This is a genomic window from Nocardia nova NBRC 15556 (assembly GCF_001613005.1).
In the GTDB taxonomy this organism is placed as follows: domain Bacteria; phylum Actinomycetota; class Actinomycetes; order Mycobacteriales; family Mycobacteriaceae; genus Nocardia; species Nocardia nova.
This window is the reverse complement of sequence record NZ_BDBN01000070.1, coordinates 1-56,164: the sequence shown is the minus strand read 5'-3', so window position 1 is coordinate 56,164 and position 56,164 is coordinate 1. Positions and strand designations below refer to the sequence as shown.

55 protein-coding genes and 2 pseudogenes are annotated in these 56,164 nt (G+C 66.3%); 22 read left to right on the top strand and 35 right to left on the bottom strand.

The annotated features are described in order from the left end of the window. The 5 genes and pseudogenes from NN2_RS25595 to NN2_RS25570 all read left to right on the top strand — a co-directional run. On the top strand, positions 1–544 hold a 544-nt coding region (locus NN2_RS25595), incomplete at its 5' end, for an AMP-binding enzyme (protein ID WP_156511467.1). Between the two features lie 199 nt (positions 545–743). Then, entirely contained in the window at positions 744–1,586 is an 843-nt protein-coding gene (locus tag NN2_RS25590) for a hypothetical protein (RefSeq protein WP_063016597.1), read from the top strand. A 647-nt stretch (positions 1,587–2,233) separates the two neighbouring features. Then, a pseudogene (locus tag NN2_RS36570) lies at positions 2,234–2,494 on the top strand (flavin reductase family protein); the annotation flags it as partial. Positions 2,495–2,570: 76 nt separating this feature from the next. Then, a complete protein-coding gene (locus tag NN2_RS25575; protein ID WP_063016592.1) occupies positions 2,571–3,365 on the top strand; it encodes an enoyl-CoA hydratase-related protein in 795 nt (264 codons plus the stop codon). A gap of 79 nt (positions 3,366–3,444) precedes the next feature. Further along, entirely contained in the window at positions 3,445–4,341 is an 897-nt protein-coding gene (locus tag NN2_RS25570) for an SDR family oxidoreductase (RefSeq protein ID WP_063016590.1), read from the top strand. A 157-nt stretch (positions 4,342–4,498) separates the two neighbouring features. Here NN2_RS25570 and NN2_RS25565 read toward each other — a convergent pair whose 3' ends face one another. The 5 genes from NN2_RS25565 to NN2_RS25545 are packed head-to-tail and all read right to left on the bottom strand — an operon-like array spanning position 4,499 to position 9,074. Further along, positions 4,499–5,521 carry an Rv3169 family protein gene (locus NN2_RS25565; protein ID WP_063016588.1) on the bottom strand — a complete coding sequence of 341 codons (1,023 nt, stop codon included), beginning with the start codon at positions 5,519–5,521 and terminating at the stop codon, positions 4,499–4,501. Between the two features lie 41 nt (positions 5,522–5,562). Continuing rightward, positions 5,563–6,603 (bottom strand): phosphotransferase family protein, encoded by a 1,041-nt coding sequence (locus NN2_RS25560; RefSeq protein WP_063016586.1) that lies wholly within the window; start codon positions 6,601–6,603, stop codon positions 5,563–5,565. 7 nt (positions 6,604–6,610) lie between these two features. Beyond that, entirely contained in the window at positions 6,611–7,423 is an 813-nt protein-coding gene (locus tag NN2_RS25555; protein WP_063016584.1) for an enoyl-CoA hydratase/isomerase family protein, read from the bottom strand. A gap of 30 nt (positions 7,424–7,453) precedes the next feature. Then, the gene (locus NN2_RS25550) at positions 7,454–8,263 is read right to left on the bottom strand and encodes an enoyl-CoA hydratase/isomerase family protein (RefSeq protein ID WP_063016582.1); all 810 of its coding nucleotides are present in this window, start codon (positions 8,261–8,263) and stop codon (positions 7,454–7,456) included. Positions 8,264–8,291: 28 nt separating this feature from the next. Further along, positions 8,292–9,074: an enoyl-CoA hydratase/isomerase family protein gene (locus NN2_RS25545; protein ID WP_063016580.1), complete on the bottom strand. Its 783-nt coding sequence runs from the start codon at positions 9,072–9,074 to the stop codon at positions 8,292–8,294. 255 nt (positions 9,075–9,329) lie between these two features. Here NN2_RS25545 and NN2_RS25540 point away from each other — a divergent pair, with 255 nt between their 5' ends. Beyond that, complete coding sequence (locus tag NN2_RS25540; RefSeq protein ID WP_063016578.1) at positions 9,330–10,046, top strand: FadR/GntR family transcriptional regulator; 717 nt, start codon at positions 9,330–9,332, stop codon at positions 10,044–10,046. Positions 10,047–10,055: 9 nt separating this feature from the next. On the opposite strand, the gene NN2_RS25535 is transcribed toward NN2_RS25540, so the two are convergent. From NN2_RS25535 to NN2_RS25490, 10 genes are all read right to left on the bottom strand, one after another. Further along, on the bottom strand, positions 10,056–11,105 hold the full coding sequence (locus NN2_RS25535) for an LLM class flavin-dependent oxidoreductase (protein WP_063016576.1): 1,050 nt from the start codon (positions 11,103–11,105) through the stop codon (positions 10,056–10,058). A 21-nt stretch (positions 11,106–11,126) separates the two neighbouring features. Continuing rightward, positions 11,127–11,969 (bottom strand): 1,4-dihydroxy-2-naphthoyl-CoA synthase, encoded by an 843-nt coding sequence (gene menB / locus NN2_RS25530; RefSeq protein WP_063016574.1) that lies wholly within the window; start codon positions 11,967–11,969, stop codon positions 11,127–11,129. 8 nt (positions 11,970–11,977) lie between these two features. Continuing rightward, the gene (locus NN2_RS25525; protein WP_063016572.1) at positions 11,978–12,736 is read right to left on the bottom strand and encodes an SDR family NAD(P)-dependent oxidoreductase; all 759 of its coding nucleotides are present in this window, start codon (positions 12,734–12,736) and stop codon (positions 11,978–11,980) included. 54 nt (positions 12,737–12,790) lie between these two features. Then, positions 12,791–14,020: an acetyl-CoA hydrolase/transferase family protein gene (locus NN2_RS25520; RefSeq protein WP_063016570.1), complete on the bottom strand. Its 1,230-nt coding sequence runs from the start codon at positions 14,018–14,020 to the stop codon at positions 12,791–12,793. Beyond that, entirely contained in the window at positions 14,020–15,219 is a 1,200-nt protein-coding gene (locus NN2_RS25515) for a thiolase family protein (RefSeq protein WP_063016568.1), read from the bottom strand. Before NN2_RS25515 ends, NN2_RS25520 begins: the two co-directional genes overlap by 1 nt. A 1-nt stretch (position 15,220) precedes the next feature. After that, positions 15,221–16,018 carry an SDR family NAD(P)-dependent oxidoreductase gene (locus tag NN2_RS25510; RefSeq protein WP_063016566.1) on the bottom strand — a complete coding sequence of 266 codons (798 nt, stop codon included), beginning with the start codon at positions 16,016–16,018 and terminating at the stop codon, positions 15,221–15,223. Next, positions 16,018–17,184 (bottom strand): acyl-CoA dehydrogenase family protein, encoded by a 1,167-nt coding sequence (locus NN2_RS25505; RefSeq protein WP_063016564.1) that lies wholly within the window; start codon positions 17,182–17,184, stop codon positions 16,018–16,020. The genes NN2_RS25510 and NN2_RS25505 overlap by 1 nt, the downstream gene beginning before the upstream one ends. 62 nt (positions 17,185–17,246) lie before the next feature. Continuing rightward, complete coding sequence (locus NN2_RS25500) at positions 17,247–18,314, bottom strand: acyl-CoA dehydrogenase family protein (RefSeq protein WP_063016562.1); 1,068 nt, start codon at positions 18,312–18,314, stop codon at positions 17,247–17,249. A 10-nt stretch (positions 18,315–18,324) separates the two neighbouring features. Beyond that, positions 18,325–20,277, bottom strand: coding sequence for an AMP-binding protein (locus tag NN2_RS25495; protein WP_063016560.1), 1,953 nt, complete (start codon positions 20,275–20,277; stop codon positions 18,325–18,327). Positions 20,278–20,290: 13 nt separating this feature from the next. Beyond that, positions 20,291–21,478, bottom strand: a complete 1,188-nt coding sequence (locus tag NN2_RS25490) for an acyl-CoA dehydrogenase family protein (RefSeq protein ID WP_063016609.1) — start codon at positions 21,476–21,478, stop codon at positions 20,291–20,293. Positions 21,479–21,545: 67 nt separating this feature from the next. Here NN2_RS25490 and NN2_RS25485 point away from each other — a divergent pair, with 67 nt between their 5' ends. The 3 genes from NN2_RS25485 to NN2_RS25475 all read left to right on the top strand — a co-directional run bounded on the left by NN2_RS25485 (position 21,546) and on the right by NN2_RS25475 (position 23,594). Next, on the top strand, positions 21,546–22,007 hold the full coding sequence (locus NN2_RS25485; RefSeq protein WP_063016559.1) for an FAS1-like dehydratase domain-containing protein: 462 nt from the start codon (positions 21,546–21,548) through the stop codon (positions 22,005–22,007). Continuing rightward, on the top strand, positions 22,007–22,420 hold the full coding sequence (locus NN2_RS25480; protein WP_063016557.1) for a MaoC family dehydratase: 414 nt from the start codon (positions 22,007–22,009) through the stop codon (positions 22,418–22,420). Before NN2_RS25485 ends, NN2_RS25480 begins: the two co-directional genes overlap by 1 nt. A gap of 151 nt (positions 22,421–22,571) precedes the next feature. Continuing rightward, the gene (locus NN2_RS25475) at positions 22,572–23,594 is read left to right on the top strand and encodes an Rpn family recombination-promoting nuclease/putative transposase (protein ID WP_063016555.1); all 1,023 of its coding nucleotides are present in this window, start codon (positions 22,572–22,574) and stop codon (positions 23,592–23,594) included. A gap of 153 nt (positions 23,595–23,747) precedes the next feature. Here the strand turns inward: NN2_RS25475 and NN2_RS25470 are convergent, their stop codons facing one another. From NN2_RS25470 to NN2_RS25445, 6 genes are all read right to left on the bottom strand, one after another. Further along, on the bottom strand, positions 23,748–24,725 hold the full coding sequence (locus tag NN2_RS25470; protein ID WP_063016553.1) for a quinone oxidoreductase family protein: 978 nt from the start codon (positions 24,723–24,725) through the stop codon (positions 23,748–23,750). After that, positions 24,722–25,468, bottom strand: coding sequence for a PaaI family thioesterase (locus NN2_RS25465; protein ID WP_245658850.1), 747 nt, complete (start codon positions 25,466–25,468; stop codon positions 24,722–24,724). Before NN2_RS25465 ends, NN2_RS25470 begins: the two co-directional genes overlap by 4 nt. Positions 25,469–25,515: 47 nt before the next feature. Further along, positions 25,516–27,207: an AMP-binding protein gene (locus NN2_RS25460; protein ID WP_063016607.1), complete on the bottom strand. Its 1,692-nt coding sequence runs from the start codon at positions 27,205–27,207 to the stop codon at positions 25,516–25,518. Positions 27,208–27,522: 315 nt separating this feature from the next. Next, complete coding sequence (locus NN2_RS25455) at positions 27,523–28,413, bottom strand: HpcH/HpaI aldolase/citrate lyase family protein (protein ID WP_082857252.1); 891 nt, start codon at positions 28,411–28,413, stop codon at positions 27,523–27,525. Further along, positions 28,410–28,862 carry a MaoC family dehydratase gene (locus NN2_RS25450; protein WP_063001721.1) on the bottom strand — a complete coding sequence of 151 codons (453 nt, stop codon included), beginning with the start codon at positions 28,860–28,862 and terminating at the stop codon, positions 28,410–28,412. Before NN2_RS25450 ends, NN2_RS25455 begins: the two co-directional genes overlap by 4 nt. Before the next feature lie 157 nt (positions 28,863–29,019). Further along, positions 29,020–29,598, bottom strand: a complete 579-nt coding sequence (locus NN2_RS25445; RefSeq protein ID WP_063016549.1) for a TetR/AcrR family transcriptional regulator — start codon at positions 29,596–29,598, stop codon at positions 29,020–29,022. Between the two features lie 101 nt (positions 29,599–29,699). On the opposite strand from NN2_RS25445, the gene NN2_RS25440 reads away from it, so the two are divergent. Beyond that, positions 29,700–30,521: an SDR family oxidoreductase gene (locus tag NN2_RS25440; RefSeq protein WP_063016603.1), complete on the top strand. Its 822-nt coding sequence runs from the start codon at positions 29,700–29,702 to the stop codon at positions 30,519–30,521. 3 nt (positions 30,522–30,524) lie between these two features. Here the strand turns inward: NN2_RS25440 and NN2_RS25435 are convergent, their stop codons facing one another. Beyond that, positions 30,525–31,721: a GDSL-type esterase/lipase family protein gene (locus NN2_RS25435; protein WP_169812445.1), complete on the bottom strand. Its 1,197-nt coding sequence runs from the start codon at positions 31,719–31,721 to the stop codon at positions 30,525–30,527. Between the two features lie 401 nt (positions 31,722–32,122). On the opposite strand from NN2_RS25435, the gene NN2_RS25430 reads away from it, so the two are divergent. Beyond that, entirely contained in the window at positions 32,123–33,271 is a 1,149-nt protein-coding gene (locus NN2_RS25430; protein ID WP_245658849.1) for a helix-turn-helix transcriptional regulator, read from the top strand. Between the two features lie 142 nt (positions 33,272–33,413). Then, a complete protein-coding gene (locus tag NN2_RS25425; RefSeq protein WP_063910870.1) occupies positions 33,414–34,397 on the top strand; it encodes a helix-turn-helix transcriptional regulator in 984 nt (327 codons plus the stop codon). On the opposite strand, the gene NN2_RS25420 is transcribed toward NN2_RS25425, so the two are convergent. Further along, positions 34,363–34,686 carry a 2Fe-2S iron-sulfur cluster-binding protein gene (locus NN2_RS25420; RefSeq protein WP_063016541.1) on the bottom strand — a complete coding sequence of 108 codons (324 nt, stop codon included), beginning with the start codon at positions 34,684–34,686 and terminating at the stop codon, positions 34,363–34,365. The two genes, NN2_RS25425 and NN2_RS25420, sit on opposite strands and share 35 nt — an antisense overlap. A 225-nt stretch (positions 34,687–34,911) precedes the next feature. Here NN2_RS25420 and NN2_RS25415 point away from each other — a divergent pair, with 225 nt between their 5' ends. The 8 genes from NN2_RS25415 (at position 34,912) to NN2_RS25380 (ending at position 42,969) form a co-directional block, all read left to right on the top strand. Then, on the top strand, positions 34,912–36,234 hold the full coding sequence (locus NN2_RS25415; RefSeq protein WP_063016539.1) for a cytochrome P450: 1,323 nt from the start codon (positions 34,912–34,914) through the stop codon (positions 36,232–36,234). A 5-nt stretch (positions 36,235–36,239) separates the two neighbouring features. Then, the gene (locus tag NN2_RS25410) at positions 36,240–37,523 is read left to right on the top strand and encodes an NAD(P)/FAD-dependent oxidoreductase (RefSeq protein ID WP_063016537.1); all 1,284 of its coding nucleotides are present in this window, start codon (positions 36,240–36,242) and stop codon (positions 37,521–37,523) included. A 2-nt stretch (positions 37,524–37,525) separates the two neighbouring features. Continuing rightward, positions 37,526–38,629, top strand: coding sequence for an NAD(P)-dependent alcohol dehydrogenase (locus tag NN2_RS25405; RefSeq protein WP_063016535.1), 1,104 nt, complete (start codon positions 37,526–37,528; stop codon positions 38,627–38,629). A gap of 25 nt (positions 38,630–38,654) precedes the next feature. Further along, positions 38,655–40,094, top strand: a complete 1,440-nt coding sequence (locus NN2_RS25400) for an aldehyde dehydrogenase (protein WP_174555016.1) — start codon at positions 38,655–38,657, stop codon at positions 40,092–40,094. Between the two features lie 270 nt (positions 40,095–40,364). Beyond that, positions 40,365–40,505 carry a hypothetical protein gene (locus NN2_RS37415; protein ID WP_156511466.1) on the top strand — a complete coding sequence of 47 codons (141 nt, stop codon included), beginning with the start codon at positions 40,365–40,367 and terminating at the stop codon, positions 40,503–40,505. Between the two features lie 56 nt (positions 40,506–40,561). Continuing rightward, positions 40,562–41,716 (top strand): acyl-CoA dehydrogenase family protein, encoded by a 1,155-nt coding sequence (locus tag NN2_RS25390; protein WP_063016530.1) that lies wholly within the window; start codon positions 40,562–40,564, stop codon positions 41,714–41,716. Next, a complete protein-coding gene (locus tag NN2_RS25385) occupies positions 41,713–42,528 on the top strand; it encodes an SDR family NAD(P)-dependent oxidoreductase (RefSeq protein WP_063016529.1) in 816 nt (271 codons plus the stop codon). Before NN2_RS25390 ends, NN2_RS25385 begins: the two co-directional genes overlap by 4 nt. 189 nt (positions 42,529–42,717) lie before the next feature. Continuing rightward, positions 42,718–42,969 carry a hypothetical protein gene (locus NN2_RS25380; RefSeq protein WP_156511465.1) on the top strand — a complete coding sequence of 84 codons (252 nt, stop codon included), beginning with the start codon at positions 42,718–42,720 and terminating at the stop codon, positions 42,967–42,969. Positions 42,970–42,981: 12 nt separating this feature from the next. On the opposite strand, the gene NN2_RS25375 is transcribed toward NN2_RS25380, so the two are convergent. The 3 genes from NN2_RS25375 to NN2_RS25365 all read right to left on the bottom strand — a co-directional run bounded on the left by NN2_RS25375 (position 42,982) and on the right by NN2_RS25365 (position 46,496). Next, positions 42,982–44,004: an NAD(P)H-dependent glycerol-3-phosphate dehydrogenase gene (locus NN2_RS25375; protein ID WP_063016525.1), complete on the bottom strand. Its 1,023-nt coding sequence runs from the start codon at positions 44,002–44,004 to the stop codon at positions 42,982–42,984. Positions 44,005–44,172: 168 nt separating this feature from the next. Then, a complete protein-coding gene (locus NN2_RS25370; protein ID WP_063016523.1) occupies positions 44,173–45,129 on the bottom strand; it encodes an alpha/beta fold hydrolase in 957 nt (318 codons plus the stop codon). Next, on the bottom strand, positions 45,126–46,496 hold the full coding sequence (locus NN2_RS25365) for a wax ester/triacylglycerol synthase domain-containing protein (RefSeq protein ID WP_063016521.1): 1,371 nt from the start codon (positions 46,494–46,496) through the stop codon (positions 45,126–45,128). The genes NN2_RS25370 and NN2_RS25365 overlap by 4 nt, the downstream gene beginning before the upstream one ends. Here NN2_RS25365 and NN2_RS25360 point away from each other — a divergent pair. Together NN2_RS25360 and NN2_RS25355 are read left to right on the top strand one after the other, a co-directional pair. Further along, positions 46,474–48,102 carry an HAD-IB family hydrolase gene (locus tag NN2_RS25360; RefSeq protein ID WP_245658848.1) on the top strand — a complete coding sequence of 543 codons (1,629 nt, stop codon included), beginning with the start codon at positions 46,474–46,476 and terminating at the stop codon, positions 48,100–48,102. The genes NN2_RS25365 and NN2_RS25360 overlap by 23 nt on opposite strands. Continuing rightward, the gene (locus NN2_RS25355) at positions 48,099–49,856 is read left to right on the top strand and encodes a 1-acyl-sn-glycerol-3-phosphate acyltransferase (RefSeq protein WP_063016517.1); all 1,758 of its coding nucleotides are present in this window, start codon (positions 48,099–48,101) and stop codon (positions 49,854–49,856) included. The genes NN2_RS25360 and NN2_RS25355 overlap by 4 nt, the downstream gene beginning before the upstream one ends. Positions 49,857–49,977: 121 nt before the next feature. Here the strand turns inward: NN2_RS25355 and NN2_RS25350 are convergent, their stop codons facing one another. The 9 genes and pseudogenes from NN2_RS25350 to NN2_RS38245 form a co-directional block, all read right to left on the bottom strand. Next, positions 49,978–50,202 carry a hypothetical protein gene (locus NN2_RS25350; protein WP_063001626.1) on the bottom strand — a complete coding sequence of 75 codons (225 nt, stop codon included), beginning with the start codon at positions 50,200–50,202 and terminating at the stop codon, positions 49,978–49,980. Positions 50,203–50,220: 18 nt separating this feature from the next. Next, on the bottom strand, positions 50,221–51,483 hold the full coding sequence (locus NN2_RS25345; protein ID WP_063016513.1) for an NAD(P)/FAD-dependent oxidoreductase: 1,263 nt from the start codon (positions 51,481–51,483) through the stop codon (positions 50,221–50,223). Further along, positions 51,480–51,896, bottom strand: a complete 417-nt coding sequence (locus NN2_RS25340) for a DUF2834 domain-containing protein (protein WP_063016601.1) — start codon at positions 51,894–51,896, stop codon at positions 51,480–51,482. Before NN2_RS25340 ends, NN2_RS25345 begins: the two co-directional genes overlap by 4 nt. Positions 51,897–51,901: 5 nt before the next feature. Next, positions 51,902–52,219, bottom strand: coding sequence for a 2Fe-2S iron-sulfur cluster-binding protein (locus NN2_RS25335; RefSeq protein WP_063001628.1), 318 nt, complete (start codon positions 52,217–52,219; stop codon positions 51,902–51,904). A 75-nt stretch (positions 52,220–52,294) separates the two neighbouring features. After that, on the bottom strand, positions 52,295–53,617 hold the full coding sequence (locus NN2_RS25330) for a cytochrome P450 (protein WP_063016511.1): 1,323 nt from the start codon (positions 53,615–53,617) through the stop codon (positions 52,295–52,297). 138 nt (positions 53,618–53,755) lie between these two features. Continuing rightward, complete coding sequence (locus NN2_RS25325; protein ID WP_063016510.1) at positions 53,756–54,763, bottom strand: ABC transporter ATP-binding protein; 1,008 nt, start codon at positions 54,761–54,763, stop codon at positions 53,756–53,758. 40 nt (positions 54,764–54,803) lie between these two features. Further along, entirely contained in the window at positions 54,804–55,352 is a 549-nt protein-coding gene (locus NN2_RS25320; protein ID WP_063016508.1) for an Rv1363c family protein, read from the bottom strand. Then, positions 55,349–55,978 (bottom strand): Rv1363c family protein, encoded by a 630-nt coding sequence (locus NN2_RS25315; RefSeq protein WP_156511464.1) that lies wholly within the window; start codon positions 55,976–55,978, stop codon positions 55,349–55,351. The genes NN2_RS25320 and NN2_RS25315 overlap by 4 nt, the downstream gene beginning before the upstream one ends. Continuing rightward, positions 55,942–56,164: pseudogene (locus NN2_RS38245) on the bottom strand (MCE family protein); the annotation flags it as partial. The pseudogene NN2_RS38245 and the gene NN2_RS25315, both read right to left, overlap by 37 nt.

Below are 56,164 nucleotides of genomic sequence, written 5' to 3'. Positions count from 1 at the left end.
CCAGCCCTGGCCGTCGATGCTGCGCGGCATCTGGGGCGACGACGAACGCTACAAAGCCACCTACTGGGAACGCTTCGCCGCCCAGGGCTGGTACTTCGCCGGCGACGGCGCCAAGATCGACGCCGACGGCGCCCTGTGGGTCCTCGGCCGCGTCGACGACGTCATGAACGTCTCCGGCCACCGCATCTCCACCGCCGAAGTCGAATCCGCCCTCGTCGGCCACCACAGCGTCGCCGAGGCCGCGGTCGTCGGCGCCAGCGACACCACCACCGGACAGGGCATCGTCGCCTTCGTCATCCTCACCGGCGGCTCGAACAACTCCGGACAACAGCTGGTGGACGAGCTCAAGGCCGAGGTCTCCCGCGAGATCAGCCCCATCGCACGCCCCCGCGAGATCCACATCGTGCCCGAACTGCCCAAGACCCGCTCCGGCAAGATCATGCGGCGCCTGCTGCGCGACGTCGCCGAGGGCCGCGAACTCGGCGACACCTCCACCCTGGTCGACCCCAACGTGTTCGAAGCCATCCGCGCCTCCAACGCCTGACCCTGACCTCTGCCGCACTGCGAGATCCCGGTCGGTACCGCTGGCCGGGAACTCCCTTCCCGGGTACTTCTTAGGAACTAGATATTTGCCCCTCTCGGGAGACGCGTATCAACCCCGAGAACACCTATCGTAATTTCATTCACTCGCCTTCTCTGCCAATCTTTCGATTTCAGCTCAGACATCGGCACAAGGAGTCACGATGGGGCGCATGCCATCCGCAGTAATCAATCACGAACTCGATCTTCTCTGGCAGAACATATTTACCTGGGCCAGCTGGGCTGTCGTCGCCCTGATGTTGGCGATCGCGCTTCGTATGTGCATTCGGCAACGAACGCCGTTTTACGTACTCGCCTGCGTTGCAGCGGGTGTCGCAGCCTTCGCGGAACCTCTCTACGACGTGGCTTTCGATTTGTGGTTCTACGACGCACACGACGGGAAGCCCGGCGCAATGTACTCGCATTTCACCGCATTCGGGGTCGTCCAGCCGAACTGGACCCACAGCGGGTACATCATCCTCTACGCCAGTGCCTGCCTGTACGCCGGCCGGCGCATGTACGAAGGCCGTCTCGGACGTCAGGGCTTGCTCGCGGTCTGGGTCGCCGAAATATTCACATCGTGCGTCTTCGAAATAATCGGTACGGGCACGAACGTCTACACCTATTACGGCCCATTCGAACTGCGCGTGTGGAACTACCCGTTGGCAATCGGCGTGCTCGAAGGAACACAGGTGGTTCTGTTCACGGTCGTGGCGGTACAGCTCTGGCGACGCGTGTCGTCGGCATGGGGACTACTGGGACTTTTGATGGTCTTCCCGATGACGATGTTCGGCGCAAACTTCGGTCTGGGCGCACCACTGATCATCGCCCTTCATCTCGACCCAGCGCATTTCTCGCGCCTTCTGGTCTGGGTGGCAACCGTGGGGAGCATGGCGCTGTGCGCTATCGCGGTGAATGGTGTCGGTAAATTCCTACCGCGGCCGATAACGGAACAGGAACCGGATGGAGCGATGCAACCACGAGATCTGCTCGCGGTACAACCGTAGGTCCGTGAAAACCGCTCCATCGACAGTACGATAACGCCATCTCGTGGCGGTTGGAGCGTGGAATCGGTCGATTCAACGTCCAACCACCACGAGGTCCGATCCGAAGAAGATGCACGAATCATGACAACTGTCGATATCGCACCGGTACCGCTGCGCCGGCACCACGTCGAAGTGCTCAACTATTTCGGTACCTGCCCGGAGTGCGGATACGCCGCGGAAGCAGCCCTCCTGATCACCACATATACCGATGGGTCGCACAACGCCGACCCGATCGGACGGTGCGGACTCCCCTGCGGATGGACGGGCCCGGTGCTCATAACCACCATGACCGCAGTCGCGCCTCCCTCGCACAGGAATTGATCAGCCGACAGCCGGGGAGTACTCCGCCCCGCGGGGGCGTACTGAAGCGGTCATCGACCTGCCCGGATGGCCGGTAGCCACGCGGTCACCGCCTTCAGGAATCGTATCGATCGAGAATCCGACCTCGATGGCGCAGCCCCAGGAGCCGGTGCGGTCCGCCGATCGCCACGATCTGGCGGTCGTTCGGATCTCCGACATCACCGCACGCCATGGCGGCGCGATCGATGAGCGTGCGAATCACCGAGCCCACGGGCGACACCCACCGACCATAGAAGGACGTCGACCGGTTCGCAGCGGTCGACTGGGAGACGTTGCCGGAAGGCAGCGTCTTCATCAAGAAGTCCAGTGTGTGGCTCGAATGCTCGGTCTACCCCGGGATCCCAGCCGGCGACCACGCCATCGCCCTGCTCGAAATCCACGGGCTTCGTATGGGTTTCGAACGACCGCTCTCAGTTTTCCATGGGAGCCGGTTCAGGAGGCTCGCAGCCATCCGAGCCCCGAGAAGTCCTGGAAACGACCGTCCACCCTTGCGTGCGGAGCACCCATAAAGCTACTGTTGTGCAAATGGTCAGTCCTAATGACCACAAATTTGGGTAGCTCACCACGGAAGGACACCGAAGTCTGATGGCCGAATTCACCGACATCACCTACGAGGTCGACAACGGGCTGGCTTGGATCACGATCAACCGCCCCGAGCGCTACAACGCGTTCCGGGCGCAGACCGTCGATGAGCTGGTCATGGCGTTCAAGCGCGCGTGGGCCAGCAGCGACGTCGGGGTCATCGCACTGACCGGCGCGGGTGACAAGGCGTTCTGCGCCGGCGGCGACCAGAAGCAGCGCATGGAGACCGGCGACTACGGTCCGTCGGCCAGCGGCCTGTTCGAGGTCGAGGCCCTGCACCGCGTCATTCGCGACGCCCCCAAGCCCGTCATCGCCGCCGTCAACGGGCTCGCGATCGGCGGTGGCCACGTGCTGCACGTGCTGTGCGACCTGACGATCGCCGCCGACACCGCCCAGTTCGGGCAGAACGGCCCCCGCGTCGGTTCCTTCGACGCCGGTCTCGGCTCGGGTTATCTGGCCCGCGTCGTCGGCGAGAAGCGGGCCCGCGAGATCTGGTTCATGCTGCGCCGGTTGTCCGCGCAGGAAGCCCTCGACTGGGGCCTGGTGAACAAGGTCGTGCCGGCCGCCGACCTGAAGGCGGAGGTGCGGGCGTGGGCGGATCAGATGCTCGACTTCTCCCCGACCGCGCTCAAGGTCCTCAAGCAGTCGATGAACACCGACACCGAGCACTTCGTCAGCATCGGCACCATGGCCTACTCCACGCTGGCGATGTTCGGCGAGACCCCGGAGGCGCAGGAGGGTATCAACGCCTTCAACGAGAAGCGCAAGCCCGACTTCACGCCTTACCGGGGCAAGTGAGTTGCGGTTCCGACCGGAACAACGTGAGTTCCCGGCGGCTGCCGCACAGCCGCCGGCACGAACCGACGAGGTGCACTGAATGACCGACACGACCTTCGCACCGACACTGTTGTCGGGCAAGCGAATCCTGATCACCGGCGGCGGGACCGGGCTCGGCCGCGGCGTCGCCCGCCATCTGGTCGAGCACGGCGCCGAGGTGCACCTGTGGGGACGCCGTGACGCGGTGCTGGCCGAGGCCGCTGCCGAGGCCTCCACATCTCGCCCCGGGGCCGCCCACTACCAGACCGTCGACGTTCGCGACTACGACAGCGTGGACGCGACGATGGACCGGATCTGGTCCGAGCACGGCCCGCTGACGGGCGTGATCAACAACGCGGCCGCCAACTTCATCGCGCAGACCAAGGACCTCAGTCCCCGTGCGTTCCAAGCGATTACGAGCACGGTGATGAACGGCTCGTTCCACACCACGCACGCCGCCGGCAAGCGGTGGATCGCCGGCGGTCTCCCCGGAAGCGTCCTGTCCACACTCACGACCTGGGTCTGGACCGGCTCGGCCTTCGTCGTGCCGTCGGCGATGGCCAAGGCCGCGGTCCACTCCATGACCATGTCGCTGGCGGTCGAGTGGGCCAAATACGGCATTCGCGTGAATGCGCTTGCCCCTGGGCCCATTCCGACCGACTATGCCTGGGAGATGCTGAATCCGACCGACAAGTCGTCGGTCGGCGCCACCCAGGTCGACCAGATTCCGGCCGGGCGCAGCGGAACGATCGAAGAGCTGGCCAACCTCACGATGTTCCTGCTGTCGGACGCGTGTGACTACCTCACCGGGCAGACCATCGCCATGGACGGCGGGCAGATGCTCGCCGGCCCCGGCACCTTCGCCGGTCTGACGACTCTGACCGACGCCGACTGGCAGCAGATCAAGGAAACCAGCAAGGTGGCGTCGGAGTCCAGCAAGGCTCAACGAACCGTGTGAGTCCATCCGAGCTCACAGAGCTGAAGAGGGTGCGCATCCACAAGATGCGCACCCTCTTCGGTTATCCGAGCCGAGCAAAATGAAGCCGAGCAAAATGAATAATGTCCCGACCCGTGACGGGTCGGGACATTCCTCGCGGTAACCGGTGCCGGGCCGATCAGATCGACGGGCGGTAGTGATACTTGCTGCTGCGCGTGAGAGCGAATTCGAAGATTCCCGAGCCGCGGACGTCGCCGAGGGTGAAGCCGCACAGCCGATCGGTCAGTGCCGAGTCCAGCGAGCGCGGGGTCACCGAGCCGTCGAGACGATAGCGGTCGGATTCGATTCGATCGGCTCCGGATGAAATGCCGTGGTGGCCACCGTATCCGGCGCCCGCCATGAAGCCACCGCCCGCTCGCGCGTCGGCCTGCACGACATAACGCTCCCCCGCCGCGGTCTCGACCCGGACCTCCCCTTCGACCAGATCGAGATCCGGAGTGAACACCAAGGCATGCCGCACATCGGTGATCGGATCGAGTCGGCCGCTCTCGTGCATGACGGCCCCCTCGAGGAGAAGTCGCTCGTGCGAACGGGTCTCGACCAGGAGGAACCCGATGGAGAAGTCCGGGAATTGGGCTTGATACCAGATGTGCAGGCCCTGTCCGCCCGCCATGGTGCGCACGCCGCGGGAGCGATCACGCTGCCCGTACCAGCCGTCCACCGAATGCTGCCGGCCGTCGATGGTCAGCGTGCCCTCGTAGCGACCGGACTGGAAGAGGTGGTCGAACGAGGTGCGCGCCGCCGAGGCGTTCGTGACCGCGATCTCGCCGAACCAGGCGGGTGTGCGTGCCCGCCAGGTCAGATCGAATTCGGTGTCGATCTCGTTCGGTCCCAGCCGGAGTCGCCACGTTCGGTTCGGCTCGAGCACCTCGAACCGGAAAGGTCCGGAGCCGTCCCGGTTCGTGACGCCGAGCGGCCCCGAGTAGCGGAGGTTTCGTTGCTCGTGCTCGCCACTCACCACCACGAACCCGTCGACCGTCCCCTTGGGCGGGTAGATACCGAAGCCCATGATGACCGACGGCGTGGTGGCATCGACCGGGTGCACGTTGAACATGAGCCGGTCGAAGAAGCCGTCCGGTAGATCGGTGACTTCGGGTCCGACCAGCGGATCCCGGAATGTGGTGCCGGATGTGTTCACCATACGAACTCCTTGTCGTTCGGGCGCGAAATGCCGTGCAGCGCCTACACTTCGGCACCGACTTCCGCCAGTCCAGCGGCGCGGCGCGCGTCGTCGAGGAAGCTCCGCACCAGCGCGGGGTCGGAATAGTAGGGGTCGCCGATCCCGTCCAGAACGCGCCGGCGACTGTATTCGTACAGCACCGCCAGCTTCCACAGCGCCAGCGTCGTATACCAGGTGAGAGTGTCGAGGTCGCGGCCGGTGCGCGCGCTGTAGCGCTGTGCCAGTTCGGCTTTGGACGGATATCCGGGTTCGAGCATCGCGGCGCTCAGCTGCGCGGTCGGGTTCATCGGGCGGCCCGGCTCAGGAACCGTCGCCAGCAGATAGCCGACGTCGAGCAACGGATCGCCGATCGTGGCGAGCTCCCAGTCGAGGACTGCCGCGACCCGGCCCGGCGCGTTGGGCGCGAGGACGACATTGCCGATCCGGAAATCGCAATGGATCAGCGTCGCGCCCGATTCCGGCGGGATGTTCGCCTGTAACCAGGCGTCCACGTCGGCGAACTCCGCCGGCGGATTCCCCTCGTCGTCGGCGACCAGGCGGCGCATCCGTTGCAGATGCCGGGCATTGAATCCCTCGGGCCGGCCCATGCGATCCAAACCCACCGCGCGCCAATCCACTTCGTGCAGATCGGCCAGTGTGTCGATCATGCTGTGACCGACGGCCCGTCGTTGCTCGGGCGTGTCGAGCGGCGCGGGCGTGTGGGTGGTCACCACAGGGCCGGGGGCGAAGCTCATCACGTAGAACGGCACGTCGAGCACATCGCCCTCCTGCGCGACCGCGAGCACTTCGGGTATCGGCACCGCGGTAGGCGACAACGACTGCAGCAGTTTCGCTTCGCGCAGCATGTCGTTGGCGCCTGGCGGAATCGGCGGCGGCGGCGGGCGCCGCACCACCACACTGGTGGTGCCGTCGCTGACCAGGAAGGTGAGATTCGAATGGCCGTCACCGATCGCCTTCGTGGTGATCGGTCCGGAAACGATTCCGCGACCTGTCAAGAACTCCGCCAACGCGTTTCGCGTTTCGCGGTCCCAATCCCATGCCATCTCGGCCTCACCGACCGGAGAACTGTGGTGCGCGCTTCTCCTTGAAGGCCGCCAGCGCTTCGGGCATGTCCTCGGTCCTGGTCAGCAGCGCCTGCCCACGGTTCTCCAGCTCCAGAGCAGCCTCGTAGGAACCGATTTCGGCGTTGCGCTGAATCGCCCGCTTGGACATCCGCACCCCGCCGGGCGAATTCTGCGCGATCACACGCGCCATCGTGAGCGCCTCGTCCAGCAATCGCTCCGACGGGACCACCTGGTTCACCAACCCGATGCGCAGCGCCTCGTCTGCCTCGACGATGCGGGCGGTGTACCCGATCTCCGCCGCCCGCGCGGGGCCTACCAGGCGGGTCAGATTGAAAGAGGTGCCGAGTTCACCGATCGACAGACCCACCTTCACGAAGGCCGCGCTCATCTTGAGAGTCGGTGCCGCCAAGCGGATATCGGCGGCGAGGGCCAACGCCAGGCCGCCCCCGGTCGCGGGTCCGTGGATCGCGGCGATCACGGGAAACGGGAGATGCCTGATGGATTGAATTCCACCCGTGGCGACCTCCTGGAACTCGAGGAATTCACGCACACCCATCTCGGTGATCACATGAATCTCCTCGAGATCGAAGCCGGCACAGAAGGCGCGCTCACCGGCGCCGGTGACGATGAGCGCGCGCAACCGGCTGTCGCGCAGCGCCCGCCCGGCCGCCAGATGTTCGTGGAACATCGTCACGGTCTGGGAGTTCATGCGCTCCGGACGGTTGATTCGCAGGATGCCGATTCCGGGCTCGGCCTCCTCGAAGGTCAGTGTTTGCAGATCGGGAAAATCGATGGTCATGTGAGCCTCGCCTCGTCGTGTCCAGCTGTGCTATTTGCCCTGGAAAACGGGCGCGCGCTTGTCCTTGAAGGCGTTGAGCGCCTCGGTCATGTCCGGACTGCGCGTCAGCAATGCCTGGCCGCGGTTCTCCAGCTCGATCGCCGCGGCATAGGAGCCGACCTCGAGATTGGCTTGCAGAGCGCGCTTGGACAGCTGCACACCACCCGGCGAGTTCGCGACGATCTGCTCGGCGAGGGCGAGCGCATCGGCCACGACATCGCCGGCGCTGACCGAATTCACCATGCCCAGCTCACCGGCTTCGGTCGCGTCGACAATCCGTCCGGTGAAACAGATTTCGCTGGTTTTCGCGGGTCCGATCAATCGGGTCAGCAGCCAGGATGTGCCCAGATCACCGGCGGAGAGCCCGATGCGAACGAATGCGGCGTTGAATGTGGCCGCGGCGCCGGCCAGGCGGATATCGGCGGCGAGCGCCAACGCCAGACCACCACCGGCGGCCGGACCGTTCACCGCGGCGATGACCGGCACTCGCAGCGAACGAATCGCGGTGAGTGCGCGTGCGGCGCGTTCCTGCTGATCCAGCATGCCCAGGGCGCCGAGGTTCGGGAGGTCGTCGGCGTCGGCGAGGTCGTATCCCGAGCAGAACGCCTTGCCCGCGCCGGTGAGGACGACGACGCGGCACGCATTCTCGGTCTCCAAACCCCAGGCCAGTTGCTCGAGTTCGACGAACATGGTGTTGGTCATCGCGTTGTAGCGTTCGGGCCGGTTCAGCGTGACGACGACGATGCCCGGTTTCACCTCCTCGGCGAGGAAGGTTTCGAAACGGTGTTCCAGGGTCTTCATCGGACTCCTAACGTGAGCGGCCGGGCGATCAGCGGAACTGCGGCTTGCGCTTGCCGACGAAGGCGCTGATGCCCTCGGCGGCCTCCCCGTCCTCGAACAGCGCCTGGATCTGCTCGACCTCGTACCGGGCGCCCTCGGCCAGGGGTAAGTCGAAGGCCGCGTCCACCGTGCGCACCACCGACAGCTGTGCCGGCAGCGAGGGGCCGAGCAGTTCGCGCGCGAATGCCAGCGCCGCCTCGGTGGCATCGCCGTCGGTGAGCCGGTCGACCAGGCCGATCCGGTAGGCCTCCTCGGCGGACACCTGCCGGGCGGTCAGCATGATGTCCAGCGCTCGCCCCCGGCCCACCAGCCGCGGAAGCCGTTGTGTACCACCGGCTCCCGGAATCAGCCCGAGTTTGACCTCCGGCAGTCCGAACCGGCCGCCAGGGCCGGCGACCCGCAGGGTGCACGCCATCGCGAGTTCGAGACCGCCGCCGAGCGCGACCCCGTCGACCGCGGCGATCGACAGCCACGGCGATGCGGCGAGGCGATCGTTGACCGCACGCATCCGATCGCCGTACGCGGTGAACGTCTCGGCGTCGATCGTCGACAGGTGTTTGATGTCCGCGCCCGCCGCGAAGAATCCGGGCAGCGCGGATCCGATGACCATGACCTTGACGTCACCGGCCTTCTCGGCGGCATCCATGGCCAGATGCATCCCGTCCAGCAGCGGAATCCCCAGCGCGTTGGCAGGCGGCCGCCGCAGCGTCACCGCCGTAATTCCAGGTTCGACCGTCTCCCAGGTCACCACATCCTGCGCCCGCTCTGCCACGTCGTCCTCGCATTCAGCACTTCGTCGACACCGCTACGGCCGACTTCCTCTTCTTGGAAGCTATCCACCACACCGCGCTAAGTCAACCATTATTTTGGTACGACCAAATTACCTAAGGCGTCCGGCCGCGCAAACTCGCATGGCAGGACTCTTTGCTGATAGATTAGGTACGACCAAATACACAGAAGGTAGGTAACTATGCCCGAGTCGCCCTCGTCGAGCACGGTTGCGCGACACCCGGTTCAGTTGCAGCCGATGCAGGTACCCAAGGCCTCCGACGTTCTCGCCAACGATCTGCGTGAGCGCATCCTGCGCGGCGAGTTCCCGTCGGGTACCGCGTTGCCGCCCGAGCGCGAATTGGTCACCCAGACGCAGATGAGCCGCACCACCGTCCGGGAGGCGCTGCGTATCCTCGAGGTGCAGGGGCTGGTCGTCATCAAGACCGGCCGCTCCGGCGGCGCGTTCGTCCAGCAGCCCGGGGGCGCCTCGGTGGCCTCGTCGGTGAGCCTGCTGATCCGCGGGCAGCAGTTGCGCTTGTCCGACCTGCTGGAAACCCGCGAAACCATCGAGCCCGCATGCGCCGGCCTGGCTGCGAAGTACCGCACCGACGACGACATCGCCGCGCTCGACGCCGCGAACGCCAAGCTCGGCGATCTCGATATCCCGCTCGAGGAATTCCTGAAGGCCAACGTCGACTGGCATCTCGCGGTCGCGGCCGCCAGCCACAACGAACTGCTCACCGGTTTCATGACCGCGCTGTCGAACGCCATCTACAGCTCGACGGAGAACACCGCATTCGTCGACGACGAGGTGCGCAAAACCACCCACCGAGCGCACAAAACGATCACCGACGCCATCCGCGCCGGCGACCCGGCGACGGCGACGCGGCGCATGAGCAAGCACGTCCACGGCTACGCCGAGGCCGTCGTTCAGGTCGAGGAGCGCACCGAGATCGAGCTGCGCGAAGCCTGAGCCCTCACGTCACACCGACACAGTGTGCGCGAGGTGGCTCCGCAGGCCGGTCAGGATCTCGGCATTGATCGCCCGGGTTTCGTGATCGCTGAGTCCCCACGGGGGCGCGATCAGGTCGAGGTGATCGAAGCCGTCAGGGATCGCCGCCAGCGCCGCCGGGAACTCGGCCGGGCGGCAGGCGATGGCGATGGTGTCGATCATGTCGTCGGTGACAGCGCCGATCAGGGCCTCGCTGTCGCGGTCGCGGGCCGCCTCGCGAATCCGCTGTTGGGCGGCGCTCCAACCGTGCAGCGCGAAGAGGCGATCGTAGACCCGCGATGCCGCGTATTGGCCGATCGCGTACGCCGCTTGCCGCCGGGCCAGCTCGACATCATCGTTGATCGCGCACATCCGGATGCCCATGATGGTGACCTCGGCCGGATCGCGGCCGGATAACGCTGCGCCGGTGGCGATTTCGTCCGCGACCGGGCCGCGGACGTACTCGGCGGTGTACATCGGATGGCCGACGAGCCCGTCTGCGAGCTCCCCGGCCGTCCGCAGCATCAGCTTGTTCACCCCCGCGATCCAGATCGGGATTTCCGGCCGGATCGGTTCCGGCACATCCGATGTGGGGGAAATGTGCACGTGGTAGAAGCGCCCGTCGTGATGGACCGGCCCCTCGTGCAGGCGCCACAGCGCCTTCAGCACGGTGAGCAGTTCGGCCATCCGGGCGGCGGGCGCTTCGCCGGGGACACCGTGCCAGGCCTCCATCATCTTCGGCGTACCGTTGCCGATCCCGAGAATGATTCGACCACCGGACAATTCGTCGAGGTCACGCGCTTCGGCCGCCCACATCAGCGGGCTGCGGCCCACGCCGTAGGCGATATTGGAACCGATGCGGATGGTGCTGGTGCCGGCGGCGAGCGCAGCCATCGGCACGGTGGCCGAGCGGCTGTACAGCTCACTCGTCCACACCGCCGTGCAACCGATGTCCTCGGCCTCGCGCGCCAATTCGGTCATGGTCGCGAACCGCTGTGGTCCACGGCCGACGCCGAAGGCATTGACCCCGAACGTCGTCATCTCGGTGATCCTCTCGATCTGTCAGGCCCGCCGCGGAAACCGCTCGAACTCGGGTCGCCGCTTTGCTTTGAACGCCTCCCGGCCTTCTTTCGCCTCTTCGGTGGCGTAGAACAGCAGATTCGTGTCGTGTGCGAGCTGCTGAATTCCGGCCAGACCGTCCTCGGCAGCGTGGAAACTCGCCTTCATCAGCCGCAGCGCCATCGGTGACAGTTCCATCATCCGCCGGCACCACGCGAGCGTCTCCGACTCCAGGTCGGCGAGCGGCACGACGGTGTTGACCAGCCCCATCTCCAGCGCCTGCGCGGCGTCGTACTGACGGCAAAGGAACCAGATCTCCTTGGCCTTGCGCACACCGACCATATCGGCCAGCAGTCCGGCGCCGAATCCGCCGTCGAACGATCCGACCTTCGGCCCGACCTGACCGAGGCACGCGTTGTCGGCGGCGATGGTCAGGTCGCAGACGATCTGCAGCACGTGGCCGCCGCCGACGGCATAACCGGCGACCATGGCGACGACCGGTTTCGGCAACCGGCGGATCTGCACCTGCAGGTCTGTCACATGAAACCGGCCCACCGCGCCCGGGTTCTCCGGATCGGTGAGGTAGCCCGTATCGCCGCGCACGCGCTGATCGCCGCCGGAGCAGAACGCCTTGTCGCCCTCTCCGGTGAGGACGATGACTCCGATCGACGGATCTTCGCGGGCACGGGTGAGCGCGTCGGAGATCTCCACCAGGGTCTGCGGCCGAAAAGCGTTGTGCACCTCCGGCCGGCAGATGGTGATCTTGGCGATGCCGTCCGCGGTCCGCGAGTAGTCGACGTCCTCGTACCGATGGACCGTCGACCACTCCCCTGTGTTGTCGCCCACCGCGGACCTCACGCCATGGTCAGGCCGCCACTGACCGACAGGGTCTGGCCGGTGATGTAGCCGGTCTCGTCGGAGGCGAAGAACGCGACGGCCGCGGCGATGTCGGACGGCAGCGCCAGCCGCTTCATCGGCACCGCGCGGGTCATGCCGCCCAGCACCTTGTCGGCGTCCTGACCGGAGTTGTTCGCGAATTTACGCAGTGCCGGGGTGTCGGTCGGCCCGGGGCACACGGTGTTGACGGTGACGCCCTTCGTGGCGACCTCGCGGGCGAGGGTCTTGGTGAAGGCGATGATGCCGCCCTTGGCGCCCGAGTACACGGCCTCGAGCGACGACCCGACCCGGCCCGCGTCGGATCCGATATTGATCACACGGCCGAAGCCGCGCTCGATCATGCCCGGAACCACGGTGTGGTTGACGCGCAGCGCGCCCTTGAAGTTGATGTCGAGGATCTTGTCCCAGAACGCTTCGTCGGTGTCGAGGAACTTCATGAAGTCGTCCCAACCGGCGTTGTTGACGGCGATCTCGACCGGTCCGAAACTGTCGGTGACCTGCTGCACCGCGGCCTTTACCGAATCGGTGTCGGTGACGTCGATCGGAACCGCGATCGCCTGGCCGCCGGCGGAGACGATTTCCTTCGCGGTCTGCTGTGCCACTTCATGATTGAGATCGGCGACGGCGACGCGGAAGCCGGCCTCGCCGAGTTTGCGCGAGATGCCCTCGCCGATTCCCTGGGCGCCGCCGGTGACGAGCGCTACGCGATTGCTCATGGGTGTCGATTCCTTTCGGTGACAGATGCTCGATGACAGTTGTTTTCGATGACCTCAGGACGCCAGGCGCGCCGCGCTCGCGAGTTCGTCGCGAAACTCCGGAGCGGCGACATTGATCAAGCGGCGCCGGCGCTCGGCCAGCGGTTGCCCGCGCAGATGTGCGACACCGTGCTCGGTGACGACGCAGTCGACGTCGGCGCGCGCGGTGGTGACCACACCTTCGTCGAGACCGAATTTGATCGACGAGCGTCCGCGCATGGTCGAGCGCAGCGCGATGATCGATCGTTTCCCGGTCAGCGCGGCGGCGCGGGCGAAGTCGACCTGACCGCCCACCGCGCCCAGATAGGTGCCGCGGCTCATCTCCGCGCCGACCTGCCCGGTCAGGTCCACTTCGATCGCGAAGTTGACCGCGACGAGCGCGTCGAGCTGCGACAGCACCTGCGGCGCATGGGTATAGCTGGTCGGCCGGAACCGCACGGGCAGTTCGGCGATCCGTGCGTACATGTCGGCCGACCCCAAAGCGGTTCCGGCTACCGACAATCCGGTATCGATCGGCTTGCGCCCGCCGGTGATCACGCCCTTGTCGATGAGCGTCAGCACCCCGTCGGTGATCATGCCGGTGTGCACGCCGAGATCGCGGTGCCCGGCCAGCGCGTCGAAAACAGCCGCCCCGAGGGAACCGATGCCCACCTGCAGTGTGTCGCCGTCGTCGACCAATCCGGCGATATGCGCGGCGATGACGCGGTCGGCATCGCTTGCGGGACGGCGCGCCTCCTGCTGCAGCGGACGGTCGGTCTCACACGTGGCCGCGAAGCGGCTCAACGGGATTCGCGGAGACCCGGGCACGGCGGGCATCTGCTTGTTGATCTCCGCGAACAGCAGCGGCGTATGGCCGATCGCGTCGGCCATGTAGTCGACGCCGATACCCAGCGAACACATGCCGTCGCGGTCCGGCGGTGATACCTGCACGAGCCCGGCATCGCACGGAAGCCGGTGCTCGGCGAACATCCGGGGCAGGGCCGAATAGTGACACGGTACGACCTCGAGCTGGTCGGTGGCGCCGAGTTCGCGCAACGCACCCAAGCCGCCGTAGGACACCATCGTGTCGGTCGGCGAGATCGCCTGCGCCAGTTGGTCGTTCCAGCTCAATCCGGTGAACAGGCGCAGCGGCCCGAGTTCGGGAGCCTGGGCGAGCAGCTGATCGACGAGTGGGCGGGGCTCGGCCGCGGCCTGGCTCCACCACACCCCCATGTCCCGCCGCAGCAGCCCGCCGAAGTCGACCATCAGTTCTCCCGCTCGATGAGCGTTCCGGTGCCCAGCCCGCCGCCGCAGCACATGGTCACCAGGCCGAGCCGGCTGTCGCGGCGTTCCATCTCCGCGAGAATGGTCGCGATCAGCCGAGATCCGGTGGCGCCCACCGCATGTCCCAGCGCGATCGCGCCACCGTTGACGTTTACCCGGTCCATATCGGGCTTCAACTCGCGCTGCCAGGCGAGCACGACGGAGGAGAACGCCTCGTTCACTTCGAACAGATCGATATCGGCGACGGTCAGGCCATTTCGCTCCAGCAGCTTGTGCGTCGCCGGGATCGGGCCGGTCAGCATGATGATCGGATCCACCCCGACGGTGGTCTGATCCGCGATCCGCGCACGGATACGCAAACCGTGCCGCTGCGCAGCCTCGCGGGTGCACAGCAGCACCGCCGCCGCACTGTCGCAGATGGGACTCGACGTGCCGGCGGTGATCCGGCCGTTCTCGCTGCGGAAGACCGGCTTCAGCCTGCCCAGCGTCTCGAGCGAGGTTCCCGGCCGGACGGCCTGGTCGCCGGTGCGGATCTCACCGTCGAGTGCCAGCTTCACCATCTCGTCGTCGAAACGTCCGGCGGCGATAGCCTCGGTGGCGAGAGCATGCGACCGTACCGCGAATTCGTCCATCTCGGTACGCGAGATGTCCCAGCGTTCGGCGATCAGTTCCGCGCTCTCGCCCTGAGTGACGAAGTCGTAGCGCTCGCGCAGCGCGGCGGGCCAGGGGTCACCGTAGAGTTCACTGATCTTGGCGGGCGAATTCATCGGCACATGTCCCATATGCTCGACGCCACCCGCGATCACGATGTCGTGCACGCCCGAAGACACAAGGGCCGCAGCGAAATTCACGGCGGTCTGCGCGGATCCACAGCGACGATCCAGTGTCGTCGCCGGAACCTCGGCCGGATAGCCGGCCTGCAACCACGCATTGCGACCGATATTGCGCGACTGCTCACCGAAAGGCGCCGTGCAGCCGATGACCAGATCCTCCACGACAGCCGGGTCGAGACCTGTGCGTCCGATCAGGTCCTGGTAGCAGGACGCCAGCATCGTATTGGGGTGGATGTCGCGGAACCATCCCTTCTCGGGATGCGATCTGCCGATCGGGGTGCGTACCGCCTCGGCGATGACAACCTCGCGCCCCGAGGTCGCGAACGGGCCGGACACTCGTGTATTCATCTCAGATCACCGTTCCGCCGTCGACCGGCAGCACCTGACCGGTGATGTAGCCGGCCGCGCTCGAGGCCAGGAATACGAAGGTGGGCGCGATCTCATCGGGATAGGCCCAGCGCCCCAAGGGAATTCGCGCCAGCGTCTTCGCGGCCAGTTTCTCGTTGCTGCGAATGTTCTCGGTCATCGCGGTCGCCGCGAGCGGCGCCACCGCGTTCACGGTGATCGACTGCTTGGCCAGCTCGCGGGCCAGTGATTTGGTGAGTCCGACGATGGCGGCCTTCGCGGCACCGTAGTTCGCCTGCCCGATCGTTCCGGTCAGCCCCGCCGCGGAAGTCACATTGATGATGCGACCGGTTCCGTCCTGGGCGATGTGGTCCAGCGCCGCGTGGCTGCAGTGATAGCTCCCCATGAGGTGGGTGTCGAGCACCTTACGGAAGCGGTCCTCGTCCATCTTGGGGAACATCGCGGGCGCGATCACCCCGGCATTGTTCACCAGGATGTTGAGCTTTCCGTCGCCGAGGCGGGCCGCGGCGGCGACCGCATCACGGGCGTTGTCACCGTCGCAGACATCCAGCGTGAACGGCTCCGCGACGCCGCCGGCCTTCGTGATGCGCTCGCTCACCGCGGCGGCCGCGTCCTTGTTGATATCGGTCACCAGGACCGAGGCTCCCGCCGCGGCGAATGCCTCGGCGACGGCTGCTCCCACACCACCGCCCGCGCCGGTCACCAGAGCAGTGCGACCGTCGAGGCCGAACGCCTTGATACCGGGTGCGACGGTGCGGGTTTCGACTGGCTGGTCGGTCATCAGTAGCTCCTCGGGAGGCCGAGCACGTGCGAACCCAGGAAGTTCAGGACCATCTCCTGACTGATGGGCGCGATGCGGGTCAGACGCGCTTCGCGGAAGTAGCGGGCCACGTTGTACTCCTCGGAGTAGCCCATGCCGCCGTGGGTCTGCAGGGCACGGTCGGCCGCTTCGAAACCCGCGTCGGCACAAAGGTACTTGGCGGTATTGGCCTCGCGGCCACACTGTTTGCCGTTGTCGTAGAGCCAGGTGGCCTTGCGCAGCATCAGCTCCGCGGCGTCGAGGCGGGCCAGCGAATCGGCGAGGGGGAACTGGATGCCCTGGTTCTTGCCGATCTGGCGGCCGAACACCTCACGGTCGTTGCCGTAGCGCACACCGGCGCGCAGCGCGGCCCGCCCGATCCCCAGCGCTTCGGCCGCGACCAGCATCCGTTCGGGATTGAGCCCGTCGAGGATGTAGGTGAAACCTTTGCCCTCTTCGCCGACCCGGTCCTCGACGGGAATCTCGAGATTGTCGATGAACAGCTCGTTGGAGGTCACCGCATTGCGACCCATCTTCTTGATGGGCCGGATATCTACCCGGTCGCGATCGAGATCGGTGAGAAACAGCGTCATGCCGTCGGTTTTGCGCGGCGAATCCTCGAACTTCTGGGTCCGGGTCAGCAGCAGGATCTTCTCCGACTCCACCGCCTTGGAAATCCAGACCTTGCGCCCGTTGACGATGTAACTGTCACCCTCGCGCCGGGCGAAGGTGGTGATCTTCGTGGTGTCCAGGCCGGCGCCCGGTTCGGTCACGCCGAAGCAGACATGCAGATCACCGCTCACGATGCGCGGCAGCGTGCGCTGCTTGAGTTCCTCGCTGCCGTGCACGATCACCGGATGCATACCGAAGATCGACAGGTGCATCGAGCTGGCGCCGTTCATTCCGGCACCGGAGGCGGCCACCTGTTCGAGCAGAATCGAGGCCTCGGTGATGCCGTATCCGTGCCCGCCGTACTCCTCCGGAGTGGTGATCCCCAGCCAGCCGCCCTGGGCGAACGCATTGTAGAACTCCGTCGGGAATTCGTGCTTCTCGTCCTTCTCCTGCCAGTACTGGTCATCGAACTTGGCCGCCAGCTCGGCGACCGCGTCACGAATCGTGACCTGGTCCTCTGTCAGTTGAAAATCCACGCCCGTACTCCATCCATCAATTAAGCCAACTATACCAATGGACTGACCAAAAGTTGCAAGTGTCAGCCTTGCCGGACCGGCTCGTCCAGCAGCGCCGCCGCGATGCGCTCGTTCCAGGCCGACGGCGGACCGAACAGCGTGCGGTCGAGTTTGGCGCGCTTGTAGAACAGGTGCAGATCGTGTTCCCAGGTGTATCCGATCGCGCCGTGCACGGTGAGTGCCGATTCCGCGAGGTCGGCCACCGTCCCGGTCACCTGAGCCTTGGCGACCGCGGCGATGGCCGCCGCGTCGTCGATCCCCGCGTCGAGCGCGGCCGCGGCATACAGCGCTGTCGAGTACGACGCCTCCACCGTGACCAGCATCTGCGCCGCCGCATGCTTGACCGCCTGGAACGAGCCGATGAACTGCCCGAATTGCTTGCGCTGCTTGCTGTATTCGACGGCGAGGTCGAGCATGCGCTCAGCACTGCCCAGCGCATCGGCGGCCACCAGCACCCCGGCCAGCGTCGCGGTCCACGACAGCGAGGCCTCGTCCGCGCCAACGGTGTCGAGGATCGGTGCGCCGGTGAACTCGACAGTGGCCGCGTCGCGCGAACGGTCGAGCAGACGGTCTTCTCCGATAACGGCATCGGCGGCCGAAACACGCGCCAAACCAAGCCCTTCCGGTCCTGTCACCGGTACGACGAATACATCTGTCCCACGGGCGCCGACGACGTGGCGCACAGTTCCGGTGAGGCTTCCGTCCTGCGCGACCAGTGGCTCGAAGGCCGGTACTCGGTCGGCACGGATTGCCAGGGTGAACCGCCTCGCGCCGGCGAGCTGGTCGCCCAGTTCCTGCCGGGTGAGCGACGGCGCGACCAGGGCGGCCGCCAGCCACCGCGAGTCGGGCACCGCCGCGCGGCCGAATTCCCTTGCGGCCAAGGCCAACTCGAGGACGCCGCCACCCTGTCCCGAGACGTCCTCGGGGTAGCCGACGCCCCACCAGCCCTCTTTGATCAGGGCCTCGGTGAACCGATCCGGATCCTCGCCTGACTGCAGTTTCCGCACGGCCTCGGTCGGGAATTTCGCCGTGAGCCACTCACGAAGGGATGCGGCGAACAGTTCCTGTTCCTCGGACAGTTCCCAATGCATCGCTTGCTCCTCAGTTGGTCCTCGTGCGATGCACGACATCTCGGATGGCGGTCACGGCCTCGGGATTCTCGGCGCTCGAGAGGTCGCCGGGGTCGGTTCCGATGGCCGCGGCACGCACGGCGCGCCGCAGGATCTTGGCGGAGCGGGTCTTCGGCAGGGCCTCCACCGTCCACACCTTCGCCGGGGCGAACGGTTTTCCCACACCTTCCGCGACGAGCGTGCGCAGTTCGTCGGACACCCCTTCGGTGTCGGCGCCCTTGCGCGGAACCCAGAACGCCCAGACGCATTCACCCTTCTTCGGGTCCGGGATGCCGACGGCGGCGGCCTCCGCGACCGCGGGGTGCGTGGTCAGCACGGACTCCACTTCGGCCGGTGCCAGCCGCTTGCCCGCGACATTCATCACGTCGTCGGAGCGACCCAGGATGTACCACTGGCCGTCGTCGTCCACGCGGGCGTAGTCGCCGTGGCACCAGATGCCGGGGAACGTGGACCAGTAGGACTCGAGATAGCGTTCCCGGTCGTGCCACACGCCGCGGGTCATCGCCGGCCACGGTTGCCGGCAGACGAGCTCACCGATGCTGCCGCGCAACGACTTTCCGGTGTCGTCGACGACATCGACATCCATACCCAGCGACGGACCTCCGAGTGAACAGCTCGGGATCGGTTCCACCGGGTAAGGCGCCAGGAACGAGCCGCCGACCTCGGTGCCGCCGGAGAAGTTGATCACCGGAACCCGGCCGCCGAAAACCGTCTCGGCTAGCCAGTCGTAGGAATCGGGATCCCACGGCTCGCCGGTGGATCCGAGAACACGCACCGAACTCAGGTCGCGTGTCGCGATCTCGGCGGGCGGTGTCGATTTGAGCGCACGGATCAGGGTCGGCGAGACGCCGAGCATCGTGATCCGGTGGCGCTGCACCAGATCCCACAGCCGGCAGGCGTCCGGGATATCGGGTGAACCTTCGTAGAGCAGTAGCGTCGCGCCGTTGGCGTGGGTGCCGAACGCCGCCAGCGGACCCATCACCCAGCCCATATCGGTAATCCAGCAGAAGGTGTCGCCCGCGTTGATATCGAAGGAGTACGCCACCTCGGTCGCGACCTTGATCGTGAATCCGGCATGCGTGTGGACCGCACCCTTGGGCTTGCCGGTGGTACCCGAGGTGTAGCCGAGCATCAGCGTCTGCATGGCCGGGAAGGGACGGAACTCGTACGGTGCGACCTCCGGTCCGACCAGCGAGCTCCATACCGTGGCCACAACATCCAGACCGGCGAAATCTACTGTGCCACCGATATTTTCGACCGTGACGACCGAACGCACCGACGGCGCCTGCGCGAGTGCCTTGGCGAGCTCGTCCGCCATGCCGACCTTGCGGCCGCGGCGAATCGTGCCGTCCGCGACGAAGACCGCCTTGACCTCCGCGTCGTTCAGGCGCGAGGCAATGGCGGGCGCGGCGAAGCCGGAGAACAGCGGGACGATGATCGCTCCGATTCCCGCCGCGGCATAGCAGGCGACCACGGCTTCGGGGATCATCGGCAGGTAGATGGCCACCGCGTCGCCCTCGCCGACGCCCAGCGCGGTCAGACCGGTCGCGACCCGGCCGACCTGTTCGGCGAGTTCGCCGTAGGTGATCGTGTGGACCGACCGATCCTCGGCCTCGTGCACGATCGCCGCCCGGCCGGCGTTGTCACCGAGCCAGCGGATGATACACGCATCGACCGCGTTGAAGGTGCCGTTGACGAACCAGTCCGGGAATTCGACACCGTTCGACAGGTCGAGAACCGAATCGTACGGGGTCGCGAACGGGATGCCCAGATCGGTCACCGCCGCATCCCAGTACCAGGACACATCCGCCGTCGATCGCCGCCGCAGTTCGTCGATCGCATCGATGCCGTGCGCACGCGCCAATCGCAGGACGTTCGCGTGCTCGAGGTAGTCCGGTGTCGGATTCCACACGTAGGTGCTCATCGTGCAGCCTTTCTCAACCGCGGGGCATTCCGAGCACACGCTCGGCAGCGATGTTGCGTTGGATGAACGTCGATCCGCCGGCGATGGCGGTTCCGCGCGCCTGATACGCCAGCCGCAACCAGCGCTGCTGGTCGACGTCCGCGTCCTCGCCGTCCTCGGCCAGGCCGAACTGACCACCGAATTCGGACAATTCGAGGCCGAAGTCCGCGATGTCCTCGACCAGCGGGCAGAAATACAGTTTTCCGATCGAGGTGACCGGCCCCGGTGGTTGCCCGGACGCGGCGCCGGTGATGACTCGCTGGCCGATCAGATAGTGGGTCAGGGCGCGGCCGTAGAGGTCGGCGATCCGGTGTCGGATCACGGACTTGCCGCTCAGCGGATTGCCCTCGCCGTCGGAGCTTCGTTTGATCTGCGCGATCAGGTCCTCGACCGCGCGGGTGGTGTTGACCCGGCCGGTCGCGATGCCGACGCGCTCGAACGCCAGCGTCCCCATGGCGACCTTCCAGCCGCCGTCGACCGCACCGACCACCGCCTCGTCGGGCAGGAAGACATCGTCGAGGAACACCTCGTTGAACTCCGCCTCGCCCAGCATGTGCGCGAGCGGGCGCACCGTCACACCCGGCGACGACATCGGCAGCAGGAAGTAGGTGATACCCCGGTGCCGGTCGCCGCCGCCGGTGCGGGCGAGCAGGATCGCGTTGTCGGCGATCTGCGCGCGCGAGGTCCAGATCTTCTGTCCCTGAATCTTCCAGCCGCCCTCGACCTTGGTCGCCTTGGTGCGCAGCGAGGCCAGGTCGGATCCGGATTCCGGTTCGGAGAACAGCTGGCACCAGATCTCGTCGCCGGTCAGAATGGGCTCCAGGTACCGCCGCTTCTGCTCGTCGTTGCCGAAGGCGACGATCGTCGGGCCCGCGAAATCCTCACCGATGATGTTCAACCGCTCCGGCGCACCCGCGCGGTCCATCTCCTCGTTGAAAATGGCCTTGATCTTGGCATCGGCGCCCGCGCCGCCGAACTCGGCCGGCCACGACAGACCGGCGAAGCCGGCGTCGAAAAGCTTGCGCTGCCACACCGACCAGAACGCGCGCTTGTCCTCGAGCCGCGCCGGTTCCGGCCACGGCAAACTCGGCAGGGTCTCGGTCAGCCAGTCACGAATGCGCGTTCGGAATCGCGCCTCGTCCGGCGAATCACTCAGATCCATCTGCACCTCCACGTGTTTACGGACCAACGTTACAATAGGTCAGACCAAAAAATCCAGGAGGTACTCCATGACGAGCTCAACGGCTCGGCAGCTACCGGTCGGCAGCGTCCTCGACGTCGTGTCGTTCGAGGTAGAAGCCGGGAAGATCAGGGAATTCGCCACGGCCACCCATGCGCTCGACCCGGTCCACACCGATAGCGCTGCCGCGACCGAAGCAGGATTCACGAATCTCCCGGCGACGCCGACCCACGTGGTCGTCGCCGGCCATCACCGAAACCAGCAACAATTCGTCCGCGACCTGGGACTCGCGATCGAGCGGGTGGTGGTCGGGTCGGTGGAATGGCTCTACACCCGCCCGCCGATCGTCGGTGACCGCCTCACCGGGACTCGACGCGTCGTCGACGACACCACCAAGGAAGGCAAACGCGGCGGCACGATGCGCCTGGTCACCCTGGAAACCGAATGGACCGACAGCACGGGCGACCCCGTCCTCACCCAACGCGAAGTCCTGATCGAAAGAGGCGCATGATGACCCGCACCCCCGTCGTTTTGTCACCGGGCGCGCAACTGGAACCCCGCCGCATCGGCCCGATAACCCAGACCGACATCGTCCGATTCGCCGGCGCCGGTGGAGATTTCAACCCGCTGCACCACGACCCCGACTACGCGATCCGAGCCGGCCTGCCCGGAGTCATCTCGATGGGCCAGATGCAGGCCGGCATGCTCGCCGCCTGGGTTTCCGACCTGGTTCACATCGAGCACCTGATCTCGTACTCTGTGCGATTCGCCTCTCCGCTGCGTATCGGAGAAACGATCGACCTCGGCGGTCAGGTCGACTCGGTCGATCCGGCATCCGCCATCGCAACGTTGTCCCTGCACGCGAAATCCGATGAGCGGGTGGTGATCACGGGGGTTGCTCGCGTGCGAATCACACCGCCGTGATCCGTCTCCTCTTCGGATACGCATCCACTTCCGATCGTGACCATTGCGACGGACAAGTCGAATGTGCCTTGCACGGAACGTATTCCGAAGAGGGCCAGTCTGATTCGCCCGATTGGCTGTTCGCCCTCGACACCACGTAGTGTCGCGCGTCATGACCGAGCAGCGGTCCAATCCGCACGACGCGTATTTCCGAAAAGTCATGGCACGCCGGGACAACGCCGCCTCCGAACTACGCGCCGCGCTCCCCCACGCCATCACGGCGCGCATCGACTGGTCTGCCCTGCAGCTGGAGCCGGGCAGCTACGTCCACCCCGACCTGAGCAGTCGCTACAGCGACTTGTTGTTCCGCACCAGACTCGACGGCCACCCCGCCTTCGTCTACATCTTGATGGAGCATCAGTCCAGCAGTGATGAATTCATGGCCTTCCGGATGCTCGAATACATGGTCGCCATCTGGCGCCGGTACCTGGCCGACAATCGCCGCGATGTCAAACGCAAGGTCCCCAACGTCACCGCGGTCACCAGGCTGCCCGCGATCATCCCGCTGGTCGTGCACAACACCGCCAGAGAAAACGCCTGGTCCGCCCCCACCGAACTGGCCGACCTGATCGATCTCGATGCCTCGGCCCGCGAGGCACTCGGCCCCCATCTGCCCCGGCTGCGGTTCCTGCTCGACGACGTCGCCGCCGTCGATCCGGCTACGCTGCGTGAGCGTGACCTGACACCCGCGACCAGGGTGTTGCTGGTCCTGCAGCGCATCGCCCCCAAGAACTCGGCGCTGGGACACGATATGCTGGACTGGCTCGAAGACCTGCGCGAACTGGAGTCCGGCCCGGACCCCCTCGGCGACTACCTGGCCATCCTGAACTACATCATGACGGTCGGAGAAACCAGCGAGACCGACCTCGCAGCGGTATTCGAGCGGCTCGGCCCGCGAGCAAAGGAGGCGATCGTGACAACAGCAGAGACCATCGAAGCCCGTGGAGAAGCACGCGGGGAGGCACGCGGCGAGGCACGCGGCCGGGTGGCAACGCTGCTCGAACAGATGACCGTCAAATTCGGCCCACTACCGGTCACCATCATCGACCGTGTCCGGTCGGCCGATCCCGCTCAGGTCCGCACCTGGACGACCAGAATCCTCACCGCCACCACCCTCGACGAGATGCTCGCCTGACACCCGGCCATTGCGGACGCCGGGGTGAGCGTGTTCGCGGGCCGGCGCGCGCTGCCGTTGGGTGCAGGCGGGCGCATTGACTGCTCGCCATGGTCCTCCGACGTCTTGCGGTGGTTCGTCTCTAGCGCGCCGATCTCAAATATGGCCTGCCACTTAAGGAACCAGCACGATTTTGCCGATCGCGTTGCCCGCCTCCAGATGACGATGCGCCTGTGCGGCGTCGTCCAGTGAATAGGTGGCGGCGATGGTCGGCGCGGCCACAGCGCCGGTGGCGACGAGGTTCAGCAGGCCGCGGAAATCGCCCGGGCCGCCCATGGTCGTGCCCAGGAGGCTGTATTGGCCGAAGAAAAAGCGGCGGACGTCCATGGTCACGTGTTCGGCGACGTTGGCGCCGAGAACCACCACACGCCCGCCGGGCCGCAGGGCTTCGACCGACCTGTCCCACAGGCCGACCGGGTCGAGGATGACGTCGAACCCATTTCCGTCCGGGGACAGCGCTTTTGCCTCATTCGGCCAGTCGTCGCCGGTATGCAGAACCCCGCCGGCGGCGCCGCTGTTGCGGGCTCGGGCCAGCTTCTCCTCCGACGATGCCGTCACGAATGTCTGGGCGCCGAGGGCCGTCGCCAGCGACAATGCCATCGTCGCGACTCCGCCTCCGGCGCCGATGATGAGCAGCGATTCCCCGGCGCTCAGGCCGGCCCGGGTCACCAGGGCACGGTAGGACGTCACGCCCACGAGCGGTAGCGCGGCTGCCTCTTCCCAGGAATAGCCGGCCGGTTTGGGGGCCAGGCACTGCTCCGGGACGCAGACCCGTTCGGCATAGGTTCCCGGCACGTGGTCGCCCAGGATCTCGAAATCGGCCGCGGGGGCGTCGTGGCTGTCGCCCCAGAACAGCGACGGGAGGATGACCACCTCCTCGCCGGTGTCGGTGCGCACGCCGGCGCCGTCCGCTCCAGGGGTGTGGGGCAGCGGCGAACGATACTGCCCGCGACGTACCAGCACGTCGTGCCAGTTGAGCGCGCTCGCGCGCAATTCGACCGTGACCCAACCATTGCGGGCGATCGGCTCGTCGACATCACCGAACACCAACTGCTCCGGTCCGCCGAAGTCCGACATCACGATCGCTTTCATCGGATCTCCCGCTGTACGGTCACGGTCGCCTCCGCGCACGTCTTGCCCGACGCGTTCACGGCGACCACTCGAACCACCGCGAGAGACCGACCACGATGGGCTACCTCGGCGCGGAAGGTGGTGGTGTCCTTCGCGTCGCCCGGCCGGACGAAGACCATATCGATGCTTGCGGTCCGCACACTGCCGTCGGCTTCGAGCGCCGACATGGCGGCGAATTCCGCTCCGCAGAGCAGGATTCCGCCGTGCACATTGCCGATGCCGTTGGCGGCGAAGGCCGACGCGGGCAATTCCACGACGCCGCAAGCACTTTCACGAACGCCCAGGGCATTGCGGATGGAGACACCGTCCACGGGAGCATCGAACTCCACGGCGGGGGCCGTGGGCGGCCCGTCGACCGTCAGCAGGTGCGAGCGTTGGGTGATCAAGGCGATGACCGTCCCGGCGGCATCGGTCACCACGCCACGAGTCGTCCCGCCGCGATCGTCACTGCCGATCAATTCACCCGTCACCGCCAGCAACGATCCGTCCATCGGCGGATCAGCGAGCAGGTCGAGCCGGATCCCGAGGCTCACAGGCCATCTATCCCACGGCGATGCCGCCGCGACGATGTATCCCGTGACATCATCGAGCGGCACCGCGAGCGCGGCACGGCTGACACCGGCAGCCGGGTCCCGCAACCAGGGACCCGACTGGACAGCCAATTCCGCGCGGTCCGACGACAGACCGATCGGCCGCACACGCACCAGCGCCTCAGCGCCACTGATCAGAAATTCGGGCGTGCAGGCCGAACTCAACGGGCACCCGCGGCTGTCGGCTGGTTCAGCTCGGCGGCGACCCGCATCCGCAGCAGGTGCTTCTGAATCTTGCCGGTCGCGGTCATCGGCAGCTCGTCGACGGCGATGACCCGTTCGGGCGTCTTCTGAATGGCGACCCCACGATCGGTGAGGTAGGTGCGCAACTGCTCGACGGTCGGCGGGGTGCGCCCTTCCTTGGTGACCACATAGCAACACACCTTCTCACCCAGCTTCTCATCCGGCATCCCCACCACGGCGAGCGCGAGCAGATCGGGGTGGTCGGCCAGCTTGTCCTCGACCTCGCGGACACTGATGTTCATGCCGCCGCGAATCACGATGTCCTTGGTGCGACCGGTAACTCGCACATAGCCTTGCTCGTCCATCACCCCGAGATCGCCGGATCGCGAGAACCCGTCGGGCGTGAACAGTTCAGCTGTCTCCTCCGGGCGATTGAGATACTCGATCATGTGTTCCGGACCGCGATAGGCGATATCACCCTCGGCTCCGCGCGGCAACTCGTTCCCGTCGGGACCGACGATGCGCACCTCCGACCCCGGCAGCGCGGTGCCGTCGGAGGTGATGGCCCGCCGCGGATCGCCGTTGATGCGGCACGTCGTCGTCGACAGATTCTCGCTGCGTCCGTACAACGAGAGCACATTCGTACTCGGCAGCTTGGCCTTGGCGTTCTCGACGACCGCCGCCGGGATCGGAGAACCGGCGCATACCCACACCCGCAGCGAGGACAGGTCGAACTCCGGGTGTTCCTCGGCTGCCGCGACCAGGGTCTGCAGGAAGGTGGTCGCGGTGACCGCCGCTGTGCAGCCGAACTTCTCGATCTCGGCCAGGCCCCGTTCCGGATTCCACTCCGCCATCAGGTGAGACGACGCACCCGCGACCAGCGGGATCAGCACACTGGTCACCAGACCCGTCGTGTGCGTGATCGGTGACGGCCCGAACTGCACATCCGCCTCGGTATGGCCGAACGCCACACACAGGGCGCGCGCGCCGGAGGCATAGGTATTGAAGGTGTGCAAGCAGCCTTTCGGGCGCGAGGTCGTGCCCGAGGTATAGACGATGAGGAACGGATCGTCCGGGTGCACACGCAGGTCGAGCGCCGCGTCGACGCTTGCGGAATCGTCGGCGGCGATCAGATCCTCGAGCACCGTGATTCCGCGTTCGGCCAGCGCGTCGCGCGCGTCCTGGGGCGCGCGCACGGCGACGATCGACTCGAGGGTGTCGGAATCCTTGCGGATCTCCTCGAACATCGACAGGTAGTCGAACCCTTTGAACTGCGCGGGCGCGATCGCCATTCGGATCGAGGCGTCCGACACCACGTGCGACACCTCGTCCTTGCGGTAGATCGGCATGATAGGAACCATCACCGCACCGATCCGCGCGAGCGCCGCCGCGACCAGCACGAAAGCGGCCCAGTTCGGAAGTTGAACGGCCACACGGTCGCCCGTGCGGACACCCCGGCGGTGCAGGCCCAGCGCCAGGCGCTGCGAGGTGTCGTAGAGCTCGGCGAAGGTGAGGGCGTATGTGCCGTCGGTGATGAACACCTTGTCCGGATTCGCCCCGGCGCGTGAGCGCAGCAACTCGGTGAAGTTGACGTCGGCCCACTGCCCGGTCGCATAGAACTCCTCGATCTGCGCCTGGGTGTATCGGCCGAGATTCCGCTCGCTCGTCATGGTGTCCATCCTCTATCGGTATGTCCCGCGCTTCGTCCAAAGATTAGAATGGTTGGACCGAATAGCGCAAGCATTTGTCATGGTGAAGGTCTCGAATGAAGGCCTGTTTTCGCTGTACAGCGCAGTATCCAGCCGAATAAATAGACAAAACGGTCACAGCGCCGTCCGCACCCAGCCATGGAACGCATGATGACGCCGATCACAGCGGCGTCCGCTGCCGCGGTGTACCGATCGGCTCGCATGTTCGCTGCCGGCAGGACGGTGAAACGGCGGCAGCTGTGGGGCGGAGGACATGCCGCCGGCGACCGACCGGCGTCAGGATTCTCGGGTGTGGCCCGCCAGAGCGAGCACTCGCTCGGCCTGCTTCAGATGCGGCAAATCGAGCATCTTCCCGTCCAGCGCAACGGTTCCCACGTCCGCAGTGAACGCGTCCACGACCCGGCGGGCGTAGTCCACCTCGTCGCTCGTCGGAGTGAACGCGGCATTAATGGCGTCGACCTGGCCCGGATGGATCGCGATCCGGCCACTGAATCCTTCGGCGCGGGCGCGACGGCACGATTCCGCGAGCCCCTCGGTGTCGCGGATGTCCACATACAGCGTCTCGATGGCCTCGACATCGGCCGCCCGCGCGGCCATCAACGCCAGCGAACGCACGATCCGATAGGTGATCGCCCAGTCCCCGGTCGGCCCGAGATTCGTGGAGGCGCCCAACGCCGCGCTCAAATCCTCTGCACCCCAGGTCAATCCGTACAGCCGCGCGATCCCGGCGTCGGCGAAATCGCCCAGCCGGAACGGCGCGCGGGCCGTCTCGGTAGCCACCGGCAGCACCCGGATACTGCCCGCCGGAAGTCCGTGGGCGCACTCGAGCACCTCGAGATAGTCGTGGACGCGTACGACGTCGGCGGGTCCGTCGATCTTCGGAATCATGATCCCGGCAGGCCCCGCGGCGACGACCGCGGCCAGATCCGCCAGCGCATGCTCGGTTCCGAGCGGATTCATCCGCACCCATAGTTGCGGTCCGCGTGCGGAGCCGGATTCGGCGCCGAGGAAGTCCGCGACCAGCTGCCGGGCCATCGATTTGCGGCTCGCGCTGACAGCGTCTTCGAGATCCAGGATCACCGCGTCGGCCGGCGACTCGGCGATCTTGCTCATCTTTCGTTCGCTGTCACCGGGGACGAACAGGAACGATCGGATCGGCGCGCTCACTGCGGCTTCCTCCGCTGCAGACCCGATCGCTTGCACGACGCGACCAGTTCGTCGCGCTGATTGAACGCTTGATGCAAGAACACGACGATCCCCTGATCCGGCCGCGACTTGGAGTCGCGCAGTTCCAGGACTTCGGTCACCACATGCAGGGTGTCGCCGTGGAATACCGGCTTGGGAAAGCGCACCTCGTCCCAGCCCAGGTTGGCGACAGCGGTCCCCAGCGTGGTGTCGCCCACCGAGATCCCGACCATCAGCCCGAGTGTGAACGCGCTGTTCACAATTCGCTGACCGAACTGCGTCCCCTGCATGTACTCCTCGTCGAGGTGCAGCAGCGCCGGGTTGTGCGTCATCGCCGTGAACAGCACGTTGTCCGTCTCGGTCACCGTGCGCCGAATCGCATGCTCGAACCTCTGTCCCACCGACAACTCGTCGAACCACACACCAGCCACGTTACCTACCTCCATATCGCCCTAACTGTTATATGGTACGACCAAATTTATGGACCGGTCAATGTTGGGCGTTTCCGTGCAGGAGTGGACGGCCGAACAGGCGTAGCTCCGAGGGGCGCGACCGATTCCGAGCACGCGCTCGAACCGCAGGCGCGGTCTAACGCGCTACGGCGCCATGGAGCAGCAGGTCGGTCAAATGGCCGGTGGTGTGGTGGGTGCCGGTGAGGAGCCGGTAGAGCAGGTGGGCGATGAGCGCCTCGGCGAAGGTGTCGAGCGCGGCGTCGGTGCGGAGTTGACCGAGTTCTGCGGCGCGGGTCATGCGTTGCGTGAGCGCTTGCCGGAGCGGGCCGGTGACCAGCGCGTAGAGGCGTTCGGCGTCATCGCTGTTCTCGGCGGCGGCCGCGGCCAGTGCGCGCACCATGGCGGCCAGGTGTGGGTCGCGCAGCGTGTCTATCTGCCGGTTCAGCCAGGTGTCGAGGTCGGCGGCGATATCGCCGGTGTCGGGAGGGGACGGGATGTCGGCGGCGCCGAAACCGGCGGTGACGGCTTCGGCGACCACCGCCGCTTTCGTGGGCCACCAGCGGTAGACGGTCTGGCGTCCGACTCCGGCACGACTTGCGATGGCGTCGATGGTCAGGCTGTCGTATCCATCGCGGGTGAGCAGATCACGGGTGGCTTCCAGGACCGCTCGGTGGGCGCGATCGCTGCGGGGCCGGCCCCCGCGTCTACTCGGCATGGCAGCCACGCTAGCAATCGACGCCGGATCGCCACCGAAGCCTGACATCTCGAGTTACCGTACAAATTGTCTCGTAACTGGTTGAGGTGGAGGAAAACCGAGTGAGCACGGATATCAGCGTCGTCATCGGTGTCGGAGGGATGGGTCGCGCGATCGCGTCCCGGCTCGGCAGCGGCAGACATCTCCTGCTGGCCGATGTCGATGAGCGCCTGCTTGCCGACACAGCGGACCAGTTGCGCGAACAGGGATTCGACGTGAGTACCCATCGGGTGGATGTGGGTGATCCGGCGTCGGTGGCCGCGCTGGCCACGGCCGCTGCCGACGCCGGCCCCGTCCGTCATCTCGCGCACACGTCCGGGGTGTCACCGGTGCACGCCTCGACCGAGACGATCATGCGGGTCGACTTGTCCGGCGCCGCTTATGTTCTCGACGAATTCGGGGCCGTGATGGCACCAGGCGGGGCGGGTGTCGTGATCGCGAGCATGGCCGGGCACCTGACGCAGCTCACGGCCGAGCAGGAGGATGCCCTGGCGTTCACGCCGAGCGCTGACCTGGGTTCGCTGTCATTGCTGAATCCGGAGCTGGCGTTGCATCCGATGCTGGCCTATCCGCTGGCCAAGCGGGGCGCGATCCTGCGCGTGCGCGCCGCGGCCGCGGCGTGGGGCCGCCGGGGCGCCCGGGTGAATTCGATCAGCCCGGGCGTGATCGCCACCGCGATGGGGCGCGACGAACTGGCCGGTGCGTCCGGAGAGCAGATGCGGGAGATGATCGCCCGCTCCGCATCCGACCGCATCGGCACCGCCGAGGACATCGCCGCCGCGGCCGCGTTCCTGCTCGACCCCGCAACCAGCTTCGTCACCGGCACGGACCTGCTCGTCGACGGCGGAGTGGTGGCCACGTTGCGGGCGGCGATGCGCGGCTGACACCTACCGGAGCGCGTCGAGAGGGACGGTCGCGGCCATCATGTCGTATCCGGCGGCGCCGGGATGGACCGAATCCAGCGTCCCGGTCTCGGGTCGCTGGCGGGTCCCGGTCGCGTCGACGAGGGCACGGTCGAAGTCGACGACGGTGACGTCGGTGCGTGACCGGATCCAGGCATTGGGCGCTTGACGCTGATCGTCACCGAGCGAATCGGGCAGCGCGTCGGCCCCGAGCACCGTGCGCGACACTCGCGGAATGTAGGTTCCCAGTGGAACTTTCAGTCCGGCGGTGTGTGCGGTGTCGATCAACTGGTGCAATCCGGCGATGATGTCGGCGGCCGTGCGGCCGCAGTAGCGAATGTCGTTGCCGCCCTCGTTGATCAGCACCGTGCGCACGTTCGGCACCGCCAGGACATCACGAGCGAACCGGTCCAGCGCCGAGCGCCCGAACAGCGGCTCGACGGAGCCGCACGGCAGCACCGTATTGCCTCCGATTCCGGCGTTGACCACCGACAACGGAATTCCGGCCGCGCGCATCCGCGCGGCCAGACGCGCGGGGTAGTCGGTGTTGGTGTCGGGCGCGGACAGCGTCCCTTCGGTGATGGAGTCACCCAGTGCGACAACCGTTCCGCTGGTCCCCGGACTGTCGGCGTCGACACGGGCCAGGAATGGCACCCAGGTATTCGTCATGGCGAACGCCGCGCCGGAGCTGTCGCCGGTCCGGTCGCCCGCACCAGGAAGGGTGGCGTAGCCGGTCTTGTCGAACGCCGTCACACCGCTTCCGGTGACCTGCGCTCCCACCTGCGGCACGTGGTAGGAGACCGCCAGATCGTCACCGAAACCGAACTCCAGCGTCGCCGCATCGCTGAACGCCGTCGCCCCCGCCGGCACCACGACCCGGGCAGCACCACCGAAGGTGACCGGCCGCGCCGTTGCGGACCGGACTTCGGCGCCCCGACCGCGCAGCGCCACCGAGACCGCATCGAAGGTGACCGGCGCGTTCCCATACTCGTTGGACAACGTGATTCGAACCGCCCGGCCCCCGATCGACGGATGCACGATCGTCCGGAACGACTGATTCGCGACCGGCGGATAACTCGCTCCCGAAGGCGCCGACGCCCATACCCCCGACCACGTCTGCCCCGGCTCCGCGCCCGCCCCGCCGGGCGACACCACACCGGCGGCAATCACGACGGCACACACCGCACCGAGCATATGACGCAGCGACCGTCTGACGCGGCGAGGTGCAGTTGAGTGAGAACGCGATGTCGCAGACACTTGACGCCCTTCGATTCGGGGTGAGGCACATGGTTGCCGCGCCTTGAAAGCGACCACGACCGCCTCCAAGCGACCGTCAGCGCCCCGGCGCGGGCCACGGCCCTCACGGCGGTCCCGTGCACCCACCTAGTTACGAGACAATCTGTATGCTAATTGCCGAAGAACGCGATTACCCCGATAACGAGAAATCCACTCTCTTACGGCGAATTGGATCGACCGCCACATTTGGACATACCATATACATGGTATGGTGTGCGTTGGGTCACATGGCGTCGTCGTCGACGAGTACCGCCGCACGTCGGTGACCGCAGGCGCAAGGAGTGACAGTGGCTGTGCAGTCAGCAACGACGCGGACTCGCCCGGAAAGCGACGCCCACGTCGCCGAACAAGCCTTCACGCGACTACTGGAGTTGCTCGGTCCCGAACCCGAACTCCTCCGATTGCAGGAGTTCAATCCGAGCCTGTCGCTGGTGCGTGACTACGCCGGTCGCGCGCTGCGCGCGGGCCTGCCGGATCCGGAGGTGACCGCCGAGGTCGCGACCATCCTGATGACCGTCGACAAGGCCATCCGGGCCGACATCGCCCGCCGGATTCACGTGCACAGCAAGCAGTTCGGCGGTTTGACTCGTGTCGTACGGGCGATCGACAGCGCTCCCAAAGCGTGCCTGTCGAGCGTGCTGACCAGCGAGTTGTGCACCGCGCTGGGCTACGGCAAGGCGATGTACTCGGTGGTTTCGGGGTCGCATTGGGCGCCGGTATCGGTGTCGGTGAATCCGGGACTGGGTCATGACTACGATCCACTGGTCGCCGCGGTCGACGGCAGGTCGATCCCACTGCGCGATGCGCCGCGGGAGGCGGAGCTGGTTCGGCGTCGCCGCTCGTACGCGGTCGGACCGGCCGAGGTCAACCGCCACACATATCGGCCGCTACTGGACCTGAGCCGCCCGGCAGGCTATCTCGCGGTACCGATCGTCGTCGCGAATCGGGCGATCGCGATCGTCCATGTCGACCGCCACGACAACGATCTCAACGAGGCGGACTTCCACCTGATCACCACCTTGGCGCAGGCGTGCGCGCTGTCGGCGGAATCGGCGCGGTTGCACGCCTCGATCACCGAACAGAATCGCCGCACCACGGCGGAATTGAACACACTTCAGCGCGCGCTGCGCGAGCTGGAGGACGCGGAGGTCGCGTTCGACGACCTCGACGGCAGGCCCGTCGAACATTCCGAGGAACACGAATACACCTCGCACGCAACGCATTACCCCGCCACGCTCACCGCCCGTGAACGAGACGTTTTGGCGCTGATCGCCAGTGGCGCCACCAACGGCGCGATTTCGCGGCAACTGTGCATTTCCGACGGCACCGTGAAATCCCATGTGCAGCGCATCTTCAAAAAGATCGGCGTCAGCACCCGCGCGGAAGCCGCCGCCCTCTACGCCGGCCACCGTTCGCCGCCAGGACTTTCGGCATGAGCGAGCGCGACGAGCGCACAGCCGGACCTCCGATCGCGTGGGAGCCGACCGCCGCCGAGGGCACGCCATCAGGAGGTCGGGACCGGTGGAGGCAGCGGAGCGTCACCGCGCAAGTCCGCCGCTCATGCGCGATGGACACCGCATGAGCAGCTCAGCAGGAGACTATGCAGCGGAGCGTCACCGCGCAAGCCGGGACGCGCATGACATCGAGCCGACCGCGGACGAACTCGTCGCCGCGATGCGCACGGCCTCAGGTCCTCGACTGACCGAGCTCGGGCGTCAACTCGCCGAACGCCTGGAGCGAGAACAAGCGTTGCGGGACAAGGAGATCGATGAGCTTCGCCGCGCGGCTCAGCGCCTCGATCGGGCAGTCGCGGACCTCACCGATGCCTCCTCGGGCACTGTGCTGCTCCGGCGTGCATGCGCGGCATTGGCGGATATCTGCTCCGCCGAGCGGGTGCTCGCCTCGAGTGTGGAAGCCGATCGGGCCGTGCCGGTCGCGATCTACGAGTCCGGTCAGGCGGGGGCGATCCCGGCAGACTACCCGCTGCTGCCCGGATCGGCGGAGTCGCGCGTCATCACCGCCGGGGGCGCTCCGATAACCGGCCGGCCGGTACCGGCGCTGAGGCAGTTGTTCCCGCAGGACTGCACGATCATGGTCGCCACCGTCGGCGACACGCCCGCCCTCGTCGTTCATGTGGCGCAGACATCCGATGCCGCACAGCACGATTCGGCCGCACTGGTGCTGGAGGTGCTCGGCGGATGCCTGCGGCGACTCGGATTGGTCGCGCGCAGAGCCCGTCAGCTCGAGCTGCTGCGATCGAGTGGTGTCGCACGCGAAGGCCAAACCGATGCCCCGGCCGCGGAGACGGCGCGAGAGCCCGCACCGCCCGCTCCCCCATGGATGGAACCGCTGACCGAACGGGAGAGCGAAGTATTGCGCCTGGTACTCACAGGCTCGTCCAATACCGCGATCGCCACCGAATTGGTCATCACCGTCGACACGGTGAAATCGCACGTCAAACGGATTCTGCGAAAGCTGGGGGCGATCAACCGCAGTGAATTGATCGCCCGCCATTCCGCCGGAGCTCTCACGCACCGTTCGATTGCGCCACCGTCACGGTGATCGGCTCCATCTCCGCATCCAGCACCAGCTGACAGGCCAGCCGAGAGCAGCTGCGCGCCCCGTCGAGGAATTCGAGCAGATCCTGCTCCTCCATGGACGGCTCGCCGAAGGCGGCGGCGGACTCGTCCGACACGTACACGTGACAGGTGGCGCACGAACAGCTCCCGCCGCATTCGGCGACGATCCCGGGCAGATTGTTCCGTACGGATCCGTCCATCACTGTCTGGCCCGCGGGAACGTCGACCGAATGGGCCGTGCCGTCGGGCAATCGATAGACAACGGTGGGCATGGGGTCCTCCTCCGACAGGTGAAAACGCTGCGTACCAGCGATTCCAGTCTGGAAGCGCGCAGGTGGGCAGACATCCCCACGACGGCCGATCACCATCGGCCATCGGGGTGATTCCCGCCCCGCAAATCCCCCTTTTTGCCGACACTGTTCCGGCATCGGTGTGATGTGACTCACCTGTCCCGCTGCCACGCTGGGTACCACTTCCCGATCGAGCGAGGAGAGACAATGAGCACCACGGAGCAGGCCACCGAGTTGATCCCGGACACCATCGCCCGGCAGATCGTGCTTCCCGAGGGCCACCGTGACAACGACGCGCTGTTCGAGGCCTACCGCTGGCTGCGGGAGAACAATCCGCTGGGCCGCGCGGTCGTCGAGGGCTACGACCCGCTGTGGCTGGTCAGCAAGCACGCCGACCTCATGGAGATCGAACGCCAGCCCGACATCTTCACCAGCGCGGGCGGCGAGGACAAGGGGTCGGTCAATCCGATCCTGGCCAATCAGGCCGGCGACGCGTTCACCAAGAGCATCAACAACGGCAGCCTGCGGATTCTGGAAACCCTCACCTACCTCGATCCGCCGGAGCACACCGAGATCAAAGATATTGCGCTGGACTGGTTTCGGCCGCAGAACCTGGCGCAGTGGGAATCGGTGATCCGCGAGCTGGCCAAGTCCGCGGTGGCGCGGCTGCTCGAGACCGACGGGCGGATCGACTTCGTCAAGGACTTCGCGCTGCAGTATCCGCTGCACGTGATCATGAGCCTGTTCGGCGTGCCGGAAAGCGATGAGCCCAAGATGATGTCGCTGACCCAGGAATTCTTCGGCACCGCCGATCCGGACGCGGCCCGCACCGATGTCGAACCGCTGAGCCCGGATGCCGCCGCCCGGCAGTGGGTGGCGACGATTCAGGACTTCTTCGCGTATTTCGAAGCGCTGCTTCAGGATCGGCGCGCCAATCCGCGCGACGATCTCGCGACGGTGATCGCATCGGCACGCAATGCCGACGGCGAGTACTACAAGAACGAGGTCTACTACGGCTATTTCATCGCCATCGCGACCGCCGGCCACGACACCACCTCCAGCACCCTCGCGGGTGGTCTGCTGGAGCTGGCCCGGCACCCGGACCAGCTCGAACTCGTCCGCAACGATCTGTCGCTGGTTCCGCACCTGGTCAACGAGTCGCTGCGGTGGGCCTCGCCGGTGAAGCACTTCATGCGCATGGCGACGCAGGACTACACCCTGCGCGGGCGCGAGATTCACGCCGGTGACCGCTTCATGCTGCTGTATCAGTCCGGCAACCGGGACGCCGACGCCAACCCGGATCCGGACCGCTTCGACCTGACCCGCCGGCCCAACAAGCACATCGCCTTCGGCTACGGCCCGCACATGTGCATCGGGCAGCATCTGGCCAAACTCGAATTGCGCGTCATGTTCGAAGAGCTCCTGCCGCACGTGAAGTCGGTTACTCCGACCGGAGATACGCGGTTCATCCAGACCAATTTCGTCGGCGGGCTCAAGAACATGCCCGTGGCGATCGAGTTCGACCGGTAACAGCAATGCGCACCGATCTTCCGGCTCACACCGTGGTGATCGTCGGAGCGGGACAGGCCGGCGGCACGCTCGCCGGCCTGCTCCGGCAGCAGAGGTTCACCGGTCGCGTGGTGATGTACGGCGCCGAACCGGTCCCGCCGTATCATCGGCCGCCATTGTCGAAGAAGTACGACAGCGACGACTATCTGCAGTGGCTGCGGCCCGAATCGTTCTACGCCGACAACGACATCGAACTTCACCTGGACGACCCGGTGGTCGGTATCGATCGCGCGGCACGGACGGTGACCACGCGGTCCGGACAGACCGTCCGTTACGACACCCTGGTCCTCGCCACCGGTGCCACTCCCCGTGCCCTCCCGGTTCCCGGAGCCGATCTCGCCGGCGTGCTCGCGCTGCGAACCCTCGCCGATGCCACCAAGCTGCGGGCCGCGGTGCTCGCCGGCGCGCGCATCGCCATCGTCGGCGCCGGCTACGTCGGACTCGAGGTGGCCGCGGCCGCACGAGCTCGCGGGTGCGAGGTGACCGTCATCGAACGTGAGGACCGAGTACTGGCGCGCGTGGCGAGCCCCGAATTGTCGCGCATCCTCACCGACAGTCATCTCGCACGCGGCACCCGCATCGTCACCGGCGCCGACGTGCGCGAAATTCTCGGCCGCGACGGAAAAGTCCGGGGCGTGCGGCTGGGCGACGGCACCGATATCGATTGCGACACTGTGGTTGTCGGTATCGGCGCGGCTCCCGAGGACACTCTCGCCCGCGATGCGGGGCTGGACTGCATGGCGGGCATCGTCGTCGACGGGGCCGCCCGCACCAGCGATCCGCACATCCTGGCCATCGGCGATGTCACCCATCGGCTGCACGAGGGTCTCGGGGCACTGGTCCGGCTGGAGAGCATTCCGAGCGCCACGGAACAGGCCAGACAGGCCGCCGCCGTCATCACCGGCGAACCGGTCCCCGCGCACGAGGTGCCGTGGTCCTGGTCGGATCAGTTCGACCTGAAGATGAAGATGGCCGGAGTACCGGCACCGGGCACCGCGGCGGTGCTGCGCGGCGACCCCGGCACCGGCTCCTGCGCACTGTTCCACCTGGACATCGACGGGCGCGCCCACTGCGTCGAAACCGTCAACGCCGCAGCGGATTTCATGGCCGGAAAGAAGTTCATCGGCACCAGGGCGCGGCTCGATCGCAGTGCCCTGGCCGACCCGGCTACCTCCCTGCGTCATGCCACGCAAGGGGTCGATCACACACCGGTCGCCGCAAGCGATCGCACCGAAACACGAAGGATCTGATCATGCAAGCATTGGCCGCGGTCGCCCGCGCCCCGCACAGCGACTTCTCACTCGAGACCATCACCATCGACGGACCGAATCCCGGGGAGGTGCTGGTGCGGATCGAGGCGGTCGGAATCTGCCACACCGACCTTGCCGCTCGCGACGGAGCGCTGCCGGTCGCGCTGCCCGCGGTCTTCGGTCACGAAGGGTGTGGTGTGGTCGAGGCGATCGGCGACGGCGTCACCAAGGTGGCGCCGGGTGATCGAGTCGCGATCACCTTCGCCAGTTGCGGAACCTGCCCGTCCTGCCGCGCCGGCTCACCGTCGTACTGCCACACCTTCACGCAGCTGAACTACGGCGGCTTGCGCGACGACGGCACCGCACCGCTGTCGGCGGGCGCCGAGGCGATCACCGGACAGTTTTTCGGACAGTCCTCGTTCGCCACCTACAGCGTGGCCTTGGAGCGCAATGTGGTGAAGGCACCCGCTGACCTCCCGGCCGAAATCATCGCGCCGATCGGTTGCGGTCTCCAGACCGGAGCGGGCGCGGTGCTGCGTTCACTCGCGTGCCGGTCGGGCTCGTCGCTGCTGGTCGCCGGGGCCGGATCGGTGGGCCTGGCCGCCGTCATGGCAGCCGTCGTCCGGGGGTGCACGACCATCATCGTCGTCGAACCCCATGCCGCGCGCCGTGAGCTCGCGATCGAACTCGGCGCGACACACGCCATCGACCCCGCAGCGGGTCCGGTCGCGGAGCAGGTTCGCGCCATCGTCGCCGCCGGTGTCGACTACGCCATCGATACCTCCGGCATACCGGCGGTGATCGACGGTCTGGTCAAGTCGATGACCTTCCACGGAAAACTCGGCCTGATCGGTGTGCCCGCCGATCCCGAAGCCGCACTGCCGATTTCGGTGATCGAGACGTTGGTGCTGGGCCTCACGGTCGTCGGCATCATCGAAGGTGACAGCGTTCCGGACGAATTCATCCCGGAACTGATCGAGCTGTACCGGGCCGGCCGGTTCCCGATCGACAAGCTGGTGACCACCTTCGACTTCACCAAGATCAACGACGCGGTCGCGGCGCAACATCGCGGCGAAGTCCTCAAACCCGTTCTCGTCCACGACTGAACCGTCCGGAGCAGAAGGCACCATCATGACCATCGATTACACCGACCTCTATCTCGACGGACGCTGGGTCGCCCCGGCCACGAGTTCGATCATCCCGGTGATCTCACCGGCCACCGAGGAGCGCATCGGCTCCGTGCCCGAGGGCAGGGAGGCCGATATCGACGCCGCGGTCTCCGCGGCCCGGGCGGCCTTCGACGATCCTGCCGGCTGGGCGCAGTGGGACGGCGCACGCCGCGCGCAAGTACTCGCCGAGTTCGCCGACAAGCTGCAGGAGCGGGGCGAGGACACCGCACGCCGGGTCAGCAGCCAGAACGGTATGCCGATCGGCCTGGCCCGACAGTTCGAAAGTGGCTTTCCCGCACTGCTTCTGCAGTACTACGGTGGCATGGTCGCCGATCAGGAGGACGAGATCCGGCCCGGCATGCTCGGCGGCTCCACCGCGGTCACACGGTCGCCGATCGGTGTGGTCGCCGCCATCGTGCCGTGGAATGTGCCGCAGGCCATCACGTTTCTGAAGATCGCGCCGGCACTGGCGGCCGGATGCACCGTGGTTCTCAAGCCCGCGCCGGAAACCGTGCTGGACGCATTCCTGATGGCCGAGGCCGCGGTGACGGCCGGACTGCCGGCCGGTGTGCTCAATGTGGTACCCGGCGGGCGTGAACTCGGCGCCTACCTGGTGGCGCACCCGGGTGTCGACAAGGTGTCGTTCACCGGATCGACCGCCGCCGGCCGCGCGATCGCACGCACCTGCGGCGAACTGCTGCGACCGGTGACGCTGGAATTGGGCGGCAAATCGGCCGCCATCGTGCTCGACGATGCGAATCTCGCCGCGGACATCGAATCCTTCTTCGGTGCGACCTTGCTGAACAATGGGCAGATCTGCTGGCTGTGCACCCGTGTCCTGGCGCCGGCCGCGCGCTATGACGAGATCGTCGACACGATCACCGATCTCGCCAAGGGCATCACGGTGGGCGATCCGCTCTCGGACGCCACGCAGATGGGACCGCTGGTCTCCGCCCGGCAACGCGAACGGGTCGAAGGCTATATCGCGGTCGGGCGCAAGGACGGCGCCCGCGTCACCGCCGGTGGCGGCCGCGCCTCCGATCGTGGCTGGTTCGTCGAACCGACGATCTTCGCCGACGTGCGGCCCGACCACACGATCGCCCGGGAAGAAATCTTCGGGCCGGTGCTGTCAGTGATTCCCTACGCCGACGAGGACGAGGCCGTGGCCATCGCCAATGGTTCCGACTACGGGCTCGGCGGCACGGTATGGACGGCGGACGCGGATCGCGGCGCCCGATTCGCGCGCCGCGTCGCCTCGGGCACGGTCGGAATCAACGGATACTCCAACGACCCGACCGCGCCGTTCGGCGGAATCAAGAACAGCGGCATGGGCCGTGAGCTGGGCCCGGAGGGGCTGTCGAGCTACCAGAACGTGAAGAGCATCTATCTCGACGTGCGGTGAGAACGCGGCGCAATGGCCCGGCACCCGTCGGCCATTGCGCCACAGAAGGACCTGACCATATTATGGTCAGACCATATTTGCCGCGTTCGAGTGCGGCCTCGTCAGCGCAGGCCGCCCCCATGAAAGTTTTTCGACACGATGCGATCCACCCCGAGTGCCCATGCTCGAATACAACTGGCGCAACGAATCCGGCGATATCGGCAAACACGCGATCTGCCACGCCGAACCCGCCACGCGTCACCTCCGCGCACTTACAGCGAGACCGACGAGATGGTTCGCCTCGCGGAGATCTGGCTACCCTTCGGCGGACCGCCGGAAGACGAGATCTTCACGCGATTCGGCATCACCGGACGCGCATTCGAAGCACGCTTGGCGCAGATCCTCGACACCGGTCGCACCGCCGCACTCTAGGTCCAACTAAGGACCAATGATAATATTGGTCGGACCTTAAGAGAGGAGGGGCCCGGATGGTGTCCTTCGAATTCGCGGACGAACACGAGGAGTTCCGCAAGACGCTGGAAAGCTTCAGCGAACAGGTGCTATTACCCGGCTACCGGGACCGCGCCGCATCGGCGGAGTTTCCGTTCGACATCTACAAGAAGCTGGGCGAACTCGGGGTCCTGGGCATCGGCTTGCCCGAGGAGTACGGCGGCACCGGGCACGAAGATCCGGTCCTGCTCGGCCTCGCCACCGAGACCCTCGCCTACGGCGATGTGAACATGGCCGGGGTGCCGGTGCAGATCGGACTCTCGGGATCCCAGCTGAGTCTGGCTTCGGAGGAGGTCCGCGAGCGGTACCTGCCGCCGTTGATCGCCGGAGAAGAGACGATCGCGATCGCCTTGACCGAACCCGGGTCGGGATCCGACGCGGCCGGCCTGCGCACCACCGCCACCGCCGTCCCCGGCGGCTGGAGACTCAACGGCGAGAAGACCGCCATCTCCTGGGCCATGAACGCGACCGTCGGCCTCGTCTACGCACGGGAAGCGGGAACCACGCGCTCGACCGGCGTGAGCTGTTTCGTCGTGCCGTTGGACTCCCCCGGCGTCACCCGCAGCCATATGCCCGGTATGGGATGTCTGCCCTTGGGCTGGGGCGCTTTGCATTTCGAGGATGTCTTCATCCCGTCCTCGCACATCATCGGCGAAGAGGGCCGGGGCTTCCAGTCGGTGATGAACCACTTCGACTTCAGCCGCGCCGCGCTCGGTCTGCTCTGCCTGGGCGCCGCCAAACAGAGCCTCGAGGAAGCCGCACAGTACGCACAGCAGCGCGAGGCATTCGGTAAGCCCATCGCCGAGAACCAGGGTGTTTCCTTCCAGCTCGCCGAGCACGCGACCTATATCGAGGGTGCCCGCTGGATCTGCTATCGCGCGCTGTGGTCGCGCGAGACCGGCCGCCCGCACACCTCGCTCGCCTCGATGAGCAAATGGTGGCCGCCGATCGTCGCCAAGAACGCGATCGAGGCGGCGATGCGCATTCACGGCAACCTCGGATACTCGGTGGAATTCCCACTGCAACAACGCTTCCGAGACGTGATGGCCTACCTGGTCGCGGACGGCACCGCGGAGATCCAGAAGAAGATCATCGCCAAGGACATCTTCACCCGCGGGACGGTGTCGCTGTGAGCAAGACGCAACCGTCGGCCGAATCGGGCCAGATCCTCGCTCCGCCGAAGGAACTCACCGACAGCGGGGCGCTGGTCGTCGGCGGAACCGCAGGCATCGGGCTCGCGACGGCACGACAGCTGGCCGAGGCGGGGGTCCCTCGCATCGTGTTGGTCGGTCGAAACGAAGCGCGTGGCGAACAGGCGAAGGCGCTTGTGGAGAAATCCGGCGCGCAAGTCAGCTTCGTTCAAGGCAATCCGATCGACCCGGCTGCGGCGAAATCGATTGCCGCGCAGGCTGAAATCCTGCTGAACGGCGTCGATATCCTGGTCTGTTCGACCGCGGCCGACGTCAAGCCGGAGCTGTTCTCCAAGATCGCGACCGAGGACATCGCCACCATCTATACCGATCTCGCCTTGCCTTCGATGCATATGGCGAGCACGGTGATGCCGATGATGCGACAGCGGCGCCACGGCGTCATCGTCAACCTGGCATCCGACGCGGGCAAGACCGCGACTCCCGGCGAGGCGGTGATCGGCGCCGCGAAGGCTGGGATCGTGATGTTCACCAGGACGATTGCCATCGAAGGCAAACGTGACGGGATCCGCGCCAACGTCCTGACACCGTCCCTGGTCAACGAAACCGGTTCGACCGAACGCATCACCAGCGACGGGTTCAGCGCCAAGCTGTTCACCAAGGCCGCCCAGCAGGCACACCTCGGGGTGCCGGTCGCCGACGATATCGCCGCGTTGGCGGTATTCCTGTGCCGCCCGGAGTCCGGTCGCCTGACCGGTCAGGCCATCAGCGTCAACGGCGGCATCTCCGCGGCCTGAGTCCAGGGAGCGCGCCGCACCCACGCGCCCTGTGTGACCGCATCGACACACATGTTGCGGTCCCACGGGGCGTGTTCGCGTGGTGTCCGTGCGCCGACATTCCCTCCGATGAGGTACGAGCATGCTCCACCAGGGGGATGTGGCGACCGGCGGATTGCCGGAGCATGGACCTGATACCTAGGAGCCTCGATGAAGCAGCTACCGAGAAGCGTATCGGCGATGCAGGCGGCACGGTGGTGTCCGTCCGAAGGGCATGTGCACCTGCGTATCTGGCTGGCCGACGTCGCGCTCGACTACACCGCCACCGCGGAAGCCGCACGCAACATCATCATGGACTGGGCGCGAAGACGCTGGTGCACAATAGAATTGGTTCTCACCACGGTGGAGCGCTGCGATCTGATACCCCAATTGCCATGTGAGCGCCTGTTTCTCGGCCCCTGAAGCGCTTTGTGCTCACCAGCCGCTTCCGTGGGTTTCATGACCCGGAAACTCCCGCAGCAGCCCGCGGTACGCGTCGGCCACCGTCGCCCCATGGTTGACTACCGCATCCACCTCGCGCACGAGGGACGCGTCGACCCCCACCCGATCGGCCAGCCGTTTGACGACGCCCACAGCGCCGGCGCCCTCGGCCACCTGGGTCAGCGTCGCGAGCGCGTCCTCGATCGTCAGACCACGACCGAGTGCTTCACCGAGTCTGCGGTTCCGGCTGCGCGGGCTCATGCAGGTCACGATGAGATCGCCGTTGCCCGCCAGACCACTGAATGTCGCGAGCTCGCCGCCCAGTGCCGACCCGAGGGACGCCATCTCGCGCAGCGAACGCGTGATGACCATCGCCTTGGTGTTATAGCCCGCGCCGGCGCCGTCCGCCATTCCCGCCGCGATCGCGTATACGTTCTTCAATGCCGCGCACAGTTCGACGCCGACCACATCGGTACTGGAGTAGACGCGATACCGAGAGGTCCGGAACAGGCCGGCGAGCCGCTCCGCGCAATCCGGCTCGGGCATGGCGAGAGTGGCGGCCGCCGCATACCCCTCGACGATCTCCTGGGCGATGTTCGGCCCGGCGAGCACACCGGCCGGATGCCCCGGCAGCATTTCGGAGACGATCTGTGTCATCCGCCGGTCGGTCCCGCGCTCGAGCCCCTTGACCAGGCTGACGATCGGCACCCCGGGCCGGACGAATGCCGCCGCGTCGCCCAGCACGTCACGGAATACCTTCGATGGAATTCCGGCGACGACGACGTCCGCTGCGGCCAGGGCTTCCTCGACACACGATGTGGCACGCAAGGCCGGGGGCAGCGGCCATTCCCCGGTATAGCGCCCGTTGCGCGAGCGTTCGTTGATTTCGGCGGTGACCTCGGCCGAGCGCGCCCACATCACGGTCGGTGAATTCCGCGCCACGATCGATGCCACCGCGGTCGCCCACGAGCCCGCTCCCAGAACCGCGACCACGGGCTGCCGGTTGCTGCTTGTCATCGCTGCCTTCTTCCCCGAGTACCACGAGACCGAATCGCCTCACCAGACGGCGTCATCGTGCCTCGACGGCGGGACGGACGAGATGGACAGACGGCGAAGATCCCTCGGAAGGGCTACTCGAGACCACTCGTGCGGGTGAGAAACCCTGACAGCCGGCCAGGTTTGTTATCAGCCGCGCAGGTGGCCGGAGACCGCCCGCCCCGTGCGCTCGGGAGCCTGCAGCCACGGTGCGTGACCCGCCCCGGGAAGCCGGAGCACGCGCACATCCCGCACCGCCACGATCGACGCCGCGGCGGCGAGCGGCCGCAGAAACACATCGTCGTCACCCCAGACGAACTGCACCGGTTGCCCGAGGCGCGCGAGAACGTCACCGGCCAGCATCACCTGCGGACGCACCGAAGCCCTTTTGACCAGCGCCCGGAAGAAGCCGGCAATACTCGGGGCGTTGCCAGTCCTGGCGTCGATCAACCGCAGCGCGACAACCATTTCCGGCGCGGCGTCACGCAGAGCGTCCCGGCCGAGCGACACATCGTTGGTGCGCTCGAACATCCGGTCCGGCATCGGCCGCGACAGCGCCATCGGGCCGAGTTTGGGCAGTGCGAGCAGGCACATGGCCGGTATCGGTTTCACACCGCGAAGCGCGGCGCCGGGTGCGCCGAGCACCGCCAGTCGTCGCACGCGAGTGCCGAGATCTGCGGCGGCATAGAGCCCGAACTGCCCGCCCATGGAGTGGCCGACGATATCCACTGTGGCGGCGCCGATTTCGCTCAGCAGTGAACCCAGCACCGCCGAGCAGTGCGCGCGCAGATCCATCCCGGGCGGTAACACGCATTCGCCGGACAGGCCGTGGCCGGGCCAATCCACCGCGATGACCCGACGATCGCTCAGATAGGGCAGCAGCGGCGCGGCAAGGACTGTGGCAGAGGCGATTCCGTGCAAGAGGACAACCGGCGGACGGTCATCGAGAGCACCAAATTCGGTGAGGCGTACGAACACCCGACCGAACCCGGAATCGAGTTCGACCAAGCGTTCCGTCCCGGCCACACCGTAGGCGGCGTAGGCGTCGGCCTCGGCGGCCCTGATGCGCAGGTCGAGGTCGTCGCGGCGCAGATCCCGTCGTTTCATGCGCGGCCTTCCGGACCGTGCGCCGCGAGGGCGAGCACTTCCGCGAACCCTTCGTCGATGGACTGCTGCAGCGCCTCGATGTCGTCGAAGGTGCCGGGATCGACATTCAGCCCGAGGCAGCACATCCCGTTGTAGGTGATCATCGCGATCATCGCCGCGACGCCCGGGCGAGGCCCGAGCGGGTACATCCCGGTTACCTGCGCCCCAGCCAGTTGTACCGGACGGGTGATGCCGCGAATATTGGATACCTGCACATCCGAACTCGTCGTCAGGCCGGCCGACAATTCGATGATCGCCCGGGTCGGCAGCTTGGTCAGCACCGGCGACAGGAAGTCGAGGAAGCCGATCGCGGGCTCGTCTCTGGCGGCCAGCACATGTTCCCGGATGGCGTGAATCCGCCGTGCGGGATCGAGCTCGCCGGCCGGTCCAGGGAAGCGAATCCCGGCAAATCGGTTGCCTCCCAGGGGATCGTCCTCGTTGCGCAGGCTGACCGGCATCCCCACCACGACGTCGTCGACCGGGACGCCCTTGCGGTCGTGATAGCGCCGGATGCCACCGAGCACCGCCGCGAGGAAGGCGTCGTTGACCGAGCCGCCCGCCGCCGCGCCGGCCGACTTCAAATCGCGCAACGCAACATTCACAACAAGCAGCCGCGTGCCGTGGCTGCGCACCGCGAGTAGCGGAGAACGATGGGCCTGCGCAGGTGCGAGCAGGCGCGACAGCGACGCGACATAGCCGGTGGCATCGGCGACCGTGCGGAGCGGATCGCGCAACGCGCGCAACGAGCGATCGAGCGCCGTGCGCGCCGCGCGCAACACTGTGCCCGGATCTGCGGCCGTCAACGTCGCCTCGACAAGCATCCCGGCCCCGGTCAGCGGAGGCGAAGACGGCGGGGCGCTCGATCCCTGGTCGCGATCACCCTCGTGCGCCAATTCCAGCAACTGCACCAGGCCCATACCGTCGGACAGGCTGTGGTGAAAGCGGAAGGCGAGGGCGGCACCACCGTCGCGCAGTCCACCGAAGAGAATCGCTTCCCACGGCGGCCGGGCACGGTCGAGCTGGACATCCCACTCGGTTTCGCACTGCGCCAAGAGCTCTCGTATTCCGGCGTCGGGCCCGAGCTGCACCCGGCGCAGGTGGTCGCGGACGGTGAATCCCGGGTCCGGTGACCATGCCGGCTGAACCATGGGAACAGGCGGCTCGACGACGTGGTCACGCAGGCGCGGGATGCGCTGGCTGGTGCGCTCGAACGCCGCGACGAGCCGTTCCCAGTCCGGCTCACGGTCGAGCAGTTCGAGCAGGATGCCGGTCGAACGGGTGCGCGCATCGCGCTCGGCGCGCCACATGAGGCCCTCCCAGGCCGACATCTCCGGCGCTCCGCCCCAGCTGGCCGCCTCATCCGCCGAACGCGGAGACGTTCCCATCGGACCTCCAAGGCTGTATGGTATTACCATTCTAACTATCGCCCGATGTGTTGACCAGCAGCAGCAAGGAGACACACCGCATATGTCGCTCTCCGCCCACCTGGACGCGATCCGGCGTGCGCCCACGGGCCCGGCCGTCGGCGCGTTCTTCGACTTCGACGGCACCTTGATCGATGGCTACTCCGCCGAGTCGCTGTACTCACATCGGCTGCGGCACGGAGAGATCGGGGTAGACGAGCTCGTGCACACGCTGCGCTCCATGGCCGGGCCGACACTGACCGAAGACCAGTTCGGCGAACTGCTCGCCCGCGGCGTGGCAGGCTGGGCCGGGCGGCCCGCCGCCGACATCGCCGAACTCGGCGCGCGGCTGTTCAGCCAGAGCATCGCGGGCTCGCTGTTCCATGAGATGTGGAGCGTGGTCAAGGAACACCAGCACTGCGGGCACACCGTGGTGATCGCGACGTCGGCCACCCGATTCCAGGTCGAGCCGCTGGCTCGCGAACTGGAAGTGGACCGGATTCTGTGCTCGGAACTGGAAGCGGTGGATGGACTGCTGACCGGCCGGGTAGCGGGGCGCCCACCCTGGGCAGCCGGAAAGGCCGCGGCAGTAACAACTTTCGCCGACGCCACGGGCATCGACCTGTCCGAGTCGTTCGCCTATGCCAACGGGAACGAGGATGTGCCTTTCCTGTCGCGCGTCGGCCGTCCCTGTGCGGTCAACGCGCAGCCCGGTTTGGCCGAGCACGCACGAGCCCACGACTGGCCCACGTTGCGACTGCGCCGTGGCCCCGGCAGGCTCGATCCGAAACCGGTGCTGCGCACCGCGGCGATGTACGGCGCGCTGGCCGGATCCGGCGTGGCCGGCATTGTGATCGGCGCGCTGACCGGCAATCGACGCCGTGGAATCGACTTGGCCACAAGTCTTTTCGCCCAGGTCGGATCCGCCCTCGGCGACATCGACGTTCGGGTGATCGGCGAAGCCAACCTGTGGGCACAGCGCCCGGCGGTGTTCCTGATCAATCACCAGAGCTCCCTGATCGATCTCCTCGTCACGACGTCGATATTGCGTGGCGGATTCACCGCCGTGGCGAAGAAGGAGGCGGCGAGCATCCCTGTTCTCGGGCAGTTGCTGGCCATGGCCGACTTCGCCTTCATCGACCGCGCCGACCCCGAACAAGCCCACCAGGCGCTCGCAGAGGCCAGGCAGCGGCTGACCTCAGGGGTCTCCATCGTCATCTCCCCCGAGGGCACCCGGTCGCTCACCCCCCGGGTCGGCCGGTTCAAGAAGGGCGCCTTCCACCTGGCGATGCAAGCCGAAGTCCCGCTCGTCCCGATTGTTATCCGCAATGCAGGAGAACTGATGTGGCGCAACGCGAAAACCGCCCGATCGGGCACCGTGGAGGTACTCGTGCACGACCCGATATCCACGATCGGCTGGACCAAGGCGGACCTGGATCGCTCGGTCGAGCAGGTGCGGCGGCTGTATTCGGATACCCTCGCGCACTGGCCCGATTCGGCGACGTCCACGAATCTGGAGGCGCAGTCGTGACCGACCACGCGGGCCAGGGCGCCGAATCCGCGGAGGAGGTGGCCGCCCTGGCGGCGCGCCTCGACCGGCCGGTTTCCGACATCGTCGACGAGATCCGGTCCTACCACCGCGGCATGTGGGCCACCCACAACCAGACCGTGCTGCGGCAGTGGCATGCACTTGGGCGGTGGATGCTGCGCGGCTACGACCGGCTCGTCGACGAGGAGGAATTGGCGAAGCTGCACGCGCTCGACCGCGGGCATTCGCTGGTATTCCTCATCTCACATCGGTCCTATCTCGACGAGTGGGTATTTCCCACTGCGCTCGTGGAGCTCGGGGTGCGGGCGCCTTTCGGATTCGCGGGCGCCAACCTCGACTTCTTTCCGCTCGGGACCATTGCCCGGCGAACCGGCATCGTCCACATCCGGCGCGCGACAAACGATGTCCCGGTATACAAACTCGCCCTGCGATCGTTCATCCGCACACTCGTCGCCGACCGCTCCAACATGATCTGGTCCATCGAGGGTGGCCGTTCCCGGACCGGAAAGCTCCGCCCGCCACGCCTCGGCCTGTTGCGCTACGTCGCCGATGCCGTCGAGGAGCAGGAGGGCTCGGACGTGCTGCTGGTGCCGGTCTCCATCCTCTATGACCAGCTTCCGACCCACGAGGTGGAGAAGATGACCGCGGAGGCGGGCGGGCAGAACAAAACGCCGGAGAACGTCCGCTGGCTCTTCGGCTACCTGCGTGGTCTGCAGCGCCGGCTGGGCCGCGTGTATGTCGACTTCGGTGAGCCGATCGAGCTGCGGTCCCGGCTCAAGGAACTCAAGAGCGACGATGCCGCCGAGACCACCGCCATCGAACGCATCGCCGTGGAAGTGTCGCACCGGATCAACCGCGCCACACCGGTCGCTCCGACGGCGGTGGTCTGTATCGCGCTATTGGCCGCCGACCGGGCACTGACGCTCGACGAGGTGCTCGAGACGGTGGAACCACTCGTCGAGTACCTGCGCGCGCGGAATTGGCAGACGGCCGGCGCGGCGAATCTCACCGACCGGGCCACGGTCCGGCGTGCGCTGCAAGACCTCGAGAAAACCGGTGTGCTCAGCAGTTTCCGCGGTGATACCACCGTGTGGGGCATCCGTCCGAGCCAGCACCTGGTCGCCGCGGTCTACCGCAACAGCGCGATCCACGCCGTGATCGAACGGGCGATTGTCGAAGTGGCCGTACAAGGTTCGTGCACGACGAACGGCGCAGCGACCGCGCTCGACGACGCACTGCGGCTGCGCGATCTGCTCAAATTCGAGTTCTTCTTCGCGGGCAGAACCGAATTCGTGGCGGCGTTGCAGTCCGAACTCGATCTGATCTCCGGTGGAAACACCGATTTGGCATCGATCGACGCGGCCACCGCCGAACGATGCCTCGACCGCGTCGATCTGCTCGTGGCACCGCTGATGCTGCGGCCGTTCATCGACGCCTACGCGGTGGTCGCACACCAACTCGCCGAACTCGGCGACTCGGCGGAGTTCGATGAGCCGTGGTTCATCGAACGGTGCCTCGCGGTCGCACACCAGTGGGCACTACAACGCCGCAATGCCGGCGCCGAATCCACCTCGGCCGAGATGTTTCACACCGCCCTGCGGCTCGCTCGCCACCTGGGCCTGCTGGACGGTGAACAGCCGGGATCGGGGCAGCGCCGCGCGGAGTTCCGACGCGAGATCCGAGCGATCCAGGACCGAATCAAGCAGTTGTCGCGACGGTCGGTTGCCCGCCGCTAGTTCCGCGTCGCGCAACCGAAAGAGGCCGCCGGCATCGATGCCAGCGGCCTCTCGAGGTTCGGATGATCGAACGTTCTGTCGACAGCACGGGTCCGATCTGTCGCTCGGTAGGGCGATCCGATCAGCGGTTGACGCTGGTCATGGTGTTCATCTCGATCGCTCCCGTCCAGCCGCAGGGCAGCCCACAGCGCCCGAGGGGCTGGGTGTCGGACGAACCGTCGGTGTAGGTGGTCACCACCACGGTTGCCTCGGCGCTGTAACCACACACCGGGCAGCGGCCGAAGTAATTGAGTACTTCGAAACTGCGCCGCCACAGCACGACCTCACCGTTGCTTACCAGATCCATGATGTCCTGCCGTTTCACTCAGTAGGTCACCGATCGCGTGGGCGAGCCGCCTCGCAGAAGATCCCGAATCGGCACATCCGCATCGGCCAGCAGGTCGGGATCCACGGGCACCCGCTCGGAGATCAGCTTCTTGCCGGCCATGAAGTCCTTCGGGCTGTTCGCCGTCTCCACCGCGCACACCGTGCGATCGAGGCGCTGATGAAACAACGCGAACGATTCGGGCGACTCCCCCGCGCGCACGATGGTGCGGGTCCCCGCCTCCAGGAGACCGGCGATCTTCAACTTCAGATCGAACTGATCCGACCAGAACCACGGTGTTTCGTGGACTCCCCCATCGGTCCCGCAGATCGCGGCGGCGGCGTGTTTGGCCTGTTCGACCGCGCTGGGAATCGATTCCAGGCGATAGAGCCCGTCCAGGGCGTCGTGCGGCCGGCGGGTCACGTCACCGATGGCCATGATTCCCGGCACATTCGTCCGTCCGGCGCGATCCACCAGGACGCCACCGTCGCAGGCAACGCCACACTGCTGTGCCAGCTCCACATTGGGCACCGCGCCGACACCGACGAGCGCATGGTCACAGGCGATCGCCGTACCATCGTGCGCCACCACCGTTGTGAGAGCGCCGTCCGTGGTCAGGAATTCCGCGACGTTGCAATTCACGACCACGCGCGTGCCGCGGGCCGCGTGATACTCGGTCAGCCGGCGTGAGAGTTCGGCGCTGGCGACCCGCGCGAGGATGCGGTCCTCACGTTCGATCACCGTGACGTCGACACCCCTCGAGCGCGCCACCGCCGCAACTTCCATGCCGACGTAACCGCCACCGATCACGGCCAGCGTCGCCTCGGCGTCCAAGGCGGACCCCAATCGCTGCGCATCCGCGATCGTGCGTAACGTCGAAATGCCCGCGGCCTCGGCGCCGGGAACCGGGACCATGCGGGGCGTCGCCCCGGTCGCGATCACCAGCCTTGCGAAATCGCGATGCTCACCAGTGTCCAAACTCACCCGTCGAGCAGCGACATCGACTGCGGTCGCACGCACCCCGAGCAGCAGTTCGATGTCGTTGTCGGGGTAGAAGTCCGCGGGTTTGAGCAGTTGCACCATCGTGTCGTCGGTGAACTTCTTCGACAGCGGCGGCCGATGGTAGGGCGGATGCGACTCCTCCCCGATCAACGTGATCGGGCCCGCCCATTTCTGCTGGCGCAGCAGACCGGCGAGCGTCGCCCCGGCGTGCCCGGCGCCGATGATGACGACCGAATCGCTGCGGCCAGTGGTCGGGGTCATTCGCTGCCCACCGCCACTCGAGCGACGTCTTCACTCCCTGCACCGCCGCAGCGAGCCAGAAAGCGTTCGCGCGCAACGAGATACACCGGGAAGGCCATGGACACCCCGATATAGGACAGCACGATGAAGAACACACCCCATTTGCGGCCCATTCCGATGCGCGCGGTGTCGGTCACCACCCACACCATGAATACCGCCCAGGCGATCAGCATGTCGATACTCAGGAATGCCGCCGTGCCGCCCGCGTCGATCGCGTCGCCGAAGAAGGCGATCGGGTTGAGGATGTTCCCGCCGTCTCGCATCCAATCGAATGCGTGCGGCCAGGTCAGCAGCAGCGCCGCGATTCCGGCGACGATATAGAGACCGTGCCGGATGTCGGTCCACCGAGTATTCGGGTTCGAATGCGCAGCCACCGTGATCACCGGCTGTCGGCTACGCGAACGTGGATTTCGCGGTCGGTGTCGGAGACGATCAGCTGGCACGACAGCCGGGACTCAGGTGTCGCACCATCGAGATAATCGATGAGTTCGGATTCCTCGTCGCTCGGCTCCGCGAACAGATCCTGATACTCGGGGGCGAGAAACACATGGCAGGTAGCGCACGCGCAGCTGCCTCCGCACTCGGCGACGATTCCGGGCAGATTGTTGTTGACCGACCCACTCATGATGCTCTGCCCCGCATCGACGTCGACCTGGGAGGTCGTGCCGTCCGGTAGGTGGTACACGACTTTCGCCATGCGCTGCTGCACTTTCTATTCGATGAAATCATCGGTGCGCCGGGAACTTCGCGCTCCCGGCGCACCGCGACGAGGTCAGGAGAAGGTCAGTCGGACCGGCAGGTGGCGCAGTCCGCCGACGAAGTTGGTCTGGATCATCTTCGGCGTGCCGGTTACCTCGACCTTGGCCAGCCGCGGCAGCAGCTCCTCCAGCATCACCTTCAGCTCGAGCTTCGCCAGATGCTGGCCGATGCACATGTGCGGGCCGTAGCCGAAGGCGATGTGCTTGTTCGGGCGCCGGTCGATATCGAAGGTGTCGGGATTGTCGAACACCTCCGCATCGCGGTTTCCGGACTGGAACAGCATCATCAGGCGATCACCGGCCTTGATCTGCTGACCACGGAGCTCGTAGTCCGACAGCGCCATCCGAGTGAATTGCTTCACGGGCGACACGATCCGCAGCGATTCGTTGACCAGGTGCGGGATCAAGCTGGGATCGCTCTTCACTCGGTCGAGGACGTCGGGGTTGGCGGCGAGCTGCTGCAGGCAGCCCGCCAGGGTGCTGGCCGTGGTGTCGTGACCGGCGGTCGCGATCGCGACGAACCAACCATAGGCAAAGGTCTTCGGAAAATATTCTCCTGTTTCGTCTTTCGCGACGGCTATGAGGGTCGCCAGATCGTCGCGCGGATTCGCGCGCCGGTCCTCTACCAGAAGATCGAAATACGCGTAGAAGTCCGCCACCGCGGCCGCGAACTGCTGGGCCGCCGCGTCCGGCGACAACGCCTCGACGTCGTCCCGGATCGCATCCGGATCGGCCACCCCGAACAGATCCTGAGTCAGCGCGAACATGCGCGGCTCGTCCTCTTCCGGGACACCGAACAACGTCATGATGACGCGCAACGGGAAGAAGACGCTGAACTCCGAAACCGCGTCCAGTTCCGGCGATCCGGAGATCAGGCGCTGCACCGATGCCTTGGCGTTCTCACGGATCTGGTCTTCCCACTTCTTGAGGTTCGCCGGCCGGAACCAGTCGAATGCCACATCCTTGATGGTGGTGTGCTCCGGCGGGTCCAGGTAGGGCAGGGCGTCGAGAATACGCAGACTTCCGCCCGTGAGTTTCTTGGTGAATTCATCACCGGCCTGATTCGCGAGAATCGGATTATGCGTGCCCTTGTCCGGGCCCCCGCCTGCACTGAAGATCTCCGGCTGGCGCTCGATTTCCATGAGATCGGCGTGTTTGGTGACGAGCCAGAGCGGATCGAACCCCTCCACCCGCACCTGGGCGAGCGGCTGATTCTCACGCAGCCAGCGGTAGGCCTCATACACCTTGGCGTCGTCGGCGTGCCCCTCGGGCAGGACGACGGTGCGTGCGATGTCGTCGGGAACGGTTCCGGTGTCAGCGGATTCGACCGTGGTCATGGTCAGCCTCTTTCGGTTGTCTACGCGCGTTCTCGATGCCCTACGGCGAACGCCCGGGCGATCGTCATTCGTTGTGCTGCAGTGTGATTCGAGTCTCAGCGATGGCGCCCGGTCCGCGCCTCACCACATCGGGGGGTTTTACCCCCACCTGGGAGGGATGTACTCCTCCTCGGTCATGGACTCCAGAATCGCGCTCTGCGCGGCCGGCGGCAGGGACGGCAGAATTTCCCGCACCCGGTCCTGCCTCCGGAATTCTCCTTGCCGCGGCGGCATTCCCGGTGTGGGACGCATTTGCGGCACCACCCCGGCGATCACCTCGACTCCGCCCGCGTGGTGGCCTGCTTCCACCAGCGCCCGCTCATGAGCCATCTGTGCTTCGTCTTTTTCTTCCGACATGCCGATCGGCCCGATCATGGTGCCGTTGAGGAATTGCTCGACCACCGGCTCGTCACTGGTCAGCAACACCTCACGTGGGCCGAACATCACCAGTTCACGGCGGAACAGCATGCCGATGTTGTCCGGCACGGTGCGCGCCAGGTTGATGTTGTGCGAGACGATCAGGATGGTGGCGTCGATCTGCGCGTTGATATCCATCAGCAGCTGACTGATGTAGGTGGTCCGCACCGGATCCAGACCGGAGTCGGGTTCGTCGACGAGGATGATCTGCGGATCCAGCACCAGCGCACGAGCCAGCCCCGCGCGCTTGCGCATACCACCGGATATCTCGCCCGGAAGTTTCGTCTCGGCGCCAGTGAGGCCGACGAGCTCCATCTTCTCCATCACGATGTCGCGAATCTCGGACTCGCTCTTCTTCGTATGCTCACGCAGCGGGAAGGCGGTGTTGTCGTAGAGATCCATGGAGCCGAACAGCGCGCCGTCCTGGAACAGGACGCCGAACATTTTCCGGATCTCATAGAGTTCTTTGCTCGAACAGCGCAGAATATCGGTCCCGTCGATGACGATCGACCCCTTTTCGGGGCGCAGCAATCCGATCAACGACTTCAGGAATACCGATTTCCCGGTGCCCGACGGCCCCAACAGCACACTGATTTCACCGCGGGGCAGTGTCAGCGACACATCCCGCCAGATCGTCTGCGATCCGAACGACTTCGTCAGCCCCTGCACCGCGACTTCGACGCCACTCATATTCTCTCCAGTTGTTCGATGACGTGATTCGATTGGCGGGTCATACCGGCTGCAGTTCGGAGATCAGCCATTGATCGCCGACGTGGTTCAGCCGGATACGCACGCGACTGGCATCCAGGCGCGGCTGTGGGGATTCCTTGCTGCTGGTGGTCTGGTCGATGAACATCAGCACGGTGACCGAATCCGAGGTCGCGTCCACCACCGACTTGCCGGCCACCGACGCCTTGGTCACCGTCTGATGCTCCGTGGCCGCCGGGATGATCGTGTCCTTCACCAGACTTTGGAACCGATTCTTGAAATCGCCGGTGAGCAGATTCGCCGCGGCGTCGAGATCTTGTTCGGCCGAATCCGCCCGATAGGACAAGAGTTTCGGAACGCTGCTATCGGCGGTCGCCAGCGCGCTGGTTCGGGCGGTGTTCACCGAGTCGTTGTGCTGAATGCGAATTCCCATGACCGTGACCGCGGCTATGAGGGCGATCAGCCACATCGCCAGCGGGACCAGAACAAGCGTTTTCCGCCGCCGCGACCAGCCTTCGATCCGAGCTGCGGTCCACAGCGGCACTCGGCGCACGATTTTCGCGATTGTCATGATACGAACTCCACATCCGAGACCAGCCATGTCCCGCCGAGGTGCTGCAGACTGACCTTCATCCGGTACAACCGCTGCTGACCATTCGGCGCGTCACTGTTCTTGACCGTCGAGGTCGACGCCACCAGCACCTGAGCCTGGTTGTCGTCGGCGCTGATCAGTCCGGCTTCGGTGATCTGCCCGGTCGACTCGACGGCTCCCTTCGCCACGACCTGACGGAACGAATCCGCCTGGTGGGAGAATTGATCGCGAATGGAACCGGTTGTTTCCGACATGATCCGTTTCATATCGCCATCCAGCGATCCCTGACTCAATGTGGTCAGATCGACCACCATCCGCCGCGCCGCCAACACCACCGCCGCATCCCTGTCCTTGGCGGCATCGTCGGCGCGCAGGTGCAGCTGCATGAAGGTGGCGACGACCGAGCCGGCGATGATCGCCACGACGAGCAGCGCCACGCCGATCGCCGTAACGGGAAGTCTCCGAGCGGTTTTCACATCGGCGGACGCTTCCGTGGCTTCCTCGGCCACGGCGACAGACGACGAATCGGCGCTCGGCTCGGTGTCCTCCGTCGCGGGATCGTCACTTCTCAGTTTCGTGTCGGCTTGATCAGTAGCTGTTGCCACGTCATCGCCTCCTTCTGTGTGGTGTCGAACGAAGAGACCGTGTATGCCTTTCCGTCGGGTGCGGTGAAGCGTCCGGTCACCGGGTCGTACGGAACGGCGGCGGGCGCATCGGTGGGTTGAGCGATCGGTGCGGCGGGCGGAGCGGGTTCGGCCGGGCCGGCCGGCGACGGGACAGCGGTCGGCGCC

Excerpts from the sequence above, each read along its gene's own strand:
- NN2_RS25590 (WP_063016597.1), top strand. The coding sequence starts at position 744 with ATGGGGCGCATGCCATCCGCAGTAATCAATCACGAACTCGATCTTCTC.
- NN2_RS25575 (WP_063016592.1), top strand. The coding sequence starts at position 2,571 with ATGGCCGAATTCACCGACATCACCTACGAGGTCGACAACGGGCTGGCT.
- NN2_RS25570 (WP_063016590.1), top strand. The coding sequence starts at position 3,445 with ATGACCGACACGACCTTCGCACCGACACTGTTGTCGGGCAAGCGAATC.
- NN2_RS25565 (WP_063016588.1), bottom strand. The coding sequence starts at position 5,521 with ATGGTGAACACATCCGGCACCACATTCCGGGATCCGCTGGTCGGACCC.
- NN2_RS25560 (WP_063016586.1), bottom strand. The coding sequence starts at position 6,603 with ATGGCATGGGATTGGGACCGCGAAACGCGAAACGCGTTGGCGGAGTTC.
- NN2_RS25555 (WP_063016584.1), bottom strand. The coding sequence starts at position 7,423 with ATGACCATCGATTTTCCCGATCTGCAAACACTGACCTTCGAGGAGGCC.
- NN2_RS25550 (WP_063016582.1), bottom strand. The coding sequence starts at position 8,263 with ATGAAGACCCTGGAACACCGTTTCGAAACCTTCCTCGCCGAGGAGGTG.
- NN2_RS25540 (WP_063016578.1), top strand. The coding sequence starts at position 9,330 with ATGCAGGTACCCAAGGCCTCCGACGTTCTCGCCAACGATCTGCGTGAG.
- NN2_RS25535 (WP_063016576.1), bottom strand. The coding sequence starts at position 11,105 with ATGACGACGTTCGGGGTCAATGCCTTCGGCGTCGGCCGTGGACCACAG.
- NN2_RS25525 (WP_063016572.1), bottom strand. The coding sequence starts at position 12,736 with ATGAGCAATCGCGTAGCGCTCGTCACCGGCGGCGCCCAGGGAATCGGC.
- NN2_RS25520 (WP_063016570.1), bottom strand. The coding sequence starts at position 14,020 with ATGGTCGACTTCGGCGGGCTGCTGCGGCGGGACATGGGGGTGTGGTGG.
- NN2_RS25515 (WP_063016568.1), bottom strand. The coding sequence starts at position 15,219 with ATGAATACACGAGTGTCCGGCCCGTTCGCGACCTCGGGGCGCGAGGTT.
- NN2_RS25510 (WP_063016566.1), bottom strand. The coding sequence starts at position 16,018 with ATGACCGACCAGCCAGTCGAAACCCGCACCGTCGCACCCGGTATCAAG.
- NN2_RS25500 (WP_063016562.1), bottom strand. The coding sequence starts at position 18,314 with ATGCATTGGGAACTGTCCGAGGAACAGGAACTGTTCGCCGCATCCCTT.
- NN2_RS25495 (WP_063016560.1), bottom strand. The coding sequence starts at position 20,277 with ATGAGCACCTACGTGTGGAATCCGACACCGGACTACCTCGAGCACGCG.
- NN2_RS25490 (WP_063016609.1), bottom strand. The coding sequence starts at position 21,478 with ATGGATCTGAGTGATTCGCCGGACGAGGCGCGATTCCGAACGCGCATT.
- NN2_RS25485 (WP_063016559.1), top strand. The coding sequence starts at position 21,546 with ATGACGAGCTCAACGGCTCGGCAGCTACCGGTCGGCAGCGTCCTCGAC.
- NN2_RS25480 (WP_063016557.1), top strand. The coding sequence starts at position 22,007 with ATGACCCGCACCCCCGTCGTTTTGTCACCGGGCGCGCAACTGGAACCC.
- NN2_RS25475 (WP_063016555.1), top strand. The coding sequence starts at position 22,572 with ATGACCGAGCAGCGGTCCAATCCGCACGACGCGTATTTCCGAAAAGTC.
- NN2_RS25470 (WP_063016553.1), bottom strand. The coding sequence starts at position 24,725 with ATGAAAGCGATCGTGATGTCGGACTTCGGCGGACCGGAGCAGTTGGTG.
- NN2_RS25460 (WP_063016607.1), bottom strand. The coding sequence starts at position 27,207 with ATGACGAGCGAGCGGAATCTCGGCCGATACACCCAGGCGCAGATCGAG.
- NN2_RS25445 (WP_063016549.1), bottom strand. The coding sequence starts at position 29,598 with ATGCCGAGTAGACGCGGGGGCCGGCCCCGCAGCGATCGCGCCCACCGA.
- NN2_RS25425 (WP_063910870.1), top strand. The coding sequence starts at position 33,414 with ATGAGCAGCTCAGCAGGAGACTATGCAGCGGAGCGTCACCGCGCAAGC.
- NN2_RS25420 (WP_063016541.1), bottom strand. The coding sequence starts at position 34,686 with ATGCCCACCGTTGTCTATCGATTGCCCGACGGCACGGCCCATTCGGTC.
- NN2_RS25415 (WP_063016539.1), top strand. The coding sequence starts at position 34,912 with ATGAGCACCACGGAGCAGGCCACCGAGTTGATCCCGGACACCATCGCC.
- NN2_RS25410 (WP_063016537.1), top strand. The coding sequence starts at position 36,240 with ATGCGCACCGATCTTCCGGCTCACACCGTGGTGATCGTCGGAGCGGGA.
- NN2_RS25405 (WP_063016535.1), top strand. The coding sequence starts at position 37,526 with ATGCAAGCATTGGCCGCGGTCGCCCGCGCCCCGCACAGCGACTTCTCA.
- NN2_RS25400 (WP_174555016.1), top strand. The coding sequence starts at position 38,655 with ATGACCATCGATTACACCGACCTCTATCTCGACGGACGCTGGGTCGCC.
- NN2_RS37415 (WP_156511466.1), top strand. The coding sequence starts at position 40,365 with ATGGTTCGCCTCGCGGAGATCTGGCTACCCTTCGGCGGACCGCCGGAA.
- NN2_RS25390 (WP_063016530.1), top strand. The coding sequence starts at position 40,562 with ATGGTGTCCTTCGAATTCGCGGACGAACACGAGGAGTTCCGCAAGACG.
- NN2_RS25380 (WP_156511465.1), top strand. The coding sequence starts at position 42,718 with ATGAAGCAGCTACCGAGAAGCGTATCGGCGATGCAGGCGGCACGGTGG.
- NN2_RS25375 (WP_063016525.1), bottom strand. The coding sequence starts at position 44,004 with ATGACAAGCAGCAACCGGCAGCCCGTGGTCGCGGTTCTGGGAGCGGGC.
- NN2_RS25370 (WP_063016523.1), bottom strand. The coding sequence starts at position 45,129 with ATGAAACGACGGGATCTGCGCCGCGACGACCTCGACCTGCGCATCAGG.
- NN2_RS25360 (WP_245658848.1), top strand. The coding sequence starts at position 46,474 with ATGAGGCCCTCCCAGGCCGACATCTCCGGCGCTCCGCCCCAGCTGGCC.
- NN2_RS25365 (WP_063016521.1), bottom strand. The coding sequence starts at position 46,496 with ATGTCGGCCTGGGAGGGCCTCATGTGGCGCGCCGAGCGCGATGCGCGC.
- NN2_RS25350 (WP_063001626.1), bottom strand. The coding sequence starts at position 50,202 with ATGGATCTGGTAAGCAACGGTGAGGTCGTGCTGTGGCGGCGCAGTTTC.
- NN2_RS25345 (WP_063016513.1), bottom strand. The coding sequence starts at position 51,483 with ATGACCCCGACCACTGGCCGCAGCGATTCGGTCGTCATCATCGGCGCC.
- NN2_RS25335 (WP_063001628.1), bottom strand. The coding sequence starts at position 52,219 with ATGGCGAAAGTCGTGTACCACCTACCGGACGGCACGACCTCCCAGGTC.
- NN2_RS25330 (WP_063016511.1), bottom strand. The coding sequence starts at position 53,617 with ATGACCACGGTCGAATCCGCTGACACCGGAACCGTTCCCGACGACATC.
- NN2_RS25325 (WP_063016510.1), bottom strand. The coding sequence starts at position 54,763 with ATGAGTGGCGTCGAAGTCGCGGTGCAGGGGCTGACGAAGTCGTTCGGA.
- NN2_RS25320 (WP_063016508.1), bottom strand. The coding sequence starts at position 55,352 with ATGACAATCGCGAAAATCGTGCGCCGAGTGCCGCTGTGGACCGCAGCT.